Origin of the sequence: Bacillus sp. FSL K6-0993 (assembly GCF_037977205.1) — a bacterium.
In the GTDB taxonomy this organism is placed as follows: domain Bacteria; phylum Bacillota; class Bacilli; order Bacillales; family Bacillaceae; genus Bacillus; species Bacillus subtilis.
Genome location: NZ_CP150275.1, coordinates 925,001 through 981,262 on the forward strand (window position 1 = coordinate 925,001; position 56,262 = coordinate 981,262).

Here is a 56,262-nt window from a genome sequence, read left to right on the forward strand (position 1 = left end):
CAAGGAAGTAAGATCCCTGAAAGATGATCAGGTTGATAGGTCTGAGGTGGAAGTGTGGCGACACATGGAGCTGACAGATACTAATCGATCGAGGACTTAACCATATTTTTGAATGATGTCACACCTGTTATCTAGTTTTGAGAGAATAAGTTTTTTTCAAAAAAACACTTGATTTTCTCAAGAATACATAGTATAATGTTAAATGTCACTGAAATTGTCTGGTGATGATGGCGGAGAGGTCACACCCGTTCCCATGCCGAACACGGAAGTTAAGCTCTTCAGCGCCGATGGTAGTCGGGGGTTTCCCCCTGTGAGAGTAGGACATCGCCAGGCAGACTTCATTCCGCAGTAGCTCAGTGGTAGAGCTATCGGCTGTTAACCGATCGGTCGTAGGTTCGAATCCTACCTGCGGAGCCATTATTGGAGAGCTGTCCGAGTGGTCGAAGGAGCACGATTGGAAATCGTGTAGGCGGTCAACTCCGTCTCAAGGGTTCGAATCCCTTGCTCTCCGCCACTGATACTTATACATAATTACAATTGAAAGTCTGGGCCCGTTGGTCAAGCGGTTAAGACACCGCCCTTTCACGGCGGTAACACGGGTTCGAATCCCGTACGGGTCATTATATGATGGAGGATTAGCTCAGCTGGGAGAGCATCTGCCTTACAAGCAGAGGGTCGGCGGTTCGAGCCCGTCATCCTCCACCATTATATCATCGCGGGGTGGAGCAGTTCGGTAGCTCGTCGGGCTCATAACCCGAAGGTCGCAGGTTCAAATCCTGCCCCCGCAACCAAATTTTAAAATGGTCCGGTAGTTCAGTTGGTTAGAATGCCTGCCTGTCACGCAGGAGGTCGCGGGTTCGAGTCCCGTCCGGACCGCCATTTAAATACTTAGGCTCGGTAGCTCAGTTGGTAGAGCAACGGACTGAAAATCCGTGTGTCGGCGGTTCGATTCCGTCCCGAGCCACCACCTATGCCGGTGTAGCTCAATTGGTAGAGCAACTGACTTGTAATCAGTAGGTTGGGGGTTCAAGTCCTCTTGCCGGCACTGTTTTTTCAAAATTTAATGTGGAGGGGTAGCGAAGTGGCTAAACGCGGCGGACTGTAAATCCGCTCCCTCAGGGTTCGGCAGTTCGAATCTGCCCCCCTCCACCATTTATAGGGGCATAGTTTAACGGTAGAACAGAGGTCTCCAAAACCTCCGGTGTGGGTTCGATTCCTACTGCCCCTGCCAAATTTATGACATCTTGAGATTATGGCGGTTGTGGCGAAGTGGTTAACGCACCAGATTGTGGCTCTGGCACTCGTGGGTTCGATTCCCATCAATCGCCCCATATTATCATTGGGCTATAGCCAAGCGGTAAGGCAACGGACTTTGACTCCGTCATGCGTTGGTTCGAATCCAGCTAGCCCAGTCTCACTTTTTATATCAACTGCATATAATGTATTAAGTCCATTAAAAATGCGGAAGTAGTTCAGTGGTAGAACACCACCTTGCCAAGGTGGGGGTCGCGGGTTCGAATCCCGTCTTCCGCTCCAATTACGGCGGCATAGCCAAGTGGTAAGGCAGAGGTCTGCAAAACCTTTATCCCCGGTTCGAATCCGGGTGTCGCCTTCTTATTGCCGGGGTGGTGGAATTGGCAGACACACAGGACTTAAAATCCTGCGGTAGGTGACTACCGTGCCGGTTCAAGTCCGGCCCTCGGCACCAATTTTACTTACATGGTAAGTTGAATTGGTGTTTGTGTTTTATCATTATAACTAATCATATTAATGATCTACATAAGTAGATCATTTTTTTAATGCTTTGATTTATCATAACAAGTTAAGTTCCGAGGCCTATTATAAAGCGGCTGTTTAGCTAGTCTTTCAACACTTTTATTTTATATTTCCATAAAAACTTTTTTGAAATACGTTGACACTTTATGAGATTCATGATATATTTATATTCGTCGGTTAGATACGACGTAAAATTTGCCGGTGTGGCGGAATTGGCAGACGCGCACGACTCAAAATCGTGTTCCTTCTGGAGTGTCGGTTCGACCCCGACCACCGGTATACTGAAAAACCCGTTTCTATTAAGAAACGGGTTTTTATTTTTTATTAAAGAAAAGGAGCCTCAGCTCCTTTTTTTATTTACTCAGCGTATTGGTCTAGGATCTCTTCTAGCACCTCTTCTAGCTCTTCTGTATCTTCAAGCTCTGATTGGCTGAAACGGACGCGTACAAGCTGTTCTCCGTCATTATACATCTCTTCCAGCCACCCTCGGAGTCCTCTTGCTCTGCGGTCGACTTCGAAAATGATTTCCAAACCGTCTTCGTCTAAAAGGAAAATGAGCTCTAATTCATCAAGCATCTGACGATAATATCCGGAAGTCGGAACGAATTCGAATTCTTGAACGAACGGAAGACGACGCTGGAAGTAGGGCGCTTGTTCGCAGTCTGCTTCGTTAAGACGGAAGCCCAGGTTTTCGATTGCTTCAAGCACATTTTCAATCCAAGGGTGCGCTTCAACGAAAATGCGGTCATGATCGGATTTATCGATACCGCCTTGAATGTCAAGGTCTGTCACCACGGCAACCTCTACTTTCCCTACAGTGATCGGCGTATCTAGAGGCAGAGTGAATGTGAACGGAAATTGATGCTCTTCACCAGGCTGAATGGTAAATGAACCAGTGACCCGGAAAGAATGAATTGTAGCGTATTTCCGGTGCTCTTCATCGTCTTTTACAATGACATACCGTGTGCTAAGCTGTAAATCAATATAACGGATGTCCTGAGCGATTTTTCCGCCTTTGACATGTACCGTTCCCCGTACTTCTTCTCCTGGAAAATATGCGTCTTTTTCTAAAATTGTATCTACTTTTGCAGCTCCAATTCCGGCACTTGCCGCAAGCTTCTTAAAAAGTGACATGTTAGATCTTCCCCTTTTTCTTTTTTCTCAACAGATATACGTAAGAAGGAGGAAAAAAGATTCGTTTGATTCATACTTTTTTCCTATTATTCGTCTCGGCCTAGGGACAGACTAAGAATAATATTGAAAATAAAGGAGTGGATGGAAGTGAATAAAGAAAGTTTGGTTGCAGATGAATTACACAGAATGTTTTTGGCTGGTGAGCTGCAAATCACAGTAGAGGAGGATATAAACAATATTTCCGAAAGGCTGAGAAACGGCGATCTCAGTTTAGACCGATTAAGCGGTGAAGACGCGTTTATAAAAGAAACGGTAAACGAGGCTTTAAGAAGAGTGGAGCAATAAAAAAGAGGCGGCATCTCATCTTTGAGATCCCGTCTCTTTTGGTGGTCTTTGCTGTAAGATAAAAGCGAATCGATTTGAAATTGCTCACCCGAGCCACCCCTTTTCTAACAGAAAATCTGACAGTTCATCTTGGAGATGAATGGCTGTATCTAATTGATCATGCAACGCTCTTCTGATGTGGGGATTTTCGGCTTCTGTTATTGCGACAGTGTATTTGTTAATGCTGGTTTTTATTGTTGTTAACAAATCAAGAATATCTTTGGGACAAAGACTTTGTTCAATGGGAAACCACCTCCTTTGTTTTTTTAGCAGCTCCTGATAAGAAAGTATTTGGCTTTGTTTCTTGCTTCTATACAAAATGCTATAATAAGCAACAAATTTGTTGGGGGGTGTGATGATGAAGCAGATTATTGCGATGGGGGGCGGGGGTTTTTCGATGGAGCCGGATAATTTGTCCCTCGATCAATATATCCTCAATCAATCAAAACGAGAGCAGCCTCGTATTTGTTTTTTGCCGACGGCGAGCGGAGATTCCCAAAACTATATTCAGCGGTTTTATCATGCATTTCAAACACTGGATTGTGTGCCGTCTCATTTATCTTTGTTTAAGCCGCCATCAACAGATTTAGCTTCTTTTGTTATGGAAATGGACGTGATTTATGTTGGCGGGGGAAATACGCGGAATTTACTTGTGTTATGGAAAGAGTGGGGGCTGGACCATATTCTCAGGGAAGCATGGAAGAACGGTGTGGTCCTAGCTGGATTAAGTGCCGGTGCGATCTGCTGGTTTGAAGAAGGGGTGACAGATTCAGCCGGACCGCTGACAGGTTTGAAAAGTTTAGGTTTTTTGCAAGGGAGCTTTTGTCCCCATTATGACGGGGAAAAGGATCGGAGACCGGCATACCACCAGTTGATATCTAACAAGTTCTTATGCAGTGGCTATGCAGCGGATGATGGGGCTGCTCTCCATTTCATAAATGATCAGCTGTTTCAAACCGTGAGTTCAAGAGCGGGTGCAAAGGCATATCGGGTGATAATGGGGGAACATGAAGTATCTGAAATCCCGTTGCCGGTCAAATATTTGGGATGAATTAGCTGAATATTTTCTATATTCCTCTTTTTTTCAGATTGGTTTTATGTTAAGATGAGGGCGAAATCAATAGTTACTGGGGGTGCCCGCTTTCGGGCTGAGAGGGAAGGTAAGCTTCTTAACCCTTTGGACCTGATCTGGTTCGTACCAGCGTGGGGAAGTAGAGGAATAGTTTTTGTTATTGTCGTGCTGGGCAATAATATGTTTCTTTCTGACTGTAACCGGGTTCATTTATATGAATCCGGTTTTTTGTGCTGGTTATGGGCTTGATTTTGTCCTTTCAAACGTAGAGAGGGGAAGGAAAAGTAATGCAAAACAATTCAGTGCAGCAAGCCAACATTTCCATTATGTCAAGTTTTTCAGGTAGCAAGAAGGTATACGTGGAGGGTTCTTCTTCGGACATCCAAGTGCCGATGAGGGAGATCCTATTGAGTCCGACGACGGGATCGTTCGGCGAAGAGGAAAACGCGCCTGTGCGTGTCTATGATACAAGCGGACCGTATACGGACCCTGAAGTAACCATTAATATTCAAGAAGGATTAAAGCCGCTCCGCCAAAAATGGATCACAGAGCGCGGTGACGTGGAAGAGTATGAAGGTCGGGCTATAAAACCAGAAGATAACGGTTATAAAAAAGCAAATCCAAACGTAAGCTACCCAGGATTAAAGCGGAAACCGCTGAGGGCGAAGGCAGGTCAAAATGTTACTCAAATGCACTATGCAAAAAAGGGGATCATTACACCTGAGATGGAATTTATCGCCATTCGTGAGCATGTGTCTCCTGAATTCGTCAGAGACGAGGTAGCCAGCGGCCGGGCGATTATTCCTTCAAACATTAATCACCCTGAAAGTGAGCCAATGATTATCGGCCGGAATTTTCATGTGAAGATTAATGCAAATATCGGGAATTCAGCGGTTACGTCATCCATTGAAGAAGAAGTGGAAAAAATGACGTGGGCCATCCGCTGGGGAGCAGATACAATGATGGATCTCTCTACCGGAAAAGATATTCATACGACGCGTGAATGGATTATCCGCAATTGCCCCGTGCCTGTGGGAACTGTTCCGATTTATCAGGCGCTTGAAAAAGTAAACGGCGTAGCGGAGGATTTAACGTGGGAGATTTATCGTGATACGCTAATCGAGCAGGCAGAGCAGGGAGTGGATTATTTTACGATTCACGCGGGTGTTTTGCTTAGGTATGTACCGCTGACTGCCAAACGGACAACTGGTATTGTGTCACGCGGGGGAGCGATTATGGCGCAGTGGTGTCTGGCTCATCATCAAGAAAGCTTTTTATACACACATTTTGAAGAAATATGTGAGATTATGAAAACGTATGATATTGCTTTCTCTCTTGGGGATGGTTTGCGTCCCGGATCAATTGCTGATGCCAATGACGAAGCGCAGTTTGCTGAATTAGAGACGCTTGGAGAGCTGACGCAAATTGCCTGGAAGCATGATGTTCAGGTGATGATTGAGGGGCCTGGACATGTTCCGATGCATAAAATCAAAGAGAACGTCGATAAACAAATGGACATTTGTAAAGAAGCGCCTTTTTACACATTGGGGCCGCTGACAACGGATATTGCCCCGGGATATGACCATATTACTTCAGCGATCGGAGCGGCGATGATCGGTTGGTACGGGACAGCAATGCTTTGTTATGTAACGCCGAAGGAGCATTTAGGGCTGCCAAACCGTGATGATGTTCGTGAAGGAGTCATTACATATAAGATTGCTGCGCACGCTGCAGACCTTGCAAAAGGGCATCCTGGGGCGCAAATCCGGGATGATGCGTTATCGAAAGCCCGTTTTGAATTCCGTTGGCGGGATCAGTTTAATCTATCTCTTGATCCGGAGAGAGCGCTTGAATACCATGATGAAACCTTGCCTGCTGAAGGAGCAAAAACCGCTCACTTTTGTTCCATGTGCGGTCCGAAATTTTGCAGCATGAGAATTTCACAGGATATTCGGGATTATGCGAAGAAAAACGATCTCAGTGAAGCAGAAGCCATAAATAAAGGATTAAAAGAAAAAGCAAAAGAGTTTGTCGATACGGGAAGCAATTTATATCAATAAAAAAGATGAAGATGGAGAATGCTCCATCTTCATTTTTTTTTAGAAAAACAGAGAGCGTCGAAGCGGCGGAATACTCTGTTCAAAGCGGAAAACATTTTCTGTATCATATTTCGTTTTGACACGGCGGAGTCGTTCAACGTTTTCGCCGTAATATGTTCTTGGCCAGTTTCTGATTTCGATATCTGGCCAATTTACGTAGTCTCCCATCGTTTCTCTCGATAGTCCGGATCATCCCGTGTTACGATACGTCCGGTCAATTTTGTCTTTTCCACACTCCCACCTCTCTTTCTCTCGTATTCTAGTTTCTCTAGCTTATGCGTTAGGGGAAAAGAGTGTATAAGGAAAAAGCGGGGATGCAATCTGATACAGTGTCAACACTCTCAAAAAATAGTTGACAGGTCGGTATTGTATGAATTAACATGGTCAGTACAAATTTTTCAAATTTATCGCGCTGATCGGAACACCGAAGGCTCTTATCGTTTAGATAAGGGCCTTTTTTGTATGAAAAAGGAGGGATTATTGATGGGAGTCAAAAAAGAAAAGGGGAGAAAACGGTTCAGGAAGCGAAAAACCTACGGGAATCAGATTTTGCCGCTTGAGCTGCTGATTGAAAAAAACAAACGAGAGATTATAAACAGCGCGGAGCTAATGGAAGAAATTTATATGAAGATTGATGAGAAGCATACGCAATGTGTAACTAAATATAAAAAAACCCGCTGATTACAGCGGGTTTTTGCATTTCTACATTAAGCATCTTTTTTAATCGGCAATCCAAGGCCTTCTGCCACGCGTTTTCCGTATTCAGGATCCGCTTTGTAGAAGTGCTCGATTTGGCGCAGCTTGATTTCTTCTTTTTCTACCGGCTTCATAGCATTAACGATATTTTCAACAAGGCGGGTACGTTCATCTTCACTCATTAAACGATACAGATCACCGGCTTGAGTGTAGTGATCGTTGTGATCGTAGCTTACGCTGTCAGCGATACCTTGTACCGGATATGCTGCTTGCTTATCCTCAGGTGACTCTTTTGGACCGCCGAAGCTGTTAGGCTCGTAATACACAGATCCGCCGCCGTTATCGTCAAAGCGCATTTGTCCATCACGCTGATAATTGTTTACTTTGTTGCGTGCGCGGTTGATTGGCAGCGCTTGATGGTTTGCACCGACACGGTAGCGGTGTGCATCATGATAAGCAAACAGTCGGCCTTGAAGCATTTTATCCGGTGAAACATCAATACCGGGCACGAGTGTTCCAGGTGAAAATGTCGCTTGTTCTACCTCTGCAAAGTAGTTTTCCGGATTTCTGTCTAGAACCATGCGTCCGACCTCGATTAACGGATAGTCTTTCTGAGACCAAACTTTTGTGACATCAAACGGATCGAAACGGTACGTGTTTGCATCTTCTAAAGGCATGATTTGCACATATAGTTTCCATGCAGGATAATCACCATTTTCGATTGCATTGAAAAGGTCTTCTGTATGGTAATCAGGGTTTTCACCGGCAATTTTTGCTGCCGTATTGACATCAAGGTTTTTCACGCCTTGTTCCGTTTTAAAGTGATATTTAATCCATACGCCTTCGCCTTCGGCATTTGTCCATTTGAATGTATGGCTTCCGAAGCCGTGCATGTGGCGAAGTGTTGCAGGAATTCCGCGGTCAGACATCAGGATTGTCACTTGGTGAAGTGACTCTGGTGAAAGTGACCAGAAATCCCATACAGCCGTAGGATTTTTCAGGTGTGTTTTTGGATCTCTTTTTTGTGTATGGATGAAATCAGGGAACTTAATCGCATCGCGGATAAAGAATACAGGCGTATTGTTGCCGACGATGTCGTAGTTTCCTTCTTCAGTATAAAATTTAACAGCAAATCCGCGCGGATCGCGAACTGTGTCAGCAGAGCCAAGTTCACCGGCAACTGTTGAGAAACGGATGAACAACGGTGTGCGTTTGCCGACTTCAGAAAGGAAAGCGGCTTTCGTGTATTTTGTTACGTCGTTTGTCACTTCAAAATATCCGTGTGCGCCTGCTCCTTTGGCGTGAACAACACGTTCAGGAACACGTTCTCGGTTGAAATGGGCCAATTTTTCGAGTAAATGTACATCTTGAATTAAAGTTGGTCCGCGAGAACCGGCAGTCATTGAGTTTTGATTATCTCCAACCGGAGCGCCCCAGCTAGTTGTCAGTTTATTTGAACTCATGTTATCACCTCTTGGAATTTATAAGAACATAATATCATCTCTAAGTAAAAAGTCAATATTATTTTATAATTATTATAAAATAGTTATCTCTATTAATCGATATCTAGTATCGAAAGTGTTGAAAAACCTTGTTGTAACAGCTTTTTATGACACTTAATAATTTTTGGAGAAATAATTTTTCCTTCTCTATTTGCGAAACAAGCAGAGTAAGTGATAAACAAGGATATCAAAAATCGTATTTAAAAAAGAGTTGACATATCGGAATAATTTGAATTAACATGTTATTCAAACAAAAAAACAATTGGGCAGCTGATCGGACCGCCGAAGGCTCTCATCTCTACAAGAACAGAGATGGGGGCCTTTTTGTTTTTTTTGAAGGCGGGGTTGGCAGAAAGAGAGGGATAAAAGTGGCTGTGACCATCAGCATCAAAGAAAAGGCATTTGTTCAAGAGGGCCGCAAAAACACGGTCTTAGAGAACATAGAATTATCAATCGCACCAGGCGAATTTCTAACGCTTATCGGACCGAGCGGGTGCGGAAAAAGCACCCTGTTAAAGATTATTGCAGGGCTTGATTCTGAATATGACGGGAGTGTGGAAATTAACGGCCGCAGCGTAACAGCTCCGGGTATTCAGCAAGGATTTATTTTTCAGGAACACCGCCTCTTTCCTTGGCTGACTGTTGAGCAGAATATTGCAGCCGACTTGAATTTGAAGGACCCAAAAGTCAAACAAAAGGTGGATGAACTGATCGAGATTGTCAGATTGAAAGGATCGGAAAAAGCATATCCGCGCGAGCTGTCAGGCGGCATGTCACAAAGAGTAGCCATCGCCCGGGCCCTTCTGCGGGAGCCTGAGGTGCTGCTTTTAGATGAACCGTTTGGTGCACTCGACGCTTTTACAAGAAAACACCTGCAGGACGTGCTGCTGGATATATGGAGGAGGAAAAAAACAACGATGATTCTCGTGACTCATGATATAGATGAATCTGTTTATTTAGGAAATGAGCTTGCGATCCTTAAGGCCAAACCGGGGAAAATCCATAAGCTGATGCCCATTCACCTGGCGTATCCGCGGAACCGGACGACTCCGGATTTCCAAGCGATCAGACAGAGAGTGCTGTCGGAATTCGAGAAAACAGAAGATTTGGAGTACGCAGAAGGATCAGGGATATAGAAAGGGCGGAAGCGGAAATGAAAAAAGGACTCATTGTATTGGTTGCCGTTATTTTTCTGCTCGCAGGCTGTGGAGCAAATGGAGCCAGCGGTGACCACAAACAATTGAAGGAAATTCGTATTGGTATTCAGCAAAGCTTAAGCCCGCTTTTGATCGCAAAAGAAAAAGGCTGGTTCGAAGATGCATTTGAAAAAGAAGGCATCAAAGTGAAATGGGTGGAGTTTCAAAGCGGTCCGCCCCAATTTGAAGGCCTTGCGGCAGACAAACTTGATTTTTCTCAAGTCGGTAATTCGCCTGTGATCGCTGGACAGGCGGCAGGCATTGACTTTAAAGAAATCGGTTTGTCTCAGGACGGCTTGAAAGCAAACGGCATCCTTGTCAATCAAAACAGCGGCATTCAAGACGTTAAGGACTTAAAGGGGAAGAAAATTGCAGTCGCCAAAGGCAGCAGCGGGTTTGATTTTTTGTATAAAGCGCTTGATCAAGTGGGGTTGTCAGCTAACGATGTGACAATTATTCAGCTTCAGCCTGATGAAGCAGCTTCCGCATTTGAAAATGGATCTGTTGATGCCTGGTCCATTTGGGAGCCATACTTGTCCTTAGAAACAATGAAACACGGAGCAAAAATCCTTGTGAACGGAGAAAGCACAGATTTATATTCACCGGGTTTTACTTTAGTAAGAACAAAGTTTTCAGAAGAGCATCCAGACGAAGTGGTCCGTTTTCTGAAGGTGTTTAATAAAGCCGTTGTATGGCAAAAGGAACATCTGGATGAAGCAGCGGACTTGTATTCTGACATTAAAGATCTCGATAAAAAGGTCGTCGAAAATGTGCTGAAAAATACTGAACCTCTGAATGAGGTCATCAGTGACGACATTGTAAAAGCGCAGCAGGAAACAGCAGATTTTCAATTTCGAACAAAGGCGATAGATAAGAAGATTGATGTGAAGGATGTTGTCGATAACACTTTTATCAAAAAAGCATTAAAGGAACATTCCTCAGGAGGTGATCAATGATGAAAGCAGAGGCTGCGGGCTCGCTGCCCAAAACGAATGCGGAAGCGGTGCGAAAAAAGCCCGGAAGGAAGAGATACGGCTGGATGAAGGGGCTTTTACTGCCCGCTGTCATCATTGCCATCTGGCAGGTCATCGGCGGGCTGGGGGTTGTGTCCGCTACAGTGCTGCCTACACCTGTTACGATTGTTCTGACCTTTAAGGAGCTTATTTTGTCCGGCGAACTGTTCGGCCATCTGCAAATCAGCATTTATCGGGCGGCGCTTGGTTTTTTGCTTGGCGCGGGGCTTGGATTGATGATCGGGATTTTGGCCGGATTCTCCAAACGGACGGAGCTGTATCTTGATCCGTCGTTGCAAATGCTTAGAACCGTACCTCATCTGGCCGTCACGCCGCTGTTTATTTTATGGTTCGGATTTGACGAAGTATCTAAAATTTTGCTGATTGCGCTCGGTGCCTTCTTTCCTGTCTATATCAATACGTTTAATGGCATCCGCGGGGTTGACGCGAAGTTGTTTGAAGTCGCCCGGGTGCTTGAATTTAAATGGCATCAGCAGATATCCAAAGTGATATTGCCGGCAGCCCTGCCCAATATATTGCTAGGCATTCGATTATCGCTCGGCATTGCATGGCTCGGGCTCGTTGTGGCAGAGCTGATGGGCTCAAGCTCGGGAGTCGGCTATATGATCATGGATGCGAGACAGTTTTCACAAACGAATAAAGTCTTTGCAGGGATTATCATTTTTGCAGTGGTTGGAAAGCTGACGGATTCCTTTGTCAGGCTGCTTGAACGAAAGCTGTTAAAGTGGAGAAACAGCTACGAAGGATAAAAGATATAAAGGGGAGATGAATATGGAAATTCTTTGGTTTATACCGACTCATGGAGACGCGAGATATTTAGGATCTGAAAGTGATGGACGGACTGCGGATCATCTTTACTTTAAACAAGTCGCGCAGGCGGCAGACAGGCTGGGATATACAGGAGTTCTTCTGCCAACGGGAAGATCGTGCGAGGACCCGTGGCTTACAGCGTCGGCACTGGCAGGAGAAACAAAGGACTTAAAGTTTTTAGTCGCGGTAAGACCTGGTTTAATGCAGCCTTCTCTGGCAGCCAGAATGACATCCACCCTAGACCGCATTTCAGACGGCCGGCTGCTGATCAACGTTGTGGCAGGGGGCGATCCGTATGAGCTGGCAGGCGATGGCCTGTTTATCAGCCATGATGAGCGCTACGAGGCAACAGACGAATTTTTAACCGTTTGGCGGAGACTTTTGCAGGGAGAAACGGTTTCCTATGAAGGAAAGCATATAAAAGTGGAAAACAGCAATCTGCTTTTCCCGCCGCAGCAAGAGCCGCATCCGCCCATCTATTTCGGTGGTTCGTCACAGGCTGGAATTGAAGCTGCCGCAAAGCATACAGACGTGTACTTGACATGGGGTGAGCCGCCTGAACAAGTAAAAGAAAAGATAGAGAGAGTCAAAAAGCAAGCGGAAAAAGAAGGGAGGTCCGTTCGATTTGGCATTAGGCTGCATGTCATTGCTCGTGAAACTGAACAAGAGGCATGGGAAGCGGCAGAGCGCTTGATCAGCCACTTGGATGATGACACCATTGCCAAAGCGCAGGCAGCTTTGAGCCGTTACGACTCTTCAGGCCAGCAGCGGATGGCCGTCCTTCATCAAGGCGATCGGGCGAAGCTTGAAATCAGCCCGAATCTGTGGGCGGGGATCGGCCTGGTCAGAGGAGGGGCAGGAACAGCTCTTGTCGGTGATCCGCAGACGATTGCCGACCGGATAGCGGAGTACCAGGCACTCGGCATAGAATCGTTTATATTCTCAGGCTATCCGCATTTAGAAGAAGCGTATTATTTTGCAGAGCTTGTATTTCCGCTTTTGCCGTTTGAAAATGATCGGACGAGAAAGCTTCAGAACAAAAGGGGAGAAGCGGTAGGAAACACTTATTTTGTCAAAGAGAAAAATGCATGAGTTTAACTAAAATACAGCCCCCGAACATGGTATGATATTCAAAAAAAGGGGGCTTTTTTTCTGAAAACATTGAGAAGCGCGGCAGTCATTTGCCTCATAGCTATGCTGTCAGCATGCGGACATTCAAAACAGATGGAAATCAAAGCGGCGGACATATCAGATCTTGAAAAAAACAGAATGGATGTCGCAGCTTCACAGGCATTCACTGCCGAAGCCGTCAATATCGGTGAAGGTATTTCTTCAGCTGACATGTACATCGAACATTATCAAAAGGGAAAGCTTGTTGAGAGGTTTGGACCGGTTCGTGCAGATTATTCAGAGGAAAAAACCGATACCATACAATTTGTTTATTTTGAGAATGAAGAGGGGGAAGGAAAGAATAAACATACCATCATTCATTTTGGCATTGTAGATAAACAGGGAAATATAGCTGCTGATTCATCGGTGAAACGCGACGATAGCACAACACAGGAAATGACTCAGAATATTTCATCGCCGGAACCAATTACTTTCGAGAAGCCTGCTTTGATCGGCAGCAGTATTAGAGGGACTGACGAGACAATGCACACCTCTGAACATAAAAAAGAGCTCATTAAGCATCAAGATGCGTTACTGTATTATGTGGAATTGCATCATTAGAATGGGCGGCTTCAGGCCGTCTGTTTTACAAAGCGGTATGCTTGCTTTTTTGAATGGTGCATGATACATTTTAAATCGTAACAATTTCGATTTAAAAGGGAGGCTATGTGACTTGGCTAAAAAATCAAAAGTGGCAAAAGAGTTAAAACGCCAACAGCTTGTTGAGCAATACGCTGGTATTAGAAGCGAGTTGAAGGAAAAAGGAGATTACGAGGCACTCAGCAAGCTGCCAAGAGATTCAGCACCGGGAAGGCTTCACAACCGCTGCATGGTAACGGGGCGCCCGAGAGCATATATGAGGAAGTTTAAAATGTCCAGAATCGCTTTCAGGGAGCTGGCCCATAAAGGCCAGATTCCCGGTGTGAAAAAAGCAAGCTGGTAAGAAAAAACTCCGGCCGATTACAGCGCGCCGGAGTTTTTTTCGTTTTTCTTGAAAGAGATGACGTAGGAAAGGTGCTGGATGATCATGATGATAAACACAATAATAATAGGGAAAAACGGAATACGTGATTGAAATAGCGGATAAAAAATGAGAAGAACCGCTGCGGCAGGCAGCGAGAAGTATACAGCGATATATGACGCGCGACATGCTTTTGCCGTCATCATCTGCTCTCTTTCATCCTGCTCTTCAAACTCATCAGGCAAAAGAAGCTGCTTTCTGGCAGGGCGGCTTTTTTTCTGTAAGTACAAATAAACCGCAGACGCCGCAACAAACAGAATAAAGGGGGTGAGGTTTAATTCAAATACCATCCCGCCGCTCTTTGTGCCGAAAAAAGATGCTATGCCTTCTGAGGCTTCAAAGTATGAAATCAGCGTCCAGCATGCAAGGCCAAATAACACAAGGTGAAAAGCTGCTTTTGTTTTCATGCTCATCTTAGTTTTCCTCCTCTAACCAAAAGACATCCTCCATTTTCATGGAGAAGGCTTTGCAGATTTTCAGTGCTAACAGCAGTGAGGGAACATAATCGCCTTTTTCAATAGCTGCCACAGTCTGTCTTGTGACGCCGACCGTTTCTCCGAGTTTTTCCTGAGAATAGCCGAAGCGTGCCCTCAGCTCTTTTACTTTATTTTTCATCATGACGTCTGTCCCCTTCACAATCTCGATTGATTATATTGTATAGTATACTTAACATTATGTAAACGGAACTTAACAACTTTACAAAAAGATAACTTTTTTTCGACAAAATTTTTATATTCCCTTGACGAAAAATAAATAAACATGTAATATAAAAAAAGTCAGAGCGGTACTGTTACTGACAACCACAAATGCGGGTGTAGTTTAGTGGTAAAACCTCAGCCTTCCAAGCTGATGTCGTGAGTTCGATTCTCATCACCCGCTCCATACATACGTTATTAACGCAGTGTTTCGTTTCTCAGATAAACGAAGTATTGCGTTTTTTTATGTAAAAAAGAACACGGTATTCGTGTTCTTTTACGTAAGCCAATGTACTGTATGGGTGCCGCCGTGAATTTGTTCAAACATTTTCGTTAATGATGATAAGAGGTTAACAGCGCTGCTTTTCTCAATGGATGGCGGGAAAAAAATGATTTGCAGCATATTCTTAGTCTCGTTTGAAACGGGATAGTGGTTGACGTTGTTTTTGAAATCGCCAAATACGCCGTTTTCATCAGAGAAAATCAATATGTTTTCTTTTTCTCCCAATGAGATCCGGACTTGCTCGTGAAGCTTGCCGGCATCATAAATCATAATGGGCAGAGAATATTTTAATGCGAAAAAATTGATTGTGTCATGGGCCGAGTCTTTACTTTCCATGAATTGTTCCTTGGATATCGGGACCAGCATGTCCTCCATTGGGGTTGTTTCTCCCTCAAATGAAGGGTTAAGCTGTTTAAAGAGTTCCTGCCATTCCTTGACGAAGGATTCATCGGATATACCGCAGTCCGCATAGTCGAAAAACAAGGATTCTTGAAACAGGCGGAGTCTGCCTTTCAGCATTTGCGGTGAGGAGCCGACTTCGATATTCTCATAAATGACAGCCGCTGCTCGTAAGCCGGCCGCACGTTCAGTAATAACAGAATCAAGTTTGATATTCACTAGCATTCACTCCAGTTACGTGATATCAACCTATTATAAACGCTGTATCGTTTTATCACAAAGAAAGGAGGCTGTGCAAAACATGAACGTTTATCAGCTCAAAGAAGAATTAATTGAATACGCGAAAAGCATTGGCGTGGACAAGATTGGTTTTACGACTGCTGATACTTTTGACAGTTTAAAAGACCGTTTGATTCTTCAAGAATCGCTCGGCTATCTCTCCGGCTTTGAAGAGCCGGATATCGAAAAAAGGGTGACGCCAAAGCTTCTTTTGCCGAAAGCGAAATCAATAGTGGCAATTGCTCTCGCATATCCTTCCAGAATGAAGGATGCGCCGAGAAGCACGAGAACTGAGCGCAGGGGCATTTTTTGCAGAGCCTCCTGGGGGAAAGACTATCATGATGTGCTGAGGGAGAAGCTTGATCTGCTGGAGGATTTTCTAAAAAGCAAGCATGAGGATATCAGAACGAAGTCAATGGTTGATACAGGTGAATTATCTGATCGCGCCGTTGCGGAACGTGCCGGAATCGGATTCAGTGCGAAAAACTGTATGATCACAACACCCGAGTATGGCTCTTATGTGTATTTGGCGGAAATGATCACAAATATCCCTTTTGAGCCTGATGTGCCGATTGAAGATATGTGCGGGTCCTGCACGAAATGCTTGGACGCCTGCCCGACGGGAGCACTGGTTAATCCCGGGCAGCTTAATGCGCAGCGCTGCATCTCTTTTCTGACCCAGACAAAAGGATTTTTGCCTGATGAATTCCGGACAAAAATCGGAAACCGCCTGTACGGGTGCGATACGTGCCAAACGGTATGCCCTCTCAATAAAGGGAAGGATTTTCATCTTCATCCGGAAATGGAGCCTGATCCTGAGATTGCCAAACCGTTATTGAAGCCGCTTTTGACCATCAGCAATCGGGAATTTAAGGAGAAATTCGGGCATGTCTCAGGTTCTTGGCGCGGGAAAAAACCGATTCAGCGAAACGCCATTCTCGCGCTTGCGCATTTTAAGGATGCTTCCGCACTGCCTGAATTGGCGGAATTGATGCACAAGGATCCGCGTCCTGTCATCAGGGGGACAGCCGCATGGGCAATCGGGAAAATCGGAGACCCCGCATACGCGGAAGAGCTTGAAAAAGCGCTGGAAAAAGAGAAGGATGAAGAGGCAAAGCTGGAAATTGAAAAAGGAATTGAGTTGCTAAAAGCTTCAGGCATGACTAAACAAGGCCTGTCCTGACATACGTATAGAGCAGAAGGAAAAAACACTTGAGATCATCCAAGTGTTTTTTCTCTATAAAAAAGTATGGCGGGTGGGGTGAGCTTGAAGCACATTTTAGAACAATTAGCGGAGGAGCGGCTGGGCTTTCTGGTTAACGGGCATGCTATGAGACAGGAGTCTCAAGTCGGAGACCTTAAAGTCATGGAGCGTAAGAAAAAGCTTCTGGAAAAACGTAAAGTTGACATCATAAAAGCGAAAGCAAAGGCCGTGATTAATCATGTGCGGGTTGAGGATGACGGAACGACCTGCCTTTCGTATACCATCCATTACGAATACGTGTGTAAGGAACAAGATGACAGCTTATATATAGAAGAGCACATAGAGGAGCGAATGGCTTTCCTGTATGATCACATTTTGATTAGTGATCAGGAAATTGCGAAAAAGCCGGCTGGATTTCATGAAGGGACCAGTATTATTGACTATTCTGAAGAGGAAAGAGAAGCGTTCGGCAGGGCTTTTCAATACGATCGTCTTGGCGCTGTCCAATATGCCGAGAAATTTTGGAACAAGCGCAATCCTGCTTATAAAAATTTCAGCGATAACTGTACCAATTTTATTTCTCAGTGTCTTCATGCGGGAGGCGCGCCGATGCGCGGTCATCCGAACAGGGGATCAGGCTGGTGGATGAAACAAAGCTCATGGAGCTACAGCTGGACGGTGGCTCACTCTATGAAAATGTATTTGTCGAATTCAAAGGCCGGACTGCGTGCGGTGCGGGTGAAATCAGCGGAAGAACTGATGCCGGGCGATGTGATTTGCTATGACTTCGAAGGAGACGGCCGGTTTAATCATACAACGATTGTCGTGGCAAAGGACAAAGGCAATATGCCGCTTGTCAACGCCCAAACCTATGACAGCCGGATGAGGTATTGGTCATATGAGGATTCTACGGCATACACACCCTCAATACGATATGCCTTTTTTCATATCGTTGATGATACGACAAAAGAGTAATTAATGTTATAATGATGGGCGGATAAGAAAAACAGAGGTGAACATTGTGGCATTACATGTCGTTTTATATCAACCAGAAATTCCCGCTAACACAGGGAATATTGCACGTACTTGTGCAGCAACCAATACAACGCTACACCTGATTCGTCCGCTCGGCTTTTCAACGGATGATAAAATGCTGAAGCGTGCCGGACTCGATTATTGGGAGTTTGTTAACGTTGTGTATCATGATTCGTTAGAAGAATTGTTTGAGGCATATGAAAAAGGCCAGTTTTTCTTTATTACAAAATTTGGCCAGCAGCCTCATACATCATTTGATTACACTGATCTTGACGAGGATTATTTCTTCGTGTTCGGAAGAGAAACAAGCGGTTTGCCAAAGGATTTAATTCAAAATAATATGGACCGCTGCCTGCGTCTTCCGATGACAGAGCACGTCAGATCGTTAAATCTGTCCAACACAGCCGCGATTCTTGTTTATGAAGCGCTGCGCCAGCAAAATTACCGTGATTTAAAATAGTGAAAAAACCCGCTCATCGATGATGGGCGGGTTTTTTTGCAGATGTTGAAATGCTTTGTTTCGTTTTTGGGCTTAACAACGTAACAGTGTTATGTTACAATGTACCCATCAAAGGAGCTGGACTTATGGAAGAACAATTAATCTCTAAAAAAGAATTACTTGAAAGAACATCGATTTCATACGGTCAGCTGTATCGATGGAAGCGGAAAAACTTAATACCTGAGGAATGGTTTATTCGTAAATCCACATTTACAGGGCAAGAGACGTTTTTTCCGAGAGAGGAGATTTTAAAACGTATCTCAATGATTCAAAAGATGAAGGAAAATTTGTCTTTGGATGAAATGAGGGAAATGCTGTCGCCGAAAATGAAGGATGTCAGCATGACCGCTGATGAATTGCTTCATAAAGGTTTGGTTTCAAGGCCTGCTCTTGAAGCCTATTCAGAAGACGGAGAAAGTCGGGTTTTTTCATCCAGCGATTTGCTTTCGCTGTATGTGCTTGAGGGACTGCTGCAGTCTGGAAATGTCAGCCTTGCAGAAGCAAAAATGGCTGCAGAGGTATTAAAGAAGCATGATACTGAAGAGATTGAAAAACAGACGGAGCTGATTGTGCTCCGCAAGCTCGGTGTCACAACTTGTTTTATAGCGGCTGCGGCGGACAGCATTTTGTTTGAATCATCCGTAAAGGTTGTGGAACGGGTAGATTTATTAAAAGCTTCAGAGGAATTAAAAACAACATTTATGCAGGAGGGCCATCAATGGATGTAGTGGAAAAGCTGGTGATAAACGGATCAGGAAGTTCAAAGGGAGGAACATTTCAATCTGTTGAGATTAATGGCAGCGGGACAGTGGCCGGGGACGTGGAGTGTGACACTTTTTCTTTTAATGGAAACGGAAAAGCGGACGGCAGCGTCAAAGCGAAAGCGGTAACCATCAGCGGTTCAGGAAAGATACATGGAGACGTTGAAGCAGAATCTATCCGGATGAATGGCACTGGTTTTATTCAAGGAGAGGTATCTGCAAAACAATTGAAAATCGCTGGATCATCAACATTTGGCGGCACTGTCAAGGCTGATGGCATTGACATTAGCGGAAAAGCTGTCATGGAAGCAGATTGTGAAACAGAAACCTTTCTATCAGAAGGGAAATGCAAAATCAGCGGGCTTTTAAATGCAGACCAGGTGATCATTAAGCTTTCTGCAGGGGAAAGCTATGCGCAGGAGATCGGCTGCCGCCATCTTCAAGTGACCTGCAGAAAAGGAATGCTGACATTGCTCAGATTAATGCCGCAGCCTGTTCTAACAGCAGAGCTGATCGAAGGTGACGTGATTGAATTGACAAATACAAAGGCGAAAACCGTGCGCGGAAATAAAGTGGTCATCGGCCCGGATTGCCAGATTGAAACTGTCGAATACAGCGGGGACTATACCTGTGACCCAAGCGCATCGGTTGAAACATCTACAAAGTTGTAAGGAGGATCGTAATGGAGACAACAAAACTGGGAAATTTAAAATTATATGGCGCTGGGCATGCCGCAGGAGGCGCGTATCACAATGTCAGCATCAAAGGAGAAGGTGTAGTTGGAGAAGGGCTGTCTGCTGTAGGCTGCCGCATATACGGAACGGGCCTTTTTCTCGGAAAAGCAGAGACTGAGCGGCTGCGTGTGCTCGGAGAAAGTGAATGTAAAGGCGATCTGAAAGCCCGCAAAATCAATATATATGGGACAATGAAAGTCAGCGGCTCACTTCAATTTGATCGATTCAATCTGAAAGGCCAGACTGAAATTGGCGGGAATATGACTGGAGAATCCTGCGATGTGAAAGGGAAGCTTAGCGTAAAAGGTGATTGTGAAACAGAAATGTTCCATGTCACAGGCTGTGTTGATGTATCGGGGTTATTAAATTCGGGTGAGATCAAGCTGGGATTGAGCCATGATATAAGTCATGTGCAGGAAATCGGCGGAACAACAATTACAGTGAAAAGACGCGCGAGTTTTTTTAACCGGAAGAAAGGGAAGCTGATCGCCGATGTCATAGAAGGAGATCGGGTTTATTTGGAGAATACCGAAGCGGCAGTTGTCAGGGGAAAAGAAGTGATCATCGGGCCGGGATGCAGCATCGGAACAATTGAGTACGAAAACAAATATGAATGCGATCCGCATTCACAGATTAAAGAAAAAACAAAACTGTAAAACATTGTTCTGTTATATAAAAAGGGTGCTCTTTCAGGAGCACCCTTTTTTATTCTTTTCCAGGCTTGCTTTCGTATCCTGCGGTAAAAATTGATACTAAAAAAGTGACAATGACACCCATCATGATGATTGTTTTCACCGTCTCTCCCCCTCTTCAATTTTTCCGTGCTGTCCGAGTCTGGATGATTCTGTATTTTTCTTTATTATGAACGGTCGCAGTCTGCCTTGTCAACGATGTATAAGTATCTTTATTTTTAAGAAACCAAAGCATGTATCACGAGATGGCGGCATAGATTGTATCAAAGTACCTTATTTGCATAGTGTATCAAACATGATAGAGGAGGTCCTTATGGATATATTAAAGAAAATTGAACAGTACAGAGAGGAAGAGCAGCGGCTGAAATGGGAAGGAACTTTCGCCGATTATTTGGAGATTATTAAAGAAAATCCGATGGTCGCGCAATCTGCTCATTCTCGAGTTTTTAATATGATAAAAGACAGCGGGATAGAGGAGATTGACGGACGCAAGAAGTACAGTTTTTTTGACCGCGAGCTGTTCGGGCTTGAAGAATCTCTGGAGCGTCTTGTGGAAGAGTATTTTCATCCAGCTGCCAAACGTCTAGATGTCAGAAAGCGGATTCTATTGCTGATGGGACCTGTGAGCGGCGGTAAATCCACACTGGTCACGATGCTCAAAAAAGGTCTCGAAGCGTACACGCTGACAGATAATGGCGCTGTATATGCGATTAAAGGCTGCCCGATGCACGAGGACCCTCTACATTTAATCCCCCATCATTTACGCGATGACTTTTACAGGGAATACGGCATTAGAATAGAAGGAAGTCTTTCTCCTTTAAATGTCATGAGGCTGGAGGAAGAGTACGGAGGAAGAATTGAGGATGTGAAGGTGGAGCGCATCTTCTTTTCTGAAGATAAGCGTACGGGAATTGGAACATTCAGTCCCTCTGATCCGAAATCTCAGGATATTGCCGATTTGACGGGGAGTATTGATTTCTCAACAATCGCCGAGTACGGTTCAGAATCAGATCCGCGCGCTTACCGGTTTGACGGAGAGCTGAATAAAGCGAACCGCGGGATGATGGAGTTTCAGGAGATGCTGAAATGTGATGAGAAATTTCTCTGGCATTTGCTATCCTTGACACAGGAAGGGAATTTTAAAGCTGGGCGGTTTGCGTTAATTTCTGCTGATGAGCTGATCGTGGCTCACACGAATGAAACGGAGTATCGCTCATTTATTGCTAATAAGAAGAATGAAGCCCTGCACTCGAGAATCATCGTGATGCCGGTTCCTTATAATTTAAAAGTGTCTGAGGAAGAGAGAATTTATGAAAAAATGATCGCAGAAAGCGATGTGGCGGATGTTCATATTGCCCCGCATACGTTGAAGGTCGCCGCGATGTTCTCAATCCTTACCCGGTTAAAAGAGCCGAAGCGGTCGGATATTGATCTGGTCAAGAAAATGAGACTGTATGATGGAGAAAGTGTGGAAGGATATAATTCTGTCGACGTTGAGGATATGAAAAAAGAATATAATGATGAAGGCATGAGCGGCATTGATCCGCGGTACGTGATCAACCGGATTTCTTCAACGATTATCAGAAAAAATATGGAATCGATTAATTCTCTCGATGTCCTTCGCTCCTTAAAAGAAGGTCTTGATCAGCACCCATCAATTTCAAGCGAGGACAGGGAGCGGTATTTGAATTTTATTTCTGCCGCCCGCAAGGAATATGATGACATTGCGAAAAAGGAAGTTCAAAAAGCGTTTGTGTATTCGTATGAAGAATCAGCAAAAACACTTATGGACAATTACCTCGATAACGTAGAGGCCTATTGCAATAAAAACAAGCTTCGTGATCCTTTGACTGGAGAGGAAATGAACCCTGACGAAAAGCTGATGAGATCCATCGAAGAGCAGATCGGCATTTCAGAAAACGCCAAAAAAGCGTTCCGCGAAGAAATTTTAATCCGTATCTCGGCCTATGCGAGAAAAGGCAAGCGGTTTGATTACAATTCCCATGAAAGACTGCGTGAAGCTATCCAGAAAAAGCTGTTTGCTGATCTGAAGGATGTCGTTAAAATTACGACCTCAACAAAAACGCCGGATGAGCAGCAGCTGAAAAAGGTAAATGAAGTCGTGGCCCGTTTAATTGATGAGCACGGCTACAACTCGACGAGCGCCAATGAGCTGCTGAAATATGTCGGCAGCCTGCTGAACCGATAAGCAACGTGACCCGTCCGAATAGGGCGGGTTATTTTGTCCCATTTTCTAAATAGTTTGTCAATTAAACGTGCATATGTGCATATGATGAATATAAATCTTTTCAAAAGACTTGTTTCATAATCTGGCACAAGCCGGAATACGTATGTATCACGACCACAAATGGTTAAGGAGGGGAATTCATGTCCCAAAATGACAGCGGCCATTTTTTGATTTCTGAGGAAAACTGGTCCCTCCATCGCAAAGGCTTCGATGACCAGCAGCGCCACCAGAAAAAAGTGCAGGAAGCGATCAAAAACAATCTTCCGGACCTCGTAACTGAGGAAAGCATTATTATGTCTAATGGAAAAGATGTAGTGAAGATCCCAATCCGTTCACTTGATGAGTATAAAATCCGTTATAACTATGATAAAAATAAACATGTAGGGCAAGGAGACGGCGAGAGCCAGGTTGGAGATGTTGTGGCCCGGGATGGATCAGACAAAAAACAAGGGCCTGGAAAAGGGCAGGGTGCCGGTGATCAGGCAGGCGAGGATTATTATGAAGCGGAAGTTTCATTAATGGATTTAGAAGAAGCGCTTTTTAAAGAATTAGAGCTTCCGAATCTCCAGCAAAAAGAGCGGGACAATATCATTCATACAGATATCGAGTTTAATGATATCCGTAAAACAGGGTTAACCGGTAATATTGATAAGAAAAGAACGATGATGTCAGCCTTTAAACGAAACGCAATGTCAGGAAAACCGTCGTTCTACCCAATTTATCCGGAGGACCTGAAATATAAGACGTGGAATGACATCACAAAGCCCGAATCAAAAGCCGTCGTTTTAGCCATGATGGATACAAGCGGCAGTATGGGGGTTTGGGAAAAATACATGGCCAGAAGCTTCTTTTTCTGGATGACCCGTTTTTTGCGGACAAAATACGAGACTGTGGAAATTGAATTTATTGCCCATCATACAGAAGCAAGAGTGGTCTCGGAGGAGGATTTTTTCTCAAAGGGAGAAAGCGGCGGAACCATTTGTTCTTCCGTATATCGGAAGTCGCTTGAGCTTATTGATGAAAAGTACAATCCCGCCCGCTATAACATTTACCCGTTTCATTTTTCTGACGGTGACAACCTGACATCTGATAACGCGCGCTGTGTGAAGCTGGTCAATGATATTATGAAGAAGGCCAATCTGTTTTGCTACGGCGAGGTCAATCAGTACAACAGGCATTCAACGTTAATGTCTGCATATAAAAATGTAAAAGATGAGAAATTTAAGTACTATATTTTAAAACAGAAATCTGATGTTTTTCAGGCTCTTAAGAACTTTTTCAGAAATGAAGAGTCTGGTGTAAGCCATCAATTTTCGTAATGAAAAGCCCATTTCAGGGCTTTTTTTTATTTAATAAAAGTAAGAAAACGCTTGCGGAAAAAATACGGGAGAAAAAGAAATTTTTCCTTTGACAAATCTTCTTTCATTTATTAATATTTTATCTTGTGAACTATTATTGAGGAATGAGGTGAAAAGGAGTTGACTGAATCAGAACGTGCTTTGCTCACTTTTGAACAGCTCTTCGATACGTCTCGGGCGATATATAAAAAACAGAAGAAGATATTGGAGATTGTGCTTGAGCCTTTTGATATTACAGTCCTTCAATATTTGCTGATGTTTAAAATTCATCAAAGCGGAAGCACCCCGCTAAGCAAGCTGGCAATGTCGCTTGATCTTAAGCCTGCTTCTGTGACGCGGATGACAGATATTCTGTATAAGCGCCAATTGATGAATCGATATGACAGTCCGGATGACCGCCGTATCGTCATGATTCAGTTAACCGAAGAGGGGGAAGAACTGATAGAAAAAGCCGCTGTGCAATATGCAAAAATGGGTGCTGGCTTGTACCAAAAGCTTGATACCTCCCAGCTGCAGTATTTGCGCAAACTAGCCGGAAGCTTAACGAAGCTTGCTGAAGGCTGTTCAGAAAAAAGCGGTAATTAAAAACTTCTCACATATTTTCACCAGCTTTCCGCAAAATGATAGAGGATGAAACGAAAGGAGAAAACAAAATGAACAGAGGACGTTTAATTCTGACCAACATTATCGGTTTGATTGTTGTTCTTGCAATTATAGCTGGAGGTGCTTATTACTATTATCAAAGCACAAACTACGTAAAAACAGATGAAGCAAAAGTAGCGGGCGATATGGCTGCTATTACTGCTCCAGCAGCAGGTAAAGTATCTGACTGGGATCTGGACGAAGGAAAAACAGTGAAAAAAGGCGACACAGTTGCAAAAATCAAAGGCGAACAAACTGTTGACGTAAAATCCATTATGGATGGAACAATTGTGAAAAACGAAGTGAAAAACGGACAAACCGTACAAGCTGGTACGACAATTGCACAAACGATTGACATGGACAACCTATACATCACAGCAAATATTAAAGAAACAGATATTGCGGATATTGAAGTAGGAAATAGTGTAGACGTAGTAGTTGACGGAGACCCTGATACTACATTTGACGGTACTGTAGAAGAAATTGGTTATGCGACTAACTCAACTTTTGATATGCTTCCTTCTACAAATTCAAGCGGAAACTACACAAAAGTAACACAAAAAATTCCTGTGAAAATTTCAATCAAAAACCCATCTGATAAGGTGCTTCCTGGAATGAATGCATCTGTTAAAATTTCTGAGTAAAACAGATCAGTCATCAAACCATGAAAGGAGGTTGTCTTAGATGGCTACAGGCAAAGAAAAAAATGCAAAAAACCCTATGTCATTGCTGATTGTGCTAATGGCGGGTTTATTTTTGGCAATTCTAAACCAAACACTGCTTAATGTTGCAATGCCGCACTTAATGACTGAATTTGGCGTAAGTGCAACGACGATTCAGTGGCTGACAACAGGTTACATGCTTGTTAACGGAGTATTGATTCCGTTATCTGCTTTCCTGATTACACGATTTGGCCAGCGGAGTCTCTTTCTCGTCGCAATGTTTTGTTTTACGCTCGGTACGTTAGTCTGCGGTATCGCACCTAACTTCTCTACAATGCTGATCGGCCGTTTGATTCAGGCCGTAGGCGGAGGTATCTTGCAGCCGCTCGTTATGACAACCATTCTGTTAATTTTCCCGCCTGAAAGCAGGGGGAAAGGAATGGGGATTTTCGGGCTAGCGATGATGTTTGCTCCAGCGGTCGGCCCGACTCTTTCCGGGTGGATTATTGAGCATTATACATGGCGCATTATGTTTTACGGACTTGTGCCGATCGGCGCAATTGTTATCATTGTGGCTTTCTTCATCTTTAAAAATATGGTGGAGCCGCAAAAAATCAAACTCGATACTCTTGGCGCAATCCTCTCGATTGTCGGATTCGCCTCCTTATTATACGGAGTCAGTGAAGCCGGATCTGACGGCTGGACCGACCCGATTGTATTGTCTACAGTTATTATCGGAGCCATTGCAATTGTTGCTTTTGTTGTTCAGCAATTGCGCCATGATGATCCGATGCTTGATTTCAGAGTGTTTAAATATGACATTTTCTCACTCTCGAGTGTCATTAATATCATTATTACAGTAGCACTTTACACTGGTATGTTCCTTTTACCGATCTATCTGCAAAACCTGGTCGGCTTTACGGCGCTTCAATCCGGTCTGCTTCTGCTTCCGGGTGCGATCGTTATGCTGATTATGTCACCGATCTCAGGTATTTTGTTTGATAAATTCGGGCCGAGACCGCTTGCGATTATAGGGCTTCTCGTGACAGTGGTAACAACCTATCAATACACGCAATTGACAATTGATACACCATATACACACATCATGCTGATCTATTCAATTCGTGCATTTGGTATGTCTCTCTTAATGATGCCAGTCATGACAGCCGGGATGAACCAGCTTCCTGCCCGTCTGAACAGCCACGGAACGGCGATGAGCAACACGCTTCGCCAAATCAGCGGATCAATCGGAACAAGTTTAATTACGACGATTTATACAAACCGGACGACATTCCATTATTCACAAATTGCAGATAAAACAAGCACGGCGGACCCGAACTTCCTCCATGCGTTCCAAAATGCAGTTTCGAATTTAATGGTGAATATGAATGTGCCTTATGATACGGCGAAAACATATGTGTACTCACATATTTATAAACACGCGTCACTCGATTCCAATGTCATGGGGATAAATGATGCCTTTATGTGGGCAACCTTATTCTGTGTAGTAGGTTTGATTTTAAGTATCTTCCTGCGTGACGTCAGAAAAGATAAATTGCGTAAGAAGAAAAAAGAGGAGCTTTCATTACTTCCTGCTCCAAAAGAAGCTAAGGAATCTTAATCTGTACAGGGAGGTTTCCTGAATGAAAATTTATGTAGTATATGATAGTGAAGGCGAACATACTAAAGTGCTTGCAGAAGCGATCGCTGAAGGCGCGAGAGAAAACGACGCGGCTGAAGTGTTCATCGACCATGTAGATCAGGCTGATATCCGCAAGCTTAAAGATATGGATGCGATTATTTGGGGATGCCCAGGGCATTTCGGAACAATCAGCTCCGGTCTTAAAACTTGGATCGACAGACTTGGCTACTTGTGGGCTGAAGGCGAGCTGATCAACAAAGTCGGTGCTGTCTTCTGCACAACGGCAACAACACACGGCGGCTTGGAAATGACAATGCACAATTTAATCACGCCGATGTTCCACCAAGGCATGATCGTTGTCGGACTGCCTGGCAACGTGCCTGAAAACGCACTTTATGGCTCTTATTACGGAGCAGGTGTCACTTGTCCGGTAGACAGTGATGAGTTAATGTCTGAGGAAGGTATTCAGCTTGGACGCGCGTTGGGAAGACGTGTCAGCCAAGTCACAGGAAACCTAACAGCAGGACAGTAAGGAGAGGTTGAAATGGCCATTATTATAGCAATAATTGCTGCTGTCATTGTCATTGCGGCCCTTATTACATTTAACGTCCGCAACGCCTCACCTGGACCTGAGAAGCAAGAAGCAACCGATAGAATCGCACCTCCAGAAGAGGAAAAAAACGAAGCGCATTACCCTGCTGAAGCAAGGGCTGCCGAGCATACGCCATCCGTTGTCAAAAACGATTCTCCAAAAGAGAAGCGTGACACAATGGGTGATGATATTTACAGGCAGGCGCTGCAAAAGTTTAAGCATTCTGATGAAGTTCATGCAGAAGAAGAGGTCACTGAGGAAAGTGACAAAATGCAGGACCGCAGCTATCGTGATGCGCTGCTCTCTATGAAAAATAAGAAAAAGTAATGAAAAAGGCAAATCCGTTTACTCATGCGGGTTTGCCTTTTTTGCTGTTTCCATCAATTATGTTTTTATCAAATAAATCCATGGAATATGTTGTATTCCACCTTGATCTAGTGTACTATGTTACTCATACACCGAGGGTTTTTTCCGGGAGGTAAAGACATGAATTCTTTTTTAGGTTTATTAAAGAAAGATATCAAGCTTTCAAGAATGTGGCTGCTAGTATGGATATGCGGAATCATTTTCTTATTGGGAACAGGCCATATTATAGCTTCTCGCACGAAAGAACCTCTAGTCATTTTTGGTTTTTTTGTTGCAGTTGCTTTTTTTCTGCTTTTCTTATCTCCTGTTTTTGTGTTTTATCACCTTCGCAAGGAAGGGAAATCACAGCTTTGGCTGTACAATCCAAATGGCGGCTTATGGCTGTTTTCTTCTAAATTGGCAGCATCTTTGCTCTATCAATTTGTGATTCAGTTGGCATTAACAGCCTATGGCATATGGATGTATCATATGCTCTCTGTAAAAAATCTGCTGGAGCATCAAGTTGATATAACGAGTACAGTGGCTTTGCTGAATATGTATGGGCTTATTTCATCGTTAGATATGTCAGTAACAGTTATTGTGTTTTGGACTGTTTTTCACTCTCTCAGAAATTGGCGCGGAATGCGATGGGCTGCGATGGTTCTGTTGGTCGCAGTGTGGTTATTCTTCGATGAATACATCATAAGCCCCTTGGTTGAATCTCAAAAGCATTTCTGGCCGGTAACAGTCTATTGCAATTTTGATTTCCACTTCCATAATGTTTGGAGATTGGAACTAAAACCTATCCATCTGTCTGTGCTAGGGTTTCCTATTACTTTAGTCATCACGTTCTTGCTGCTCATCATGGCTTCAAAACTGCTTGATCGTAAAGTAGAGGTGTAAATATGGACAATCAATTCCAATCCTCGAAACCGATTTATCTGCAGATCGCTGATCAGATCTTTTATAGGCTGGTCAGGAAGGAGCTGCTCCCAGGAGACAAGCTTCCTTCAGTAAGAGAAATGGCGATTCAAACTAAGGTAAATCCCAATACAATTCAAAGAACTTACAGTGAGATGGAAAGGCTGGGTATTGTGGAGACAAGAAGAGGTCAAGGGACGTTTATTGCGGAAAAAGCAGAAATCGTAGACGAGCTGAAAGACAAGCTGACACGAGAGGTGCTGGAAGGCTTTGTCAAGCAAATGAAAGAGCTGGGGCTAACGAAAGAGGAAATGGTAGAAGGGATTAAAACATTCACAGAGGGAGGCTAAAATGGAAATCAAGCTAGAACATGTATCAAAAAAATACGGCCGCCATACGGCCGTCAATGATGTGTCAATCACCCTATCATCCGGACGGATTTATGGCCTGATCGGACCGAACGGCAGCGGCAAGTCAACGACCCTGAAAATGATGGCTGGCCTTCTGTTTCCGACTTCAGGTTTTGTGAAAGTTGATGAAGAGCAGGTTACGAGAGAAATGGTGCGTCAAACAGCTTATCTTACTGAGCTTGATATGTTTTATCCGCATTTCACTGTTAAAGATATGGTGAATTTTTATCAGTCGCAGTTTCCTGATTTTCAAACAGAACAGGCTTATAAGCTATTGGATGAGATGCAGCTGAATCCGGAAAAAAAGATAAAAAAGCTATCAAAAGGAAATCGGGGCAGGCTGAAAATCGTTCTTGCTTTAGCGAGACGGGCAGACGTCATCTTGCTTGATGAACCTTTTTCCGGGCTTGATCCGATGGTCAGGGACTCCATCGTAAACAGCCTTGTGTCGTACATTGATTTTGAGCAGCAGATTGTCGTGATTGCGACACATGAAATTGATGAAATCGAGACTTTGTTAGACGAAGTAATCATCCTCGCCAATGGAGAAAAAGTTGCGCAGCGTGAAGTAGAAGATATTCGTGAACAGGAAGGCATGTCTGTTTTGCAATGGTTTAAATCAAAAATGGAAGTTTGCTAGAAAGAGGAGGAATATGATGAAAACAGTGTTGGAATTGAAAAATGTGACTAAAAACATCAGAGGCCGAACGATCATTGATGATCTCAGTTTTACGATTCGTGAAGGTGAGGTATTCGGTTTTTTGGGACCAAACGGAGCGGGGAAAACGACAACCATCCGGATGATGGTGGGGTTAATGAAGCTGTCGAAAGGTGATGTCCTCATTTGCGGCCAATCAATTACGAAAGAATATGCCAAGGCGATTAAGCATATTGGAGCGATTGTAGAGAACCCCGAGCTGTATAAATTTTTGAGCGGATATAAAAATCTCCAGCAATACGCAAGGATGGTCAAGGGTGTCACGAAGGAAAAAATTGATGAAGTTGTTGAGCTGGTCGGTTTAACAGACAGAATCCACGACAAGGTGAAAACATATTCTCTGGGGATGAGACAGCGTCTTGGCTTGGCACAATGCCTTCTGCACGATCCGAAAGTGCTGATTTTGGATGAACCGACAAACGGCCTTGATCCGGCGGGAATCAGAGAAATCAGGGATCATTTAAAGAAGCTGACCCGAGAAAGAGGAATGGCTGTCATCGTTTCAAGCCACCTGCTGTCAGAGATGGAACTGATGTGTGATCGAATTGCGATTCTGCAAAAAGGAAAGCTGATTGATATTCAAAATGTAAAAGATGAAAATATTGATGAGAACGATACATATTTCTTCCAGGTTGAGCAGCCGAGTGAAGCCGCTACTGTTTTAAATCAGTACGATTTGCTGAGTAAGACAAATGGTGTAGAAATCAAACTGGCTAAAGAGGAAGTCCCTGCGGTGATTGAATTGCTGGTGCTGCAGCAAATCCGTATTTATGAGGTCAAGGTCATAACAAAATCATTAGAGGACCGTTTCTTAGAAATGACTGGTGAAACAAAAGAGGAGGTTCAGCATGCTTAATTTGATTTATAATGAGTGGCTTAAAATTTTCAACCGTGCCGGAACATGGGTGATGATCGGAATTCTGGGGCTGACAATGGTTGGATTTGCATTTTTGGCGAATCATTTTTCTGCTGGTGAATCAAATTCCCATTGGAAACAAGAACTTCAAGCACAAAACGCCGAATTAAAGAAAGAAATCAAAGAAGATCCTTCACTGAAAGATGGATATAAAGAAACAATCACACTCAACGACTATCGCATCGAGCATAATATCCCTAGTGACACGGGCTATACGGTATGGTCATATGTAACGGATTCAGCAGGTTTTACCATCCTTACCGGACTGTTTACCATTATCATCGCAGCCGGAATTGTCGCGAACGAATTTAATTGGGGAACGATTAAGCTATTAATGATTCGGCCGCTCAGCCGTTTTCAGATTTTGCTGTCCAAATATATTACGGTTCTCCTGTTTGGACTCCTATTGCTGTTGATTTTATTTATCGGTTCTACTTTATTAGGGTTGATCTTCTTCGGGACGGGTGGTGAAACCGCCGCGAATATTCATTTAATCTATAAGGATGGCCATGTCATTGAGCAAAACATGATGGGGCATTTGGCCACAACGTATCTTTCTGAATCCGTCTCGGCTTTAATGGTGGCGACGATGGCGTTTATGCTGTCTGCGGTATTCAGAAACAGCTCTCTTGCGGTTGGTTTTTCCATCTTCTTGTTGGTTGCCGGTACGACTGCAACTGCATTTATTGCAGCGAAATTTGACTGGGCAAAGTATATATTGTTTGCTAATGTCGACTTGACTCAGTATGTGGATGGCACACCGTTAATAAAAGGGATGACTATGACGTTTTCTATCGTCATGCTGGCGATCTACTTTATCATCTTCCTGTTGCTTGCTTTCGGAATCTTCATGAAGCGGGATATTGCAAACTAATAAAGAAAGCTGTTTTGCTTATGCAAAACAGCTTTTTTGTCAAAATAAAAACTGCAGGTTTGCACCTGCAGTTTTTCATATCAATTTATGCTTACGCTTCTTTAGTAACGTTAGCAGCTTGTGGTCCGCGGTTTCCTTCAACGATTTCAAAAGAAACAGCTTGGCCTTCTTCTAAAGTTTTGAAGCCTTCGCCTTGAATAGCAGAGAAATGAACGAATACATCGTCTTGACCTTCTACTTCGATGAATCCGAAACCTTTTTCAGAGTTGAACCATTTTACTTTACCTTCTAACATGAAATTTCCTCCTAAAGCGATCATAACGCTTAAATTCACTATTCTTGCTCTTAACAAACTTTCAAGACGAAAACTCTTACAAAACTTTCTTCTTAAAGATAGTTCGAACAAAAATAATTACCTTTACTCTACCAGTAATCTTCAGAAAAAACAACTGCTTATTGAAACTTTTTTCGGAAAATACCATATTTATTTTTCAATTTGATATTTATTTGCGGAAATTCATCTGCTTTCTCGATATGTGATCATACGTTTGCCTTAGTATTCTTCATTTTGGGAAGATAGGTAATAGGAATTGACAACCTTATTGGATATGAGTAAGGTAAAAGTTAATCAATATGACAAATGACAACGTTTATCAACTAAGAGAGCGTATGATTTTTATGTCTGATATTGCTTGCATGCTCTAATACATAGATAGGAGTATGGTCACAATGAAAAAGTGGCTTATATGCAGTTTCGCCCTTGTTCTTCTCGTTTCATTTACTGCATGTTCACCGTCTGCAGAACATGAATCGATAAAAATCGGGATTGCTGAGTCTGACGGGGCAATATGGAACTATATTGCTCAAAAGGCTGAAGAGGCTGGGCTGGATATTCAACTGATCCCTTTTACTGATTATGCGGAGTCTGATATCGCACTTGCTAACAAAGAAATTGATGCCAACGCCTTTCAAACCATTTCATATTTTCAGTCGTTCACTCAAAAATACAAACTTAATTTGGCACCGCTCGGGACGACATACATAACGCCCGTGGGCATTTATTCAAAACGATATGACCGAATCCGAGATATACCGCGAGGAGCGGTCGTTTCTGTTCCGGATAAAGCGTTCGATTTTGGCAGGGCGCTTACGGTGCTCCAGGAAGCGGGTTTGCTAACGCTGAAAAACGGATTTAACGGAACAGGTTCAGTTGATATGATTAAAGATAATCCGAGACACCTGAAATTAAAAGCTGTCCGGCAACAGGATGCAGTGAGCGGTGCCGACGTGTTTGTCATGAAACCATCAGAAGCAAAAAAAGCGGGCCTGAACCCGAAAAAGCATACGCTAAAGAGCGGCGGACTCATGTCTGAGGAAGAGATGAATTTGATTGTTGTCAGAGCGGAGGATCAAGATCGGGAAGCGCTGCAAACCATTCTTGAGCTTTATCAAGCTGATGATACAGCGGCATTTATAGAAAAAGAATATCAGGGAGATCTTGTTCCCGCTTTTCTGCCTTTGAAACGTCTTTCAGATTGGAAGAATGAATTCGTACATTGAATTCATTCTTTTTTTTCTGAAAAACACACTCTGTTCCGTCCCGTTTCTTTCGCTTTGTAAAGCATTTGATCGGCAAGAATGGGCAAGGATCCTGGCAGTTCCGTATTATTGGGGTAATGAGCGGCCCCTAGTGATATCGTAACTGAAAGCTCTTCGCCGTTTGTTAATACAATCGGTGCATCACTTACAGTGCTCCTGATCCGTTCAGCGATCCGGGCTGCTTTATCAAGAGAACAGTTCGGCAGGAGCACGGCAAATTCTTCACCGCCGATCCGAGCGGCAGGATCAGTATTTCGGATGCTCTGCTTCAGACGTAACCCCAGCTCTTTGAGCACCTGATCTCCTTCATGATGGCCATATTGGTCATTGATGGTCTTAAAATGATCGATATCCATATAAATCAGTGCAAATTGAAAATGCGGGGTATCGGCCGCCTGCTGATACAGAGCTTTTGTGGTTTCTTCAAACTTTCTTCGGTTATACACGCCTGTTAAAAAGTCAAAGTGCGCCTGAAACTTATATTGTTTAAAAAGAAGATGTGCATTTGTTTCATGATCAATAATATATAAACTGAGCATGCCGCCCGCTATTGATATGATCCAAAAATACAAATGAAGTTCGTATGAATGTAAATCTATAAGAAAATAAAAGGAAAAGGAGATCAAGCTATTTGTGATGATTAAAAGATAGAAAGCATGTTTTAGTTGAACTTTTTTTCTTCTAGAAACAATGAGTGACGGAATGGCAGCGATACAAATGATAATAACCGAGTATAGTGCAGATGTGTTCATCGTAATCAGCAAGCGGCCTGCAGTGATCATGGCCAGAGCCGTTGCCGTTGAAACCCAGCCTCCATAAAGAGCGGCAATCATAATAGGGATATTTCGAAGATCAATAATTGAATGCTGATAGGTAAATCCAAAAACCATCAGAATAACCCCGAGCAAACCGCAGGCCAGTCCCTTAACAGCTTGAAAAGATATGCTGTCTTTTTTATGTACTAGCCTTTCTTTAAACAGGTGGGTGAAGAGATAATTAAATGTGATTAAAATGGTCAAATTTACAAACAGTTCTTTCAGCAAATATTATCACCCTTATATAAGGTACTAAAGATGGAAGGGAAAGAAAAGAACAAAAAAGGCATTATATAAGGTTTTTTTACTTGAATTGATAAGTTGAAATAATTCGCACTTGACCCATCGGAATTAGTGTAATATAGTAAATGAGAAAATTTGAAGGGAGAGTTTACCTGCTTTGGAGACTTTACTGGTTGTATTACATGTATTTATTTTATTTTTACTTATCTTAGGGCTCTTTGTTATGCAGAAAAAACATGTTTCCTTCTCTAAACGTGTATTTACTGCGCTGGGGCTGGGGATTGTATTCGGATTTGCGCTTCAGCTGATTTACGGCCCGACTTCAAATATAGTCATTCAAACAGCCGACTGGTTTAATATTGCCGGGGGCGGATATGTCAAATTGCTTCAGATGGTTGTCATGCCGCTCGTCTTTATTTCGATTCTCGGTGCATTTACAAAGCTGAAGCTGACAAAAAATCTTGGGAAAATCAGCGGTTTGATTATCGGGATTTTAGTAGCAACAACAGCAGTTGCTGCAGCTGTCGGTATCGCGTCCGCGCTTTCATTTGATCTGCAGGCGATTCAGGTTGACCAAGGAAGTACAGAGCTTTCACGGGGACAGGAGCTTCAGCAGAAATCAGAGGATATGACAGCGAAAACGCTGCCGCAGCAGATTGTTGAACTGCTGCCTGGAAACCCGTTTTTAGATTTTACGGGAGCTAGACCGACTTCAACGATCGCTGTCGTTATTTTTGCCGCTTTTCTTGGAGTGGCATTCCTCGGCGTAAAGCATAAACAGCCGGAACAGGCAGAAACATTTAAAAAACTGGTTGATGCCGTTTATGCCATTGTCATGCGTGTTGTCACACTCATTTTGAGACTGACGCCTTATGGGGTGCTGGCCATCATGACAAAAACAATTGCCACGAGTGATCTTGACAGCATTCTAAAACTGGGCATGTTCGTGATTGCATCATATGCCGCGTTAATCACTATGTTTATCATTCATTTGCTGCTGCTGACGTTCAGCGGCTTGAATCCGGTGATTTATTTGAAAAAAGCGGTGCCTGTACTTGTATTTGCATTTACGTCAAGGTCTAGCGCGGGTGCTTTACCGCTTAATATTAAAACACAGAGAAGCATGGGTGTACCGGAGGGAATCGCAAACTTTGCCGGTTCGTTCGGTCTTTCGATCGGCCAAAATGGATGTGCCGGCATTTACCCTGCGATGCTGGCGATGATGATTGCTCCGACTGTCGGCCAAAATCCATTTGACCCGGTGTTTATTATCACTGTTATCGCAGTCGTTGCCATCAGCTCCTTCGGTGTTGCCGGAGTCGGCGGCGGAGCGACATTCGCGGCGCTTCTTGTTTTATCATCATTAAACATGCCTGTCGCGCTCGCAGGTTTATTAATCTCAATTGAACCGTTAATCGACATGGGGCGTACTGCTTTGAATGTCAGCGGAAGCATGACATCCGGTCTTATTACAAGTAAGGTCACGAAGGAAATTGATCAAGGGGCATTTCATGATCAATCCAGAGTGATTGAAGCTGAAGAAGCGTAACATATGAAAACGTGTAATCCAACAGGATTACACGTTTTTTTAACGGCCGGGTTCTAAGTCCTCAAGCATTTCCATCATCGTGTTGTCGTCCATGACATTCATTGCGCTTTGTTCAAAATGAATGGGTTCAGCATAATGCGGCTGTCTTTTTTTCGCGGCTGTCTCAGTTTGCCTAGTTTGAGACTGTGTATGCTGATTCTGTGGTTGCTGCTGTCCTGCGTGCTGGTGCTGACGGCCATTTTGCCGCTGGCTTTGATGTTGCGAACGGTCTTGGTTATCACCGCTGCTTCCGCTAAATGCTTGTTTGACCATGTTTCCTACATTAGAAGCATCAAACGTGCTATTTTCTGAATTTCGTCTGTTCATTTGTCCTGTGATAAACCCGCTGATTCTTTGGCGGATCTGAGGTGATAATGCAGCAATAAGCATAGTTGATCCTATGATCAATGCTGCGGGGCTGATTCCTCTTCGCTGGTTGAACAACATGATCCCTCCTTTGCAGTGTATTCATATTTTCCCCCTCGTTAGACAAATTAACCGTTATATTTCCCGGGAAAGCATTTCCTCCAGATTTGCATGCATAATTAAAGCCAGTTAGAAAAACCTATAAGTAAAGTGATAAAGGAGGAATTCACATGTTTGGAAAAAAACAAGTCCTTGCGTCTATGCTTCTTATCCCTTTGCTTATGACTGGCTGCGGTGTGGCCGACCAAGGTGAGGGCAGACGTGATAATAATGATGTAAGAAACGTAAATTATCGAAATCCGGCCAATGACGATATGCGCAATGTAAACAATCGGGATAACGTTGACAACAATGTTAATGATAATGTCAATAACAATCGTGTAAATGACGATAATAACAACGACCGAAAACTTGAGGTTGCTGATGAAGCAGCTGATAAAGTAACAGACCTAAAAGAAGTAAAGCATGCCGATATCATTGTGGCTGGAAATCAAGCCTACGTTGCAGTCGTTTTAACCAATGGAAATAAAGGTGCAGTAGAAGACAATTTGAAGAAAAAAATAGCCAAAAAGGTAAGATCTACTGACAAAAACATTGATAATGTTTACGTTTCAGCTAACCCTGATTTTGTAGAGCGTATGCAAGGATATGGAAAGCGTATTCAAAATGGTGACCCAATCGCCGGATTATTTGATGAATTTACACAAACTGTACAGCGCGTATTCCCTAACGCTGAATAAATGAAAAAAGCCGCACAATTTGTGCGGCTTTTTCTTTGCGTTAATGACACACTGCGAACTCAGGCTGCATAGAGTAAAAATAAAAAGGTACAAGACGGACCGGCTCAGGGAGGGAGACGTTTGCGGGATGGCATAGGAAAGCGTGCGGCATCCGCTCTATTCCTGTGCGGAGTCCTTGTGATGCTGGCTGTAAGCTCAGCCATCGTATCAAGCGCGATGTATATCCTGTCTTTTCCAGGTCAGGCATCTGGAATAACAAAAGAACAAGTGACGAAGCACATGAAGAAAGAGTCATTCAAACAGGCCGATATTTATTACACTTCTAAGGAAAAGTCCTTACTGCCATTGACGAAAGAAACGCTTGAATATGCGGTCAGTATTAATCAGATTATGATTGGATATTCGAATCAAAAGCCTATTGACATTATTTTTTTTCCTAATGAAAAACAGATGGAGGCTTACTCCGGTTTATTGGATGTAGTTGGTTTTTATTCTGAACGGGAGCAGCTGATCGGATTGTTGCCTGAAGAGAAAAAGAAACTGTTAGAAGGGGACGAGGTAGCGGTTTATTTGTACCAGAGATTGTTGATTCATGAATACTCGCACCATGCGTTTCACCAGAAATTGAAGGAGCTTGAGACGGATCCCGATGAGTTTCCGTTATGGTTTCATGAAGGGTTAAGCGAGTGGATTGCGAACTATGAATTGCTCATAGATCCGATCACGTTTTCTGTCGTGCCCTTTGACCGTTTGCAGACTGATCGAGACTGGCAGGAAGCCAGAGCCGAATATGACACTGATGTCTATTTGCAAAGCTTTTATATGATCGATGAGCTGACGGACAAATACGGGAAAGACATTATTTCAGAAATGATTAAGGAAACGGCAAAAAAAGGGGACTTTGAAAAAGGGTTTAAATCAGCAACAAAGGAAAGTCTTGATCAATTTGAAAAAGATTTTAAGAAAAAATTTGAAAAAAACAGTGCGGCATTGGATAGTATCTATCCAATGCCTTTGTTATTAGTGAAGTCCTTGCTGACCCATTCCGCCTTGTGTTGGAGGCATTTGTCCTTGGGCAGGGGCGAATGAATTTCTCAGCTGTTCCATATCCTGCGCATCAAGCTGAGGAACCTGGTAATAGCCGTGTTTGTTTTGGTATAGGAAAATTTCAAATGCCATTTCAACATACTCCTGAATTTGCGCAGACAGTACGCGTCTTACGGCCGGATTTGTCATTTCCAGAGAAGCCATCGTCAGCATAGAAGCTTGTGCTTTAATCGCGCAAAGCATTTGTCGGCTGATGATGCTGTCATCAATATCATTCATGGATTGAACAGGTTTTTTAGGCTGTGACGGCTGCATGCCGTAAACAGTCTGGTTGTCTTCCTTCATCATATAAGTTGCTGTTTTTTGTGAAGGTTCGCTTCCTGTTTTGAAGCATTCTGCAGTTATATTGTATTGAGATGTGATGAATTGATGTTGACGATCAAGGATGTTTAGTAATTCTTGATCCTTACAGAATTGTCTCAGCATCATAAACTGATCAAGCACAGTAAGTGTTCCGGAAAGCACCTCATGCATATCAAACATTTCATGTCCGCCGTGGTTTTTATGCGGTTTGCCAGGAATACCTTTGTTCATTTGGGATTGCTGCTGCTGATTGAACTGATCCAAACCGAATTCCTCCTTTTTTTTCAGATCAGCTGTATTTTGTGTCAGTCTGCCGCTTATTATGCAGAAGCCTGAAAGGTATTATATGCTGTCTGTCGAAATGATAGACAGACAAAGTCATTGTCATTATGTGTATATTAAGGGAGGAAATATAATGAGGCGTATTCTGCATATTGTGTTGATCACGGCATTGATGTTCTTAAATGTAATGTACACGTGCGAAGCTGTAAAAGCAGCTGAACCGCAGCAGCCTATATCAGTTGAGAAGGCAATACAGCAAAAAGAAGGACAGGCGCTTGTCGAAGGATATGCAGTCGGCCAGGCTGTTTCCCCACAGCATTATAAGCTGACAAGCCCTTTTTCAAATGATTATAATGTCGCGCTGGCAGACCGTAAAAACGAGACATCGCCCGAACACATCCTTCCTGTGCAAATCCCCTCCGCCTTCAGAAGCCAATTTGGGCTGCAAACCAATCCGCTTCTTCTTGGGAAAAAGATAACGGTTCAAGGAAAGCTTGAAAATTACTTTAACACGACAGGACTTAAAAACGTTCAGTCGATGAACGTAACCGATGACACGAAAACTCCGCCGGCTGAACAGCCAGTGACCATAAATGAAGCACGGGGAAGGCTGAATGAAGAAGTAACGATAAAAGGGATCATTACAGCTGATCAAAACGCAATCGGAGGCGGGAAGCTGTCGACCTTTTTGCAAGATGAAACCGGAGGCATTAACATTTATTCGCCATCCCCTGAACAATTTCCCGAATTAAAAGAGGGTATGGATGTCACGGTGACAGGGAAAATCACGTCTTACCAGGGGCTGAAAGAAATCGTTCCAAGCTCATCAGGCATCAAAATCAACCAGTCAAACCAATCCCTCCCCGCCCCCAAACACTTAACAATCAATGAACTCATTAACGGCAGCCTAGGTGATCAGTATGAAGGACGCCTTGTGAAACTAACTGCTTTTGTTTCCTCAATTCCAAGTTCTCCTGCCGGCGGCGGTTACAATGTAACAATGATTGATGACGACCATCATGCAATGACGCTCCGGGTTATGAATGAAACAGGGGTGATAGACGAGCTTGATGAGGGCAAATGGTATGACTTTACCGGTGTGTTAAGCAGGTACCAAACCTTTCAGCTGTTTCCGCGAAAATCGGCTGACCTGAAGCTGCTTGAAGAGCAGCCTGCACCTCCGTCTGCGGAGGGAGAATATGAAGGGATTGTTGACCGGGTAGTTGACGGCGATACCATTCATCTTAAATCTCCGGTGCTTGGAACGACAAAAATCCGGTTTGTAAATGTAGATACACCCGAAACATATCACACACCAAAAAATGACGCAGATGAAAATCAATTAAGATTTGGCAAAAAAGCATCTGACTATCTAAAAACGGTTCTGTCCCCGGGTGATAAAATTACTGTCAAGGTCGGAAGTGAAGCCAAGGACAGCTATGGCAGATTGCTCGGACAAGTCATAACCGAATCAGGTTCAAACGTGAACTTAGAGCTTGTGAAAAATGGCTATGCTCCGACGTATTTTATTTGGCCGGTTGACAATGAAGAGGATTATCAGCAGTTTCAGGCCGCAGTAGCCGCTGCAAAAAAAGGCCAAAAAGGAATCTGGAATGAAAACGATCCGCTCATGGAAATGCCGTTTGAATTCAGAGCCAGAGAGCAAGGGAAAGGCTTGACAAGATATGTAGGGGATTCGTCGAATCAAACATATGTCCAGCCAGCTGACTGGAAGAAGGTAGCTGTGGAAAACAGAATTTTCTTCGCTTCAGCAAGTGAAGCGGAGAGCGCGGGATATAAAAAAAGGCAAACGGCACCTCAAGAACATGTGCCGCTTAGAATTCTCAGCATGAATGATTTGCATGGCAAAATCGATCAGCAATATGAGCTTGATCTTGATGGAAATGGAACTGCAGACGGCACGTTTGGACGCATGGATTATGCCGCCGCATATTTAAAAGAAAAAAAGGCTGAAAAGAAAAACTCGCTGATTGTGCACGCTGGAGATATGATTGGCGGAAGCTCTCCAGTTTCCTCTCTTCTTCAGGATGAACCGACTGTAGAACTGATGGAGGACATCGGATTTGATGTCGGAACCGTGGGAAACCACGAATTTGATGAAGGCACGGATGAACTGCTGAGGATCTTAAATGGCGGTGATCATCCGAAAGGCACAAGCGGATATGATGGACAGAACTTTCCCCTTGTATGTGCCAATTGTAAAATGAAATCAACTGGAGAGCCCTTTTTGCCGGCTTATGACATCATAAATGTGGAGGGCGTACCCGTTGCTTTTATCGGGGTTGTCACACAGTCGGCAGCTGGCATGGTTATGCCTGAAGGAATAAAAAATATCGAGTTTACAGATGAAGCAACAGCGGTGAATAAGGCGGCCAAAGAGCTGAAGAAAAAAGGCGTGAAGGCCATCGCGGTTCTCGCACATATGTCAGCTGAACAAAACGGCAACGCCATTTCCGGTGAGTCTGCTGATCTTGCAAACAAAACAGATTCTGAAATTGACGTGATTTTTGCCGCGCATAATCATAAGGTTGTTAACGGTGAAGTGAATGGAAAACTGATTGTTCAAGCGTTTGAATATGGAAAAGCGATAGGTGTCGTTGATGTAGAGATCGATAAAACGACAAAAGACATTGTCAAAAAGTCCGCGGAAATCGTATATGTTGATCAAAGTAAAATCGAACCGGATGTCAGCGCGTCAGCCATTTTAAAGAGATACGAAACAATTGCGGAACCGATTATCAGCGAGGTAGTCGGCGAAGCTGCTGTTGATATGGAAGGGGGGTATTCAAATGACGGCGATACACCTCTTGGAAACCTGATTGCGGATGGTATGAAAGCTGCCATGAAAACGGATTTTGCCCTTATGAATGGCGGCGGCATACGTGAAGCGCTGAAGAAGGGCCCGATTACGTGGGGAGATCTTTACAATATTCAGCCGTTTGGAAATGTGTTAACGAAGCTTGAGATTAAAGGAAAAGATTTAAGAGAGATTATCAATGCTCAAATCTCACCGGTTTTTGGGCCTGACTACAGCATCAGCGGGTTTACGTATACGTGGGATAAAGAAACCGGAAAAGCAGTTGATTTGAAAATGGCAGATGGCACCGAGATCCAGCCCGATGCCACATATACATTGACCGTCAACAACTTTATGGCGACGGCGACAGGAACCAAATATCAGCCAATCGGACTGCTGGGAAAAAATCCGGTGACAGGGCCTGAGGATTTGGAAGCGACAGTTGAGTACGTGAAGAGTTTTGATGAGCCAATTGCGTATACAAAAGAGGGAAGAATTAAGCTTGCTGAAGCCAGTGATATTGAAGACCCTGTAACAGAAGACCCGATTACGGAAGAGCCTGGAGATGATCCGGGGACGGAGGATCCGATTAAAGAGGATCCAAGGCCAGGTGAAGATTTGCCTGATATAAAAGAAACTCCGGGAACAGCACCGGTTCATCAGCTGCTGCCTTCAGCCATTTCGAGATTCAATGAAATACCAATCAACAACACAAAAACCGCTGATACTGCTAATAGCATCAGCACATTGCCGTTACAAACCGAGACTGCGGAAAGCGGGTCTGAGCATCCGCTTCCGGATACGTCAGCGGGCTACTATAACTTTATGGTAATCGGTGCGGCGGTGACATTGTCAGGAACTTATCTATATGTCAGAAGAAAAAGGAGCGCCTCCAGAACGTGAAAAAAGTTATTCCACTATTCATCATTGCTGCCGGCCTAGTGATCGCAGGCTATGGAGGCTTTAAATTGATCGATACGAATATGAAAACGGAACAGACATTAAAAGAAGCAAAACTGGCGGCTGAAAAGCCGCAGGAACCTTTGGGGACGAAAAATAGCACAGATCAAGCAAAGAACAAAGCATCATTTAAGCCTGAGACCGGCCAAGCGAGCGGCATTTTGGAAATACCGAAAATCAATGCAGAGCTTCCGATCGTGGAGGGCACCGATGCTGATGATTTAGAAAAAGGTGTCGGGCATTACAAGGACAGCTATTATCCTGATGAAAACGGACAAATTGTGCTGTCAGGGCATCGAGATACCGTGTTTCGCCGGACGGGAGAGCTGGAAAAGGGGGATCAGCTCCGTCTTCTCCTGTCATATGGAGAATTCACATATGAAATTGTAAAAACAAAAATTGTCGATAAGGATGACACATCTATTATCACGCTCCAACATGAAAAGGAAGAGCTGATTCTGACGACCTGCTATCCGTTTTCATACGTCGGAAATGCCCCGAAACGCTATATTATATATGGAAAACGAGTGACTTAAAAAGCCGAGGCAGTGCCTGCGGCTTTTCTTCATGAAAAATATGTGCGGCAAAGGTTTTCCATATCAGCAGGAAAAGGGGCTTCAGCAACAATGAGCTCGTCTGTTATGGGGTGAACCGCTTGTACTTTATTGGCGTGCAGTGCCTGCCTGTTTAGCAGCTTGCTCCCGCCTCCGTAAAGCGAGTCTCCTGTCAACGGATGTCCGAGGCTCGCCAGATGAACACGGATTTGGTGTGTTCTTCCTGTTTCCAGCTCTAATTCAACGAGCGACAGCCGTTCTTTCGCATTGCTGGCCATTACCTTGAAATGAGTGACGGCTGTTTGCCCGCCTGGTGAAACCCGGCGTCTTGTCGGGTGTGATCGGTCTCTGCCGATCGGTGAATTAATTGTCCCTTTTTTCGTCCGTAGCTTACCTTCAGCGATGGCGGTATACGTACGCTTCAGCGTCTTTTTCTCTAACTGCTGGTCTAAGATGGCGTGCGCCAAACGATGCTTGGCAAAAACGATAGCGCCAGATGTATCCTGATCAAGACGATGGACGTGGCGTACCTTACATGTTTCGCCATTTATCTGATAATGATACGCGATCAAATTAGCCAGTGTGCCGGTTTGCCCATCCTCATTCGGATGCGTCGCTATGCCAGCGGGTTTATTGACGATGAGCATGTGATTGTCCTCAAATAAAATATCAAGCTCGCCATACTCCGGAATGACCGAAGATGCTTCACTTTCCTGAAGATCAATGAACACGCGGTCTCCCTTTTTTACAATCATATTGTTTAAGACGGATTCGTGATTGACCTTTATCTGTTGATGGGACATCCAGTCTTGTATCACTGGTTTAGAAGCTTTGAGCGCTGTTTTGAGTACGGAAAACAGCCATTGGCCGTCCTGTTTTTCATTGATGAGGATCTCAAGCCCTCTGCCTTTTTGGTTCATGTTAAATGGCTCCTTTTTGAAGCGGAAGGCTGCTGTTTCTCATAGGAAACACTTACCTTAGCTTTCGCGTTTTTTTCTGTGCTATTCTTGAGTAAGACTTAGGATATTCGATGGCAAGAAAGGTGATTGACGTGAGAATTGTGAACGCAGCAACTGCAGAACAGGAGAGCTTTATCAAGGAGCTGTCTATGGAGCTGATCCATGGTGTATTTCCTCTTTATTTCTCCGAACTGGACATTCAGCGCTTTAAAAAGAAAGGCGTTCTGTCTTTAAATAACCATTATTACCAAGGAACATTAAAAGAAGCATTTCAAATTATGGCTTGTCTGCAAATGATACATATTATCCTGACCAAGCCTTCGCCGCACTTTGATTTGAGTGATCAGGCGATTTTTGAAAAAAACAGCAAGATGCTGAATGATCTTGGGATTTATTTTCCGTTTGCTTTTTCTGACTTTCAAAAGAAGACTAACAAAGCCTTTTTCGGTCAAAGAAGGCTGATATAATCATGCGGCAAGAGCTTTTCTGTTTTTAGAAAAGCTCTTTTTTGTATCAGAGAAATCATATCATAAAACCTTTCCTCTAACTCCCTTTTTAAACGGCTCGTGTCTGAACATACTAATGATTGAAAGGGGTGCTGACAATGAGTTCAGTTAAAGATACAATGACAACGCAGGTGGCAACCGTTTCTCCGAATCAAACGATTCAGGAAGCGGCTTCTCTAATGAAACAGCATAACGTCGGGGCGATCCCCGTTGTAGAGCAAGGTGTTTTAAAAGGAATGCTGACTGACCGTGACATTGCATTAAGAACTACAGCTCAGGGCCGTGATGGCCAGACACCCGTTTCAGAAGTGATGTCAACAGAACTCGTATCAGGAAACCCTAATATGAGTCTGGAAGACGCGTCGCAGCTGATGGCCCAGCACCAAATCCGCCGCCTTCCTATTGTAGATCAAAACAATCTAGTCGGGATCGTTGCGCTTGGAGACCTGGCAGTCAATCAGATGTCGAACGAGTCTGCGGGATCAGCGCTGACAAACATTTCTCACCAAAACATTCATTAATAAGAAAGAGCTTGCAGTGTGCAGGCTCTTTCTTCACATAAAACCTTACTTTTTGAAAGCAGATTTGTTTCGGGGTATAGTTGAGTGTATACATATGTCTCAATTCGGACTAAAGGAGTTGTACCCAGTGATTAAAGCGTTAATTTTTGATTTTGACGGGCTTATTCTAGATACAGAAACACACGAATATGAGGTTCTTCAGGAAATATTTGAAGAGCACGGCTCAGTGCTGCCGCTATCTGTCTGGGGGAAGGTCATCGGAACTGCTGCGGGTTTCCGGCCTTTTGAATATTTAGAAGAGCAGATCGGGAAAAAACTGAACCATGAAGAGCTCACAAAATTGAGAAGAGAGCGGTTCGCCAAACGCATGGAAACAGAAAAAGCGAGACCTGGTGTCGAAGCGTATTTAAATGCGGCAAAGGATTTAGGCTTAAAAATAGGCCTTGCCTCCAGCTCTGATTATAAATGGGTGTCCGGCCATTTGAAGCAAATCGGCCTGTTTGATGATTTTGAAGTTATTCAAACGGCGGATGATGTGGAAGAGGTGAAGCCGAATCCTGAACTCTATTTATTGGCGGCAAAAAACCTCGGGGTATCGCCAGCGGAATGTCTCGCGTTTGAGGATTCTGTCAATGGTTCGATTGCTGCGAAACGTGCAGGCATGAAGTGTGTCATTGTCCCGAATAAAGTAACGGGTACCTTGATGTTTGAAGACTATGATCACAGGCTTGAATCAATGGCGGAGATGGAGCTCGCCCTATTGCTTGATCATCTGAACTCACAAAACTAGAAAGGAGCGAGTAGGTTGTCTGAGAAATTAGATTTGACCCGGTTTGAAAAGAAAATGGTTATCCGCAATATCGAAGAAAAAGACATCGACAAGATTATCGATCTTCAAAAGGACTGCTTTCCAGGAATGGAGCCTTGGAAGCGGGAGCATTTAATCAGCCATTTGGAGCATTTTCCAGAAGGGCAGTTTTGTGCAGAATTCGAAGGTGAAATTATCGGTTCGTGCTCAAGTCTCCTGATTAACTTTGATGAATATGATGATCGCCATACGTGGCAGGACATTACAGATGACGGTTATATCACCAACCATAATCCTGACGGCTTGAATATGTACGGAATTGAAGTCATGGTGCACCCGAAATACAGACGAATGAAGATCGGCCACCGTTTGTACGAGGCGAGAAAGGACTTAGCCAGACGCTTAAACTTGAAAAGCATCATCATAGGCGGACGGATTCCAAACTATCACAAATATGCAGAGGAAATGACAGCGAGAGAGTATGTTGAACAGGTGACACGCCACCAAATTTACGATCCGGTTCTTTCTTTTCAGCTGATGAACGGCTTTACCCTTATGCGAATTAACCCGAACTATCTCCCAGATGATACAGCTTCGATCAAGTATGCGACGCTGATGGAATGGAATAATGTCGATTATCTACCGCAGCAGACAAAACGCTATTATAAATCGGCGTTCCCTGTTAGAATTTGTGTGATCCAATACGAAATGAAGAAAATTTATTCCTTTGAGGAATTTGCGAATCAAGTAGAATACTATGTCGATGTTGCTTCCGACGCAAGATCTGATTTTGCGGTGTTCCCGGAAATTTTCACAACCCAGCTGATGTCTTTCCTTGAGGAACGGTCACCGAGCTTGGCGGTGCAGAGAATTACTGAGTATACAGAAGATTACATCAGCCTGTTTACTGACTTGGCTGTGAAGTATAACGTCAACATTATCGGCGGATCTCATTTCGTCGAAGAGGAAGGCAAGATCTATAATATCGCTTACCTGTTCAGACGGGACGGAACAATCGAAAAGCAATACAAACTCCATATTACGCCGAATGAACGCAAATGGTGGGGGATCAGCGCAGGAGACCAGGTTCGCGTGTTTGATACGGACTGCGGAAAAATCGCGATCCAGATCTGTTATGACATTGAATTTCCTGAGCTTGCCCGTATTGCGGCTGATAAAGGAGCCAAAATCATCTTTACGCCATTTTGTACAGAAGACCGTCAAGGCTATCTGCGTGTCAGATACTGTTCGCAGGCTAGAGCGGTTGAAAATCAAATTTATACGGTTATCTCGGGAACGGTTGGAAACCTTCCGCAAACGGAAAACATGGATATCCAATACGCCCAGTCAGGCATCTTTGCCCCGTCTGATTTTGAATTCGCCCGAGACGGCATTGTCGGCGAAACAAACCCGAATATTGAAATGGTCGTCATCGGCGATGTTGACCTGGAAATTCTCAGAAGACAGCGCCAAAACGGTACAGTGCGCCAGCTAAAAGACAGACGGCGTGATATTTATCATATTCAATATAAAAAATAATCCCGAAAAAACCCGCCTGCATTGGCGGGTTTTTTTAAACAAAAGCGGAATTGTTTAGGTTTTCTTTAAATTAAAAGTAAATTGTATAGTGGAAAAGAAGGTGCCTTATGGAGTTTCTGTATTTTCGCCATTTCCTATATCATACAGAAAACGGCTAGGCTTCACATTGCTATTGCAATGGCTGTCCAAGTCGTTTCGAGTGCGACCTTTATCAGTACGATGCTGAGCATTGTCACTTTGCCTGTTTTGCTTTGGATGCTGCATCCTCTTTCTTCTTGAGAAAGAGGATGTTTTATTATTTACACGGTTTATTGACTCTGACCCGGTCTGGCTTTATATTGAAGGCAGGGAAATCATCACCAAGACATCACATAAAGAGAAGGTCTGTTTCAATTGAATTGGCATTATAGGGAACGCTAATGAAATGGAGATGATGGGGATGGAAAACATTCAGCAAAATCAGGGATTAAAGCAAAAAGATGAGCAATTTGTGTGGCATGCCATGAAGGGAGCGCATCAAGCGGACAGCCTGATAGCCCAGAAGGCCGAAGGGGCATGGGTAACCGACATAGACGGACGCCGCTATTTGGATGCGATGTCCGGTTTGTGGTGCGTCAACATTGGTTACGGCAGAAAGGAGCTTGCGGAGGCTGCCTATGAGCAACTAAAGGAGCTGCCTTACTACCCGTTAACGCAAAGTCACGCACCCGCAATTCAACTGGCGGAAAAGCTGAATGAATGGCTTGGCGGCGATTATGTTATCTTTTTTTCCAACAGCGGATCGGAAGCAAACGAAACTGCTTTTAAAATTGCCCGCCAGTACCATCTGCAAAACGGCGACCACAGCCGTTATAAATTCATCTCAAGATATCGGGCATACCACGGCAATACATTGGGAGCGCTCTCAGCTACCGGACAGGCGCAGCGCAAATATAAATACGAGCCTTTGAGCCAAGGATTTCTGCATGTAGCTCCGCCAGATATATACCGGAATCCTGATGATGCAGACACGCTTGAAAGCGCAAATGAAATCGACCGCATCATGACATGGGAATTAAGCGAAACGATTGCCGGGGTCATTATGGAGCCCATCATTACAGGCGGGGGCATCCTAATGCCGCCGGACGGATATATGAAAAAGGTGGAGGACATTTGCCGGCGCCACGGAGCCCTTTTGATTTGCGATGAAGTGATCTGCGGGTTTGGACGGACAGGCGAGCCGTTCGGGTTTATGCACTACGGTGTGAGGCCTGATATCATTACGATGGCAAAGGGAATCACAAGCGCGTATCTGCCATTGTCAGCGACTGCTGTTAAACGGGACATTTTCGAAGCGTATCAGGGGGAAGCTCCTTATGACCGTTTCCGCCACGTGAACACGTTCGGCGGAAGCCCGGCTGCCTGTGCCTTGGCGTTGAAAAACCTGCAAATTATGGAGGACGAACAGCTGATTCAGCGATCCCGCGATCTTGGAGCAAAGCTTTTAGGTGAGCTTCAAGCTCTGAGAGAACACCCGGCAGTCGGGGATGTTAGAGGAAAAGGGCTGCTGATCGGAATCGAACTCGTCAAAGATAAATTGACTAAAGAGCCGGCTGATGCTGCCAAAGTAAACCAAGTGGTTGCGGCATGCAAAGAAAAAGGGCTGATCATCGGCAAAAACGGCGATACAGTCGCCGGTTACAACAACGTCATCCAGCTCGCGCCGCCATTTTGCCTGACAGAAGAGGACCTTTCCTTTATCGTGAAAACGGTGAAAGAAAGCTTTCAAACGATATAATATAAAAGTGATTTATTAAAGGAGAACATGATGAGTTTTCACAACCAGCCGATCTTACCGGCTATTCGCAATATGAAGCAATTTGATGAGTTTTTGAACAGTTCGTTCTCTTACGGTGTTATTCTTGATATTCATCTCGGCCAGCTGAAGGGCGTGATCAAAGAAGCGCAAAAGCACGGAAAGAACATGATGGTGCACGTCGATCTCATTCAAGGGATTAAGCATGACGAATACGGTGCGGAATTTATATGTCAGGATATCAAGCCCGCTGGGATTATTTCCACAAGATCGAACGTGATTGCCAAAGCGAAGCAGAAGAAAATTTATGCCATTCAGCGCCTGTTTTTGCTTGATACAAGCGCGATGGAGAAAAGCATGGAGTTTATCGGCAAGCATAAGCCTGACTTCATCGAAGTGCTTCCCGGCATCGTTCCGTCACTCATTCAGGAAATAAAAGAGAAAACAGGGATTCCCATCTTTGCCGGGGGTTTCATCCGTACGGAAGAGGATGTAGAGCAGGCATTGAAAGCGGGGGCTGTAGCTGTCACAACATCTAATACCAAATTGTGGAAAAAATATGAAAACTTTTTGACGGAAAGTGATTGACACCGCTTTCATGCACTGATACAATTGCACTAGGTTAATACATTGTGATGGAGAACTCGGAGACCACAGCAGCTCTTTACGGCAAATGTTTATGCACCCGTAAAGCGGTTTGTTGTGGTTTTTTTATTCTCTTCTTCTCTATCATGCTTTTTAATCGTGACTTTAGGAGGAATGTGCTATGACAGCATTTTGGGGAGAAGTCATCGGTACGATGCTGCTTATCATTTTTGGTGCAGGTGTTTGTGCAGGTGTCAATTTAAAGAAATCGCTTTCATTCCAGTCTGGCTGGATTGTTGTTGTATTTGGATGGGGATTGGGTGTTGCCATGGCGGCATACGCGGTTGGCGGCATCAGCGGCGCCCATTTGAATCCGGCGCTAACGATAGCGCTTGCATTTGTAGGAGATTTTCCTTGGAAAGAGGTTCCGGTTTATATTGCGGCGCAAATGATCGGAGCGATCATCGGTGCGGTGATTATTTATCTGCATTACCTCCCGCACTGGAAGTCAACGGATGATCCCGCTGCCAAGCTGGGTGTTTTCTCAACAGGGCCCAGCATTCCGCATACATTTGCAAACGTTTTAAGCGAAGTGATTGGGACATTTGTCCTTGTGCTTGGAATCTTGGCCATTGGGGCAAATCAATTTACAGAAGGACTTAATCCTTTAATCGTCGGTTTCCTCATTGTAGCAATCGGTATTTCTCTGGGAGGCACCACCGGCTATGCTATCAATCCTGCACGTGACTTAGGTCCGCGGATAGCCCACGCTTTTCTTCCGATTCCGGGGAAGGGCTCATCAAACTGGAAATACGCATGGGTTCCGGTAGTCGGCCCGATTTTAGGCGGATCATTCGGCGGCGTATTTTACAACGCTGCATTTAAAGGGCACATCACAAGCAGCTTCTGGATTGTAAGCGTTATATTGGTTGTGGTATTGTTAGGACTCTATGTGTATACGAAATCACATTCAGCTAAAACATTATCAAATTCAAAATATATTTAATCAAAGGGGAGACATCTTATGGAAACGTACATTTTATCCTTAGATCAGGGGACGACAAGTTCAAGAGCGATTCTGTTTAATAAAGAAGGCAAGATCGTTCACTCTGCTCAAAAGGAATTTACACAATACTTCCCGCATCCTGGCTGGGTTGAGCATAATGCCAATGAAATTTGGGGCTCTGTCCTCGCGGTTATTGCCTCAGTCATCTCTGAATCAGGAATCAGCGCTTCTCAAATTGCCGGCATCGGCATCACGAACCAGCGCGAGACGACGGTTGTGTGGGATAAAGATACAGGAAGTCCTGTCTATAATGCAATCGTTTGGCAGTCCAGACAGACGTCCGGCATTTGTGAGGAACTTCGTGAAAAAGGATATAATGATAAATTCAGAGAAAAAACCGGGCTTTTAATCGATCCATACTTCTCCGGCACGAAGGTGAAGTGGATTTTAGACAATGTGGAAGGCGCAAGAGAAAAAGCGGAAAAAGGCGAGCTGCTGTTTGGAACGATTGATACGTGGCTCATTTGGAAAATGTCAGGCGGAAAAGCGCATGTGACCGATTACTCCAATGCCTCAAGAACACTGATGTTTAATATTTACGATTTAAAATGGGACGATGAACTGCTCGACATTCTAGGCGTACCGAAATCCATGCTCCCTGAAGTGAAGCCGTCTTCCCATGTGTATGCGGAGACTGTTGATTATCACTTCTTCGGAAAAAATATTCCGATTGCGGGAGCGGCAGGAGACCAGCAGTCCGCATTGTTCGGCCAGGCATGCTTTGAAGAAGGCATGGGGAAAAACACATACGGCACTGGATGTTTCATGCTGATGAATACCGGGGAAAAAGCAATTAAGTCCGAACATGGGCTTTTGACAACAATTGCTTGGGGCATTGACGGAAAAGTGAACTATGCGTTAGAAGGAAGCATTTTTGTCGCTGGCTCTGCCATCCAGTGGCTTAGAGACGGATTGAGAATGTTCCAGGACTCTTCGCTTAGCGAATCATATGCAGAGAAAGTGGATTCAACTGACGGCGTATATGTCGTTCCGGCCTTTGTCGGACTGGGAACGCCTTACTGGGACAGCGATGTGCGCGGTTCGGTTTTCGGCCTGACAAGAGGGACAACAAAAGAGCACTTTATCCGTGCGACACTGGAGTCATTGGCTTATCAGACAAAAGATGTGCTTGACGCAATGGAAGCAGATTCAAACATTTCATTAAAGACGCTTCGTGTAGACGGAGGAGCTGTAAAAAACAATTTCCTAATGCAGTTCCAAGGAGACCTGTTGAATGTTCCTGTGGAGCGTCCGGAAATTAATGAAACGACTGCACTTGGCGCGGCTTATTTGGCAGGTATCGCTGTGGGATTCTGGAAGGACCGTTCTGAAATCGCGAACCAGTGGAATCTGGATAAACGGTTTGAACCTGAATTAGAAGAAGAAAAACGAAATGAGCTGTATAAAGGCTGGCAAAAAGCCGTGAAAGCAGCTATGGCTTTTAAATAAAGTAATACTATGGTATAATGGTTACAAGTTAATAAGAACGGTCCTGAGATGAGGAGAGACCACAGCACCAAAGTGTAAGCATGCACTTTGGCTGTTGTGGTCTCTTTTTCTATTTACCGTGACAACAAGGAGGAAACGTAATGATGAAACATCAATTTTCAAGTCTTGAAAGAGATCGCATGCTGACAGACATGACGAAAAAAACATATGACCTATTTATTATCGGAGGAGGAATTACAGGAGCCGGAACAGCTCTTGACGCGGCATCAAGGGGAATGAAGGTCGCACTAAGCGAAATGCAGGACTTTGCGGCGGGAACATCAAGCCGATCAACGAAGCTGGTACATGGCGGCTTGCGCTATTTAAAACAATTTGAAGTGAAAATGGTCGCTGAGGTAGGAAAAGAGCGGGCGATTGTGTATGAAAACGGCCCGCATGTCACTACACCGGAATGGATGCTGCTTCCGTTTCATAAAGGCGGCACATTCGGTTCATTTACAACATCTATCGGGTTAAGAGTTTATGACTTCCTTGCAGGTGTGAAAAAGTCAGAACGAAGAAGCATGCTTTCAGCAAAAGAAACGCTGCAAAAAGAGCCTTTGGTGAAAAAAGACGGCTTAAAAGGCGGCGGGTATTATGTGGAATACCGCACTGACGATGCGAGACTGACCATCGAAGTCATGAAGGAAGCGGTGAAATTCGGGGCAGAGCCTGTGAATTACTCCAAAGTGAAGGAGCTTCTTTACGAAAAAGGCAAAGCCGTCGGCGTATTAATTGAAGATGTGCTGACAAAGAAAGAATATAAAGTGTATGCGAAAAAAATTGTCAATGCTACAGGCCCTTGGGTCGATCAGCTCAGAGAAAAAGACCATTCGAAAAACGGAAAGCATTTGCAGCATACAAAAGGCATTCACCTTGTATTTGACCAGTCTGTCTTTCCGCTGAAACAGGCTGTATATTTCGATACACCTGATGGCCGGATGGTATTTGCGATTCCTCGTGAAGGCAAAACATACGTGGGAACAACAGACACTGTTTACAAAGAGGCGCTGGAGCATCCTCGGATGACAACGGAGGATCGTGATTATGTCATCAAATCAATCAATTACATGTTCCCGGAACTGAATATCACTGCGAATGACATCGAATCCAGCTGGGCGGGGCTGCGTCCGCTGATTCATGAAGAAGGCAAAGATCCTTCTGAAATTTCACGGAAAGACGAGATTTGGACATCTGACTCAGGCCTGATCACCATTGCCGGCGGAAAACTGACTGGATACAGAAAAATGGCGGAGCACATCGTTGATCTTGTCCGTGATCGCTTAAAAGAAGAGGGCGAAAAGGATTTTGGACCATGTAAAACGAAAAACATGCCAATCTCTGGCGGGCACGTCGGCGGTTCGAAAAATCTCATGTCCTTCGTTACCACGAAAACAAAAGAAGGAATTGCAGCCGGTTTATCAGAAAAAGACGCAAAACAGCTGGCGATCAGATACGGCTCTAACGTAGATCGCGTCTTTGACCGGGTAGAAGCGCTGAAAGATGAAGCCGCGAAACGCAACATTCCGGTTCATATTCTTGCTGAGGCAGAATACAGTATAGAAGAAGAGATGACTGCAACCCCTGCTGACTTCTTTGTCCGCAGAACGGGACGTTTATTTTTTGATATCAATTGGGTAAGAACATATAAAGATGCCGTTATTGATTTTATGAGCGAGCGATTCCAATGGGATGAGCAGGCGAAAAACAAACATACAGAAAACCTCAACAAGCTTTTACACGATGCGGTCGTACCGCTTGAGCAATAAATCATAACGGGCTGTCTGCAGCCCGTTATTTCTTTATACGTGGAAAGGGCCAGATCTCAGGTTATCAAGTGACAGAGGCACCCGCTTCATATAAAATAATGGCATAAGCTGATACATAGGAGGACGAATATGACTTGGAGAAAGAGCTATGAACGCTGGAAACAGACAGAACATTTAGATCCGGAATTAAAAGAGCGCCTTATTGAATTAGAGGGAGATGAACAGGCCCTTGAGGACTGTTTCTATAAAGACCTTGAATTCGGTACCGGCGGAATGCGCGGGGAAATCGGCGCCGGGACAAATCGGATGAATATTTACACTGTGCGCAAAGCATCGGCCGGGTTTGCGGCATACATCTCGAAGCAAGGTGAGGAAGCGAAAAAACGGGGCGTTGTCATTGCTTATGATTCCCGCCATAAATCTCCGGAGTTCGCGATGGAAGCGGCAAAAACACTTGCGACACAAGGCATCCAAACATACGTGTTTGATGAGCTTCGCCCGACGCCAGAGCTGTCATTCGCTGTCAGACAGCTGAACGCTTATGGTGGAATTGTGGTAACGGCAAGCCATAACCCGCCTGAATATAACGGCTACAAAGTATATGGGGATGATGGCGGTCAGCTGCCTCCAAAGGAAGCGGACATTGTCATTGAGCAGGTAAACGCGATTGAAAATGAGCTGACGATCACAGTAGACGAAGAAAATAAGTTAAAAGAAAAAGGCTTAATTAAAATCATCGGTGAAGATATTGATAAAGTTTATACAGAAAAACTGGCGTCGATTTCTGTACATCCTGAATTATCGGAAGAAGTAGATGTAAAGGTTGTTTTCACACCGCTGCATGGAACTGCAAATAAACCGGTCAGACGCGGTCTTGAAGCACTCGGCTACAAAAATGTAACGGTTGTCAAAGAACAGGAACTGCCGGATTCAAACTTCTCCACTGTTACATCGCCGAACCCGGAAGAGCATGCGGCATTCGAATATGCCATTAAGCTTGGGGAGGAGCAGAATGCAGATATTCTCATCGCCACAGACCCTGATGCTGACCGCCTCGGCATCGCGGTGAAAAACGATCAAGGCAAATATACAGTGCTGACAGGAAACCAAACCGGAGCGCTGCTGCTTCATTACCTGCTTTCTGAAAAGAAAAAACAAGGCATCCTGCCTGATAACGGTGTTGTTCTCAAAACGATCGTCACAAGCGAAATCGGCCGTGCTGTAGCTTCTTCATTCGGCCTTGATACGATTGATACGCTGACAGGCTTTAAGTTTATCGGTGAAAAGATCAAGGAATACGATGCATCAGGCCAGTATACCTTCCAATTTGGTTATGAAGAGAGCTACGGTTATTTAATCGGGGATTTTGCCCGCGATAAGGACGCCATTCAGGCTGCGCTTTTGGCAGTTGAAGTTTGCGCGTTCTATAAAAAACAGGGAATGTCTTTGTATGAGGCGCTCATCAATCTCTTTAACGAGTATGGTTTTTATCGTGAAGGGCTGAAATCCCTGACGCTGAAAGGCAAACAAGGAGCAGAGCAAATTGAAGCGATTCTTGCTTCCTTCAGACAAAATCCACCGCAGAAAATGGCGGGCAAACAGGTTGTCACAGCAGAAGATTACGCTGTAAGCAAACGGACGCTTCTGACTGAAAACAAAGAAGAAGCCATCGACTTGCCAAAATCAAATGTATTGAAATACTTCCTGGAAGACGGGTCTTGGTTCTGTCTTCGTCCTTCTGGAACTGAGCCGAAGGTGAAATTTTATTTCGCCGTAAAAGGGTCATCTTTGGAAGACAGTGAACAGCGTCTTGCCTTCCTTTCTGAAGATGTAATGAAGACGGTGGATGAAATTGTTGAGTCGACAGCAAAATAATTCAAGTATGAGCTGGGTCATTGTAAATGATCCGGCTTTTTCTTTTTCTCATCCAAAAGTCTGAAAGAAAATCATCCTACAAGTGAAGTAATGAAATACAAAAAACTGGTATA

General features: G+C 44.1%; 56 protein-coding genes, 17 tRNA genes, 2 rRNA genes, 1 pseudogene and 1 riboswitch (1 of these 77 running past the window's edge). Of the genes and pseudogenes, 64 read left to right on the forward strand and 12 right to left on the reverse strand.

What is annotated here, in order from left to right:
* The 18 genes from MHH79_RS04710 to MHH79_RS04795 form a co-directional block, all read left to right on the forward strand.
* Positions 1-104, forward strand: a 23S ribosomal RNA gene (locus MHH79_RS04710); it begins 2,824 nt to the left of the window's first position.
* Between the two features lie 113 nt (positions 105-217).
* Positions 218-333: ribosomal RNA gene (rrf, locus tag MHH79_RS04715) — 5S ribosomal RNA — on the forward strand.
* 9 nt (positions 334-342) lie between these two features.
* Positions 343-417: transfer RNA gene (locus MHH79_RS04720), tRNA-Asn, on the forward strand.
* Positions 418-422: 5 nt separating this feature from the next.
* Positions 423-514, forward strand: a tRNA-Ser gene (locus tag MHH79_RS04725).
* Positions 515-548: 34 nt separating this feature from the next.
* Positions 549-620: transfer RNA gene (locus MHH79_RS04730), tRNA-Glu, on the forward strand.
* 9 nt (positions 621-629) lie between these two features.
* Positions 630-705, forward strand: a tRNA-Val gene (locus MHH79_RS04735).
* Positions 706-714: 9 nt separating this feature from the next.
* Positions 715-791, forward strand: a tRNA-Met gene (locus tag MHH79_RS04740).
* Positions 792-802: 11 nt separating this feature from the next.
* A tRNA-Asp gene (locus tag MHH79_RS04745) sits at positions 803-879 on the forward strand.
* 12 nt (positions 880-891) lie between these two features.
* Positions 892-967, forward strand: a tRNA-Phe gene (locus MHH79_RS04750).
* 5 nt (positions 968-972) lie between these two features.
* Positions 973-1,045, forward strand: a tRNA-Thr gene (locus MHH79_RS04755).
* Between the two features lie 22 nt (positions 1,046-1,067).
* A tRNA-Tyr gene (locus tag MHH79_RS04760) sits at positions 1,068-1,152 on the forward strand.
* Between the two features lie 5 nt (positions 1,153-1,157).
* Positions 1,158-1,231, forward strand: a tRNA-Trp gene (locus tag MHH79_RS04765).
* 24 nt (positions 1,232-1,255) lie between these two features.
* Positions 1,256-1,331, forward strand: a tRNA-His gene (locus MHH79_RS04770).
* Between the two features lie 9 nt (positions 1,332-1,340).
* Positions 1,341-1,412: transfer RNA gene (locus MHH79_RS04775), tRNA-Gln, on the forward strand.
* Between the two features lie 49 nt (positions 1,413-1,461).
* Positions 1,462-1,536 (forward strand) — tRNA-Gly (locus MHH79_RS04780).
* A gap of 5 nt (positions 1,537-1,541) precedes the next feature.
* Positions 1,542-1,612 (forward strand) — tRNA-Cys (locus MHH79_RS04785).
* A gap of 7 nt (positions 1,613-1,619) precedes the next feature.
* Positions 1,620-1,708: transfer RNA gene (locus MHH79_RS04790), tRNA-Leu, on the forward strand.
* A gap of 265 nt (positions 1,709-1,973) precedes the next feature.
* A tRNA-Leu gene (locus MHH79_RS04795) sits at positions 1,974-2,055 on the forward strand.
* A 78-nt stretch (positions 2,056-2,133) separates the two neighbouring features.
* Here the strand turns inward: MHH79_RS04795 and spo0M are convergent.
* The gene (gene spo0M / locus MHH79_RS04800) at positions 2,134-2,910 is read right to left on the reverse strand and encodes a sporulation control protein Spo0M (RefSeq protein WP_100506272.1); all 777 of its coding nucleotides are present in this window, start codon (positions 2,908-2,910) and stop codon (positions 2,134-2,136) included.
* Positions 2,911-3,051: 141 nt separating this feature from the next.
* Here spo0M and MHH79_RS04805 point away from each other — a divergent pair, with 141 nt between their 5' ends.
* A complete protein-coding gene (locus tag MHH79_RS04805; RefSeq protein WP_014479229.1) occupies positions 3,052-3,255 on the forward strand; it encodes a hypothetical protein in 204 nt (67 codons plus the stop codon).
* A gap of 84 nt (positions 3,256-3,339) precedes the next feature.
* Here MHH79_RS04805 and MHH79_RS04810 read toward each other — a convergent pair whose 3' ends face one another.
* Positions 3,340-3,612 carry a spore coat protein gene (locus MHH79_RS04810; RefSeq protein WP_015383160.1) on the reverse strand — a complete coding sequence of 91 codons (273 nt, stop codon included), beginning with the start codon at positions 3,610-3,612 and terminating at the stop codon, positions 3,340-3,342.
* A 40-nt stretch (positions 3,613-3,652) separates the two neighbouring features.
* Between MHH79_RS04810 and MHH79_RS04815 the strand changes: the two genes are divergently transcribed.
* Together MHH79_RS04815 and thiC are read left to right on the forward strand one after the other, a co-directional pair.
* Positions 3,653-4,345 carry a Type 1 glutamine amidotransferase-like domain-containing protein gene (locus tag MHH79_RS04815; RefSeq protein WP_015482982.1) on the forward strand — a complete coding sequence of 231 codons (693 nt, stop codon included), beginning with the start codon at positions 3,653-3,655 and terminating at the stop codon, positions 4,343-4,345.
* 68 nt (positions 4,346-4,413) lie between these two features.
* A riboswitch (TPP riboswitch) is annotated at positions 4,414-4,521 on the forward strand.
* A gap of 132 nt (positions 4,522-4,653) precedes the next feature.
* The gene (thiC, locus tag MHH79_RS04820; RefSeq protein WP_043857146.1) at positions 4,654-6,426 is read left to right on the forward strand and encodes a phosphomethylpyrimidine synthase ThiC; all 1,773 of its coding nucleotides are present in this window, start codon (positions 4,654-4,656) and stop codon (positions 6,424-6,426) included.
* A gap of 39 nt (positions 6,427-6,465) precedes the next feature.
* On the opposite strand, the pseudogene MHH79_RS04825 reads toward thiC, so the two are convergent.
* Positions 6,466-6,648: pseudogene (locus MHH79_RS04825) on the reverse strand (BBE domain-containing protein); the annotation flags it as partial.
* Positions 6,649-6,948: 300 nt separating this feature from the next.
* Here MHH79_RS04825 and senS point away from each other — a divergent pair.
* Entirely contained in the window at positions 6,949-7,146 is a 198-nt protein-coding gene (gene senS / locus MHH79_RS04830) for a transcriptional regulator SenS (RefSeq protein ID WP_003245192.1), read from the forward strand.
* A gap of 26 nt (positions 7,147-7,172) precedes the next feature.
* Here senS and katA read toward each other — a convergent pair whose 3' ends face one another.
* On the reverse strand, positions 7,173-8,624 hold the full coding sequence (gene katA, locus MHH79_RS04835; protein WP_014476225.1) for a catalase KatA: 1,452 nt from the start codon (positions 8,622-8,624) through the stop codon (positions 7,173-7,175).
* Positions 8,625-9,031: 407 nt separating this feature from the next.
* Between katA and MHH79_RS04840 the strand changes: the two genes are divergently transcribed.
* The 6 genes from MHH79_RS04840 (at position 9,032) to rpsN (ending at position 13,816) form a co-directional block, all read left to right on the forward strand.
* A complete protein-coding gene (locus tag MHH79_RS04840; RefSeq protein ID WP_021479704.1) occupies positions 9,032-9,799 on the forward strand; it encodes an ABC transporter ATP-binding protein in 768 nt (255 codons plus the stop codon).
* A gap of 17 nt (positions 9,800-9,816) precedes the next feature.
* Positions 9,817-10,815 carry an aliphatic sulfonate ABC transporter substrate-binding protein gene (locus MHH79_RS04845; protein WP_024572624.1) on the forward strand — a complete coding sequence of 333 codons (999 nt, stop codon included), beginning with the start codon at positions 9,817-9,819 and terminating at the stop codon, positions 10,813-10,815.
* Entirely contained in the window at positions 10,812-11,642 is an 831-nt protein-coding gene (locus MHH79_RS04850) for an ABC transporter permease (RefSeq protein WP_010886451.1), read from the forward strand. The genes MHH79_RS04845 and MHH79_RS04850 overlap by 4 nt, the downstream gene beginning before the upstream one ends.
* Before the next feature lie 22 nt (positions 11,643-11,664).
* Entirely contained in the window at positions 11,665-12,795 is a 1,131-nt protein-coding gene (gene ssuD, locus MHH79_RS04855) for an FMNH2-dependent alkanesulfonate monooxygenase (RefSeq protein WP_251218171.1), read from the forward strand.
* Between the two features lie 102 nt (positions 12,796-12,897).
* Positions 12,898-13,434, forward strand: a complete 537-nt coding sequence (locus tag MHH79_RS04860) for a hypothetical protein (protein WP_251218252.1) — start codon at positions 12,898-12,900, stop codon at positions 13,432-13,434.
* A gap of 112 nt (positions 13,435-13,546) precedes the next feature.
* A complete protein-coding gene (gene rpsN, locus MHH79_RS04865; RefSeq protein ID WP_015383171.1) occupies positions 13,547-13,816 on the forward strand; it encodes a 30S ribosomal protein S14 in 270 nt (89 codons plus the stop codon).
* A 17-nt stretch (positions 13,817-13,833) separates the two neighbouring features.
* Here rpsN and MHH79_RS04870 read toward each other — a convergent pair whose 3' ends face one another.
* Both MHH79_RS04870 and MHH79_RS04875 read right to left on the reverse strand, forming a co-directional pair.
* Positions 13,834-14,307 carry a membrane protein gene (locus tag MHH79_RS04870; protein WP_014476230.1) on the reverse strand — a complete coding sequence of 158 codons (474 nt, stop codon included), beginning with the start codon at positions 14,305-14,307 and terminating at the stop codon, positions 13,834-13,836.
* 1 nt (position 14,308) lies between these two features.
* The gene (locus tag MHH79_RS04875; RefSeq protein WP_009966860.1) at positions 14,309-14,509 is read right to left on the reverse strand and encodes a helix-turn-helix transcriptional regulator; all 201 of its coding nucleotides are present in this window, start codon (positions 14,507-14,509) and stop codon (positions 14,309-14,311) included.
* 193 nt (positions 14,510-14,702) lie between these two features.
* On the opposite strand from MHH79_RS04875, the gene MHH79_RS04880 reads away from it, so the two are divergent.
* Positions 14,703-14,776: transfer RNA gene (locus MHH79_RS04880), tRNA-Gly, on the forward strand.
* A gap of 90 nt (positions 14,777-14,866) precedes the next feature.
* On the opposite strand, the gene MHH79_RS04885 is transcribed toward MHH79_RS04880, so the two are convergent.
* Entirely contained in the window at positions 14,867-15,490 is a 624-nt protein-coding gene (locus MHH79_RS04885) for a B3/4 domain-containing protein (RefSeq protein ID WP_015383172.1), read from the reverse strand.
* An 82-nt stretch (positions 15,491-15,572) separates the two neighbouring features.
* On the opposite strand from MHH79_RS04885, the gene queG reads away from it, so the two are divergent.
* From queG to MHH79_RS04980, 19 genes are all read left to right on the forward strand, one after another.
* Positions 15,573-16,733: a tRNA epoxyqueuosine(34) reductase QueG gene (queG, locus tag MHH79_RS04890; protein WP_029317521.1), complete on the forward strand. Its 1,161-nt coding sequence runs from the start codon at positions 15,573-15,575 to the stop codon at positions 16,731-16,733.
* Between the two features lie 66 nt (positions 16,734-16,799).
* Positions 16,800-17,729, forward strand: coding sequence for an amidase domain-containing protein (locus MHH79_RS04895; protein ID WP_080467280.1), 930 nt, complete (start codon positions 16,800-16,802; stop codon positions 17,727-17,729).
* A gap of 37 nt (positions 17,730-17,766) precedes the next feature.
* Positions 17,767-18,249: a tRNA (uridine(34)/cytosine(34)/5-carboxymethylaminomethyluridine(34)-2'-O)-methyltransferase TrmL gene (gene trmL / locus MHH79_RS04900; RefSeq protein WP_003233442.1), complete on the forward strand. Its 483-nt coding sequence runs from the start codon at positions 17,767-17,769 to the stop codon at positions 18,247-18,249.
* 125 nt (positions 18,250-18,374) lie between these two features.
* The gene (locus tag MHH79_RS04905) at positions 18,375-19,016 is read left to right on the forward strand and encodes a YhbD family protein (RefSeq protein WP_063334934.1); all 642 of its coding nucleotides are present in this window, start codon (positions 18,375-18,377) and stop codon (positions 19,014-19,016) included.
* On the forward strand, positions 19,007-19,720 hold the full coding sequence (locus MHH79_RS04910; RefSeq protein WP_063334935.1) for a polymer-forming cytoskeletal protein: 714 nt from the start codon (positions 19,007-19,009) through the stop codon (positions 19,718-19,720). The genes MHH79_RS04905 and MHH79_RS04910 overlap by 10 nt, the downstream gene beginning before the upstream one ends.
* A gap of 11 nt (positions 19,721-19,731) precedes the next feature.
* Positions 19,732-20,439, forward strand: coding sequence for a hypothetical protein (locus tag MHH79_RS04915; protein ID WP_251218173.1), 708 nt, complete (start codon positions 19,732-19,734; stop codon positions 20,437-20,439).
* A gap of 349 nt (positions 20,440-20,788) precedes the next feature.
* Positions 20,789-22,684, forward strand: coding sequence for a serine/threonine protein kinase PrkA (gene prkA, locus MHH79_RS04920; protein WP_014476240.1), 1,896 nt, complete (start codon positions 20,789-20,791; stop codon positions 22,682-22,684).
* A gap of 179 nt (positions 22,685-22,863) precedes the next feature.
* Complete coding sequence (yhbH, locus tag MHH79_RS04925) at positions 22,864-24,042, forward strand: sporulation protein YhbH (protein ID WP_003233432.1); 1,179 nt, start codon at positions 22,864-22,866, stop codon at positions 24,040-24,042.
* A 159-nt stretch (positions 24,043-24,201) separates the two neighbouring features.
* Positions 24,202-24,666 (forward strand): MarR family transcriptional regulator, encoded by a 465-nt coding sequence (locus MHH79_RS04930; RefSeq protein WP_003233431.1) that lies wholly within the window; start codon positions 24,202-24,204, stop codon positions 24,664-24,666.
* 35 nt (positions 24,667-24,701) lie between these two features.
* Complete coding sequence (locus MHH79_RS04935; protein WP_014476241.1) at positions 24,702-25,367, forward strand: HlyD family efflux transporter periplasmic adaptor subunit; 666 nt, start codon at positions 24,702-24,704, stop codon at positions 25,365-25,367.
* Between the two features lie 40 nt (positions 25,368-25,407).
* Positions 25,408-27,006 (forward strand): MFS transporter, encoded by a 1,599-nt coding sequence (locus MHH79_RS04940; protein WP_100506266.1) that lies wholly within the window; start codon positions 25,408-25,410, stop codon positions 27,004-27,006.
* Between the two features lie 22 nt (positions 27,007-27,028).
* The gene (locus tag MHH79_RS04945) at positions 27,029-27,559 is read left to right on the forward strand and encodes an NAD(P)H-dependent oxidoreductase (protein WP_003233428.1); all 531 of its coding nucleotides are present in this window, start codon (positions 27,029-27,031) and stop codon (positions 27,557-27,559) included.
* A gap of 12 nt (positions 27,560-27,571) precedes the next feature.
* The gene (locus MHH79_RS04950; protein ID WP_003233427.1) at positions 27,572-27,946 is read left to right on the forward strand and encodes a hypothetical protein; all 375 of its coding nucleotides are present in this window, start codon (positions 27,572-27,574) and stop codon (positions 27,944-27,946) included.
* Positions 27,946-28,101 (forward strand): hypothetical protein, encoded by a 156-nt coding sequence (locus tag MHH79_RS04955; protein ID WP_015383180.1) that lies wholly within the window; start codon positions 27,946-27,948, stop codon positions 28,099-28,101. The genes MHH79_RS04950 and MHH79_RS04955 overlap by 1 nt, the downstream gene beginning before the upstream one ends.
* A gap of 4 nt (positions 28,102-28,105) precedes the next feature.
* A complete protein-coding gene (locus MHH79_RS04960; protein WP_029317523.1) occupies positions 28,106-28,867 on the forward strand; it encodes a hypothetical protein in 762 nt (253 codons plus the stop codon).
* Positions 28,868-28,869: 2 nt separating this feature from the next.
* Positions 28,870-29,235, forward strand: a complete 366-nt coding sequence (locus MHH79_RS04965; RefSeq protein WP_015252495.1) for a GntR family transcriptional regulator — start codon at positions 28,870-28,872, stop codon at positions 29,233-29,235.
* A 1-nt stretch (position 29,236) separates the two neighbouring features.
* A complete protein-coding gene (locus MHH79_RS04970) occupies positions 29,237-29,935 on the forward strand; it encodes an ABC transporter ATP-binding protein (protein WP_063334938.1) in 699 nt (232 codons plus the stop codon).
* Positions 29,936-29,951: 16 nt separating this feature from the next.
* On the forward strand, positions 29,952-30,869 hold the full coding sequence (locus tag MHH79_RS04975) for an ABC transporter ATP-binding protein (RefSeq protein ID WP_063334939.1): 918 nt from the start codon (positions 29,952-29,954) through the stop codon (positions 30,867-30,869).
* The gene (locus MHH79_RS04980; RefSeq protein ID WP_063334940.1) at positions 30,862-31,803 is read left to right on the forward strand and encodes an ABC transporter permease; all 942 of its coding nucleotides are present in this window, start codon (positions 30,862-30,864) and stop codon (positions 31,801-31,803) included. Before MHH79_RS04975 ends, MHH79_RS04980 begins: the two co-directional genes overlap by 8 nt.
* Positions 31,804-31,894: 91 nt before the next feature.
* Here MHH79_RS04980 and cspB read toward each other — a convergent pair whose 3' ends face one another.
* Positions 31,895-32,098, reverse strand: coding sequence for a cold shock-like protein CspB (gene cspB / locus MHH79_RS04985; RefSeq protein WP_003224086.1), 204 nt, complete (start codon positions 32,096-32,098; stop codon positions 31,895-31,897).
* A 434-nt stretch (positions 32,099-32,532) separates the two neighbouring features.
* Here cspB and MHH79_RS04990 point away from each other — a divergent pair, with 434 nt between their 5' ends.
* Complete coding sequence (locus MHH79_RS04990) at positions 32,533-33,363, forward strand: MetQ/NlpA family ABC transporter substrate-binding protein (RefSeq protein WP_063334941.1); 831 nt, start codon at positions 32,533-32,535, stop codon at positions 33,361-33,363.
* Positions 33,364-33,365: 2 nt separating this feature from the next.
* Here MHH79_RS04990 and dgcK read toward each other — a convergent pair whose 3' ends face one another.
* Entirely contained in the window at positions 33,366-34,445 is a 1,080-nt protein-coding gene (dgcK, locus tag MHH79_RS04995; RefSeq protein WP_063334942.1) for a diguanylate cyclase DgcK, read from the reverse strand.
* A 172-nt stretch (positions 34,446-34,617) separates the two neighbouring features.
* Between dgcK and tcyP the strand changes: the two genes are divergently transcribed.
* On the forward strand, positions 34,618-36,009 hold the full coding sequence (tcyP, locus tag MHH79_RS05000; RefSeq protein ID WP_003244685.1) for an L-cystine transporter TcyP: 1,392 nt from the start codon (positions 34,618-34,620) through the stop codon (positions 36,007-36,009).
* A gap of 39 nt (positions 36,010-36,048) precedes the next feature.
* Here tcyP and MHH79_RS05005 read toward each other — a convergent pair whose 3' ends face one another.
* Positions 36,049-36,495: a hypothetical protein gene (locus MHH79_RS05005; RefSeq protein ID WP_063334943.1), complete on the reverse strand. Its 447-nt coding sequence runs from the start codon at positions 36,493-36,495 to the stop codon at positions 36,049-36,051.
* Positions 36,496-36,644: 149 nt separating this feature from the next.
* On the opposite strand from MHH79_RS05005, the gene MHH79_RS05010 reads away from it, so the two are divergent.
* Together MHH79_RS05010 and MHH79_RS05015 are read left to right on the forward strand one after the other, a co-directional pair.
* Positions 36,645-37,214 (forward strand): YhcN/YlaJ family sporulation lipoprotein, encoded by a 570-nt coding sequence (locus MHH79_RS05010; RefSeq protein ID WP_015383188.1) that lies wholly within the window; start codon positions 36,645-36,647, stop codon positions 37,212-37,214.
* Positions 37,215-37,334: 120 nt separating this feature from the next.
* Positions 37,335-38,303, forward strand: coding sequence for a hypothetical protein (locus MHH79_RS05015; RefSeq protein WP_032721219.1), 969 nt, complete (start codon positions 37,335-37,337; stop codon positions 38,301-38,303).
* Here MHH79_RS05015 and MHH79_RS05020 read toward each other — a convergent pair.
* Complete coding sequence (locus MHH79_RS05020; RefSeq protein WP_009966881.1) at positions 38,235-38,888, reverse strand: spore coat protein; 654 nt, start codon at positions 38,886-38,888, stop codon at positions 38,235-38,237. The two genes, MHH79_RS05015 and MHH79_RS05020, sit on opposite strands and share 69 nt — an antisense overlap.
* Before the next feature lie 82 nt (positions 38,889-38,970).
* On the opposite strand from MHH79_RS05020, the gene yhcR reads away from it, so the two are divergent.
* On the forward strand, positions 38,971-42,627 hold the full coding sequence (gene yhcR, locus MHH79_RS05025) for an endonuclease YhcR (RefSeq protein WP_340035021.1): 3,657 nt from the start codon (positions 38,971-38,973) through the stop codon (positions 42,625-42,627).
* Positions 42,624-43,220: a sortase SrtA gene (gene srtA / locus MHH79_RS05030; RefSeq protein ID WP_024572803.1), complete on the forward strand. Its 597-nt coding sequence runs from the start codon at positions 42,624-42,626 to the stop codon at positions 43,218-43,220. Before yhcR ends, srtA begins: the two co-directional genes overlap by 4 nt.
* A 29-nt stretch (positions 43,221-43,249) precedes the next feature.
* Here the strand turns inward: srtA and MHH79_RS05035 are convergent, their stop codons facing one another.
* Positions 43,250-44,158, reverse strand: coding sequence for an RluA family pseudouridine synthase (locus MHH79_RS05035; protein WP_043857178.1), 909 nt, complete (start codon positions 44,156-44,158; stop codon positions 43,250-43,252).
* A 110-nt stretch (positions 44,159-44,268) separates the two neighbouring features.
* Here MHH79_RS05035 and MHH79_RS05040 point away from each other — a divergent pair, with 110 nt between their 5' ends.
* The 10 genes from MHH79_RS05040 to pgcA all read left to right on the forward strand — a co-directional run bounded on the left by MHH79_RS05040 (position 44,269) and on the right by pgcA (position 56,149).
* Positions 44,269-44,664: a YhcU family protein gene (locus MHH79_RS05040; RefSeq protein ID WP_063334946.1), complete on the forward strand. Its 396-nt coding sequence runs from the start codon at positions 44,269-44,271 to the stop codon at positions 44,662-44,664.
* A gap of 137 nt (positions 44,665-44,801) precedes the next feature.
* A complete protein-coding gene (locus MHH79_RS05045; protein WP_003245462.1) occupies positions 44,802-45,224 on the forward strand; it encodes a CBS domain-containing protein in 423 nt (140 codons plus the stop codon).
* A gap of 127 nt (positions 45,225-45,351) precedes the next feature.
* Positions 45,352-46,014: an HAD family hydrolase gene (locus tag MHH79_RS05050; RefSeq protein WP_063334947.1), complete on the forward strand. Its 663-nt coding sequence runs from the start codon at positions 45,352-45,354 to the stop codon at positions 46,012-46,014.
* Between the two features lie 15 nt (positions 46,015-46,029).
* Positions 46,030-47,571, forward strand: coding sequence for a bifunctional GNAT family N-acetyltransferase/carbon-nitrogen hydrolase family protein (locus MHH79_RS05055; RefSeq protein ID WP_003245514.1), 1,542 nt, complete (start codon positions 46,030-46,032; stop codon positions 47,569-47,571).
* A 424-nt stretch (positions 47,572-47,995) separates the two neighbouring features.
* The gene (locus MHH79_RS05060) at positions 47,996-49,348 is read left to right on the forward strand and encodes an aspartate aminotransferase family protein (RefSeq protein WP_080467284.1); all 1,353 of its coding nucleotides are present in this window, start codon (positions 47,996-47,998) and stop codon (positions 49,346-49,348) included.
* A gap of 27 nt (positions 49,349-49,375) precedes the next feature.
* Positions 49,376-49,954: a glycerol uptake operon antiterminator GlpP gene (gene glpP, locus MHH79_RS05065; RefSeq protein WP_003233388.1), complete on the forward strand. Its 579-nt coding sequence runs from the start codon at positions 49,376-49,378 to the stop codon at positions 49,952-49,954.
* Positions 49,955-50,132: 178 nt separating this feature from the next.
* Complete coding sequence (glpF, locus tag MHH79_RS05070; protein ID WP_003233386.1) at positions 50,133-50,957, forward strand: glycerol uptake facilitator protein GlpF; 825 nt, start codon at positions 50,133-50,135, stop codon at positions 50,955-50,957.
* An 18-nt stretch (positions 50,958-50,975) separates the two neighbouring features.
* Positions 50,976-52,466 carry a glycerol kinase GlpK gene (glpK, locus tag MHH79_RS05075; RefSeq protein ID WP_003233384.1) on the forward strand — a complete coding sequence of 497 codons (1,491 nt, stop codon included), beginning with the start codon at positions 50,976-50,978 and terminating at the stop codon, positions 52,464-52,466.
* Between the two features lie 140 nt (positions 52,467-52,606).
* Entirely contained in the window at positions 52,607-54,274 is a 1,668-nt protein-coding gene (gene glpD / locus MHH79_RS05080; RefSeq protein WP_015383198.1) for a glycerol-3-phosphate dehydrogenase, read from the forward strand.
* A gap of 129 nt (positions 54,275-54,403) precedes the next feature.
* A complete protein-coding gene (pgcA, locus tag MHH79_RS05085; RefSeq protein ID WP_340035022.1) occupies positions 54,404-56,149 on the forward strand; it encodes a phosphoglucomutase in 1,746 nt (581 codons plus the stop codon).
* The last annotated feature ends 113 nt before the right edge of the window (positions 56,150-56,262 follow it).

What these genes read in the sequence shown, in the direction of transcription:
- spo0M (WP_100506272.1), bottom strand. Translation starts at nt 2,910, where the DNA reads ATGTCACTTTTTAAGAAGCTTGCGGCAAGTGCCGGAATTGGAGCTGCA.
- MHH79_RS04805 (WP_014479229.1), top strand. Translation starts at nt 3,052, where the DNA reads ATGGAAGTGAATAAAGAAAGTTTGGTTGCAGATGAATTACACAGAATG.
- MHH79_RS04815 (WP_015482982.1), top strand. Translation starts at nt 3,653, where the DNA reads ATGAAGCAGATTATTGCGATGGGGGGCGGGGGTTTTTCGATGGAGCCG.
- thiC (WP_043857146.1), top strand. Translation starts at nt 4,654, where the DNA reads ATGCAAAACAATTCAGTGCAGCAAGCCAACATTTCCATTATGTCAAGT.
- senS (WP_003245192.1), top strand. Translation starts at nt 6,949, where the DNA reads ATGGGAGTCAAAAAAGAAAAGGGGAGAAAACGGTTCAGGAAGCGAAAA.
- katA (WP_014476225.1), bottom strand. Translation starts at nt 8,624, where the DNA reads ATGAGTTCAAATAAACTGACAACTAGCTGGGGCGCTCCGGTTGGAGAT.
- MHH79_RS04845 (WP_024572624.1), top strand. Translation starts at nt 9,817, where the DNA reads ATGAAAAAAGGACTCATTGTATTGGTTGCCGTTATTTTTCTGCTCGCA.
- MHH79_RS04850 (WP_010886451.1), top strand. Translation starts at nt 10,812, where the DNA reads ATGATGAAAGCAGAGGCTGCGGGCTCGCTGCCCAAAACGAATGCGGAA.
- ssuD (WP_251218171.1), top strand. Translation starts at nt 11,665, where the DNA reads ATGGAAATTCTTTGGTTTATACCGACTCATGGAGACGCGAGATATTTA.
- MHH79_RS04860 (WP_251218252.1), top strand. Translation starts at nt 12,898, where the DNA reads ATGCTGTCAGCATGCGGACATTCAAAACAGATGGAAATCAAAGCGGCG.
- MHH79_RS04870 (WP_014476230.1), bottom strand. Translation starts at nt 14,307, where the DNA reads ATGAGCATGAAAACAAAAGCAGCTTTTCACCTTGTGTTATTTGGCCTT.
- MHH79_RS04875 (WP_009966860.1), bottom strand. Translation starts at nt 14,509, where the DNA reads ATGAAAAATAAAGTAAAAGAGCTGAGGGCACGCTTCGGCTATTCTCAG.
- queG (WP_029317521.1), top strand. Translation starts at nt 15,573, where the DNA reads ATGAACGTTTATCAGCTCAAAGAAGAATTAATTGAATACGCGAAAAGC.
- MHH79_RS04895 (WP_080467280.1), top strand. Translation starts at nt 16,800, where the DNA reads ATGGCGGGTGGGGTGAGCTTGAAGCACATTTTAGAACAATTAGCGGAG.
- MHH79_RS04905 (WP_063334934.1), top strand. Translation starts at nt 18,375, where the DNA reads ATGGAAGAACAATTAATCTCTAAAAAAGAATTACTTGAAAGAACATCG.
- MHH79_RS04910 (WP_063334935.1), top strand. Translation starts at nt 19,007, where the DNA reads ATGGATGTAGTGGAAAAGCTGGTGATAAACGGATCAGGAAGTTCAAAG.
- MHH79_RS04915 (WP_251218173.1), top strand. Translation starts at nt 19,732, where the DNA reads ATGGAGACAACAAAACTGGGAAATTTAAAATTATATGGCGCTGGGCAT.
- prkA (WP_014476240.1), top strand. Translation starts at nt 20,789, where the DNA reads ATGGATATATTAAAGAAAATTGAACAGTACAGAGAGGAAGAGCAGCGG.
- yhbH (WP_003233432.1), top strand. Translation starts at nt 22,864, where the DNA reads ATGTCCCAAAATGACAGCGGCCATTTTTTGATTTCTGAGGAAAACTGG.
- MHH79_RS04935 (WP_014476241.1), top strand. Translation starts at nt 24,702, where the DNA reads ATGATAGAGGATGAAACGAAAGGAGAAAACAAAATGAACAGAGGACGT.
- MHH79_RS04940 (WP_100506266.1), top strand. Translation starts at nt 25,408, where the DNA reads ATGGCTACAGGCAAAGAAAAAAATGCAAAAAACCCTATGTCATTGCTG.
- MHH79_RS04945 (WP_003233428.1), top strand. Translation starts at nt 27,029, where the DNA reads ATGAAAATTTATGTAGTATATGATAGTGAAGGCGAACATACTAAAGTG.
- MHH79_RS04950 (WP_003233427.1), top strand. Translation starts at nt 27,572, where the DNA reads ATGGCCATTATTATAGCAATAATTGCTGCTGTCATTGTCATTGCGGCC.
- MHH79_RS04955 (WP_015383180.1), top strand. Translation starts at nt 27,946, where the DNA reads ATGAAAAAGGCAAATCCGTTTACTCATGCGGGTTTGCCTTTTTTGCTG.
- MHH79_RS04960 (WP_029317523.1), top strand. Translation starts at nt 28,106, where the DNA reads ATGAATTCTTTTTTAGGTTTATTAAAGAAAGATATCAAGCTTTCAAGA.
- MHH79_RS04965 (WP_015252495.1), top strand. Translation starts at nt 28,870, where the DNA reads ATGGACAATCAATTCCAATCCTCGAAACCGATTTATCTGCAGATCGCT.
- MHH79_RS04970 (WP_063334938.1), top strand. Translation starts at nt 29,237, where the DNA reads ATGGAAATCAAGCTAGAACATGTATCAAAAAAATACGGCCGCCATACG.
- MHH79_RS04975 (WP_063334939.1), top strand. Translation starts at nt 29,952, where the DNA reads ATGAAAACAGTGTTGGAATTGAAAAATGTGACTAAAAACATCAGAGGC.
- MHH79_RS04980 (WP_063334940.1), top strand. Translation starts at nt 30,862, where the DNA reads ATGCTTAATTTGATTTATAATGAGTGGCTTAAAATTTTCAACCGTGCC.
- cspB (WP_003224086.1), bottom strand. Translation starts at nt 32,098, where the DNA reads ATGTTAGAAGGTAAAGTAAAATGGTTCAACTCTGAAAAAGGTTTCGGA.
- MHH79_RS04990 (WP_063334941.1), top strand. Translation starts at nt 32,533, where the DNA reads ATGAAAAAGTGGCTTATATGCAGTTTCGCCCTTGTTCTTCTCGTTTCA.
- MHH79_RS05005 (WP_063334943.1), bottom strand. Translation starts at nt 36,495, where the DNA reads ATGTTGTTCAACCAGCGAAGAGGAATCAGCCCCGCAGCATTGATCATA.
- MHH79_RS05010 (WP_015383188.1), top strand. Translation starts at nt 36,645, where the DNA reads ATGTTTGGAAAAAAACAAGTCCTTGCGTCTATGCTTCTTATCCCTTTG.
- yhcR (WP_340035021.1), top strand. Translation starts at nt 38,971, where the DNA reads ATGCTGTCTGTCGAAATGATAGACAGACAAAGTCATTGTCATTATGTG.
- MHH79_RS05035 (WP_043857178.1), bottom strand. Translation starts at nt 44,158, where the DNA reads ATGAACCAAAAAGGCAGAGGGCTTGAGATCCTCATCAATGAAAAACAG.
- MHH79_RS05040 (WP_063334946.1), top strand. Translation starts at nt 44,269, where the DNA reads ATGGCAAGAAAGGTGATTGACGTGAGAATTGTGAACGCAGCAACTGCA.
- MHH79_RS05045 (WP_003245462.1), top strand. Translation starts at nt 44,802, where the DNA reads ATGAGTTCAGTTAAAGATACAATGACAACGCAGGTGGCAACCGTTTCT.
- MHH79_RS05060 (WP_080467284.1), top strand. Translation starts at nt 47,996, where the DNA reads ATGGAGATGATGGGGATGGAAAACATTCAGCAAAATCAGGGATTAAAG.
- glpP (WP_003233388.1), top strand. Translation starts at nt 49,376, where the DNA reads ATGATGAGTTTTCACAACCAGCCGATCTTACCGGCTATTCGCAATATG.
- glpF (WP_003233386.1), top strand. Translation starts at nt 50,133, where the DNA reads ATGACAGCATTTTGGGGAGAAGTCATCGGTACGATGCTGCTTATCATT.
- glpK (WP_003233384.1), top strand. Translation starts at nt 50,976, where the DNA reads ATGGAAACGTACATTTTATCCTTAGATCAGGGGACGACAAGTTCAAGA.
- glpD (WP_015383198.1), top strand. Translation starts at nt 52,607, where the DNA reads ATGATGAAACATCAATTTTCAAGTCTTGAAAGAGATCGCATGCTGACA.
- pgcA (WP_340035022.1), top strand. Translation starts at nt 54,404, where the DNA reads ATGACTTGGAGAAAGAGCTATGAACGCTGGAAACAGACAGAACATTTA.